Source organism: Ectothiorhodospira shaposhnikovii (assembly GCF_022227765.1).
GTDB lineage: Bacteria > Pseudomonadota > Gammaproteobacteria > Ectothiorhodospirales > Ectothiorhodospiraceae > Ectothiorhodospira.
Window position 1 is genome coordinate 171,122 of record NZ_JAJMLZ010000002.1, and the last position, 57,671, is coordinate 228,792.

Annotated in this window: 50 protein-coding genes, 2 tRNA genes and 1 pseudogene (2 of these 53 running past the window's edge); 18 read left to right on the forward strand and 35 right to left on the reverse strand. The window is 62.3% G+C overall.

Annotation, left to right across the window (positions count from 1 at the left end):
* The 5 genes from prmA to LQD11_RS03410 all read left to right on the forward strand — a co-directional run.
* Nucleotides 1–621: the 3' portion of a 50S ribosomal protein L11 methyltransferase gene (gene prmA / locus LQD11_RS03390; protein ID WP_238616267.1), read on the forward strand. The gene continues 267 nt to the left of window position 1, outside the view; only the last 621 of its 888 coding nucleotides appear in the window; its start codon lies off the left edge, out of view; it ends in the stop codon at nucleotides 619–621.
* A gap of 4 nt (nucleotides 622–625) precedes the next feature.
* Nucleotides 626–1,330 (forward strand): zinc-ribbon and DUF3426 domain-containing protein, encoded by a 705-nt coding sequence (locus LQD11_RS03395; RefSeq protein WP_238616268.1) that lies wholly within the window; start codon nucleotides 626–628, stop codon nucleotides 1,328–1,330.
* Nucleotides 1,331–1,422: 92 nt separating this feature from the next.
* Nucleotides 1,423–2,409, forward strand: a complete 987-nt coding sequence (gene dusB / locus LQD11_RS03400; protein WP_238616269.1) for a tRNA dihydrouridine synthase DusB — start codon at nucleotides 1,423–1,425, stop codon at nucleotides 2,407–2,409.
* Nucleotides 2,406–2,657 (forward strand): DNA-binding transcriptional regulator Fis, encoded by a 252-nt coding sequence (gene fis, locus LQD11_RS03405; RefSeq protein ID WP_008931792.1) that lies wholly within the window; start codon nucleotides 2,406–2,408, stop codon nucleotides 2,655–2,657. Before dusB ends, fis begins: the two co-directional genes overlap by 4 nt.
* Nucleotides 2,658–2,845: 188 nt before the next feature.
* Nucleotides 2,846–3,766 carry a THxN family PEP-CTERM protein gene (locus LQD11_RS03410; protein ID WP_238616270.1) on the forward strand — a complete coding sequence of 307 codons (921 nt, stop codon included), beginning with the start codon at nucleotides 2,846–2,848 and terminating at the stop codon, nucleotides 3,764–3,766.
* Between the two features lie 74 nt (nucleotides 3,767–3,840).
* Here LQD11_RS03410 and prsT read toward each other — a convergent pair whose 3' ends face one another.
* Nucleotides 3,841–6,636, reverse strand: a complete 2,796-nt coding sequence (prsT, locus tag LQD11_RS03415) for an XrtA/PEP-CTERM system TPR-repeat protein PrsT (RefSeq protein ID WP_238616271.1) — start codon at nucleotides 6,634–6,636, stop codon at nucleotides 3,841–3,843.
* 215 nt (nucleotides 6,637–6,851) lie between these two features.
* On the opposite strand from prsT, the gene LQD11_RS03420 reads away from it, so the two are divergent.
* The gene (locus LQD11_RS03420; RefSeq protein ID WP_238616272.1) at nucleotides 6,852–7,898 is read left to right on the forward strand and encodes an efflux RND transporter periplasmic adaptor subunit; all 1,047 of its coding nucleotides are present in this window, start codon (nucleotides 6,852–6,854) and stop codon (nucleotides 7,896–7,898) included.
* 11 nt (nucleotides 7,899–7,909) lie between these two features.
* Complete coding sequence (locus LQD11_RS03425) at nucleotides 7,910–11,434, forward strand: efflux RND transporter permease subunit (RefSeq protein ID WP_238616273.1); 3,525 nt, start codon at nucleotides 7,910–7,912, stop codon at nucleotides 11,432–11,434.
* 40 nt (nucleotides 11,435–11,474) lie between these two features.
* Here LQD11_RS03425 and LQD11_RS03430 read toward each other — a convergent pair whose 3' ends face one another.
* The 5 genes from LQD11_RS03430 to LQD11_RS03450 all read right to left on the reverse strand — a co-directional run bounded on the left by LQD11_RS03430 (nucleotide 11,475) and on the right by LQD11_RS03450 (nucleotide 16,808).
* Nucleotides 11,475–12,134, reverse strand: a complete 660-nt coding sequence (locus LQD11_RS03430; RefSeq protein ID WP_238616274.1) for a DapH/DapD/GlmU-related protein — start codon at nucleotides 12,132–12,134, stop codon at nucleotides 11,475–11,477.
* 147 nt (nucleotides 12,135–12,281) lie between these two features.
* On the reverse strand, nucleotides 12,282–13,178 hold the full coding sequence (gene pepA / locus LQD11_RS03435; protein WP_238616275.1) for a flocculation-associated PEP-CTERM protein PepA: 897 nt from the start codon (nucleotides 13,176–13,178) through the stop codon (nucleotides 12,282–12,284).
* Between the two features lie 237 nt (nucleotides 13,179–13,415).
* On the reverse strand, nucleotides 13,416–14,213 hold the full coding sequence (locus tag LQD11_RS03440) for an SDR family NAD(P)-dependent oxidoreductase (RefSeq protein ID WP_238616276.1): 798 nt from the start codon (nucleotides 14,211–14,213) through the stop codon (nucleotides 13,416–13,418).
* Nucleotides 14,210–15,844, reverse strand: a complete 1,635-nt coding sequence (locus LQD11_RS03445; protein ID WP_238616277.1) for a GMC oxidoreductase — start codon at nucleotides 15,842–15,844, stop codon at nucleotides 14,210–14,212. Before LQD11_RS03445 ends, LQD11_RS03440 begins: the two co-directional genes overlap by 4 nt.
* A gap of 79 nt (nucleotides 15,845–15,923) precedes the next feature.
* Nucleotides 15,924–16,808, reverse strand: a complete 885-nt coding sequence (locus LQD11_RS03450) for a GNAT family N-acyltransferase (RefSeq protein WP_238616278.1) — start codon at nucleotides 16,806–16,808, stop codon at nucleotides 15,924–15,926.
* A gap of 349 nt (nucleotides 16,809–17,157) precedes the next feature.
* Between LQD11_RS03450 and LQD11_RS03455 the strand changes: the two genes are divergently transcribed.
* The 3 genes and pseudogenes from LQD11_RS03455 to LQD11_RS03465 all read left to right on the forward strand — a co-directional run bounded on the left by LQD11_RS03455 (nucleotide 17,158) and on the right by LQD11_RS03465 (nucleotide 21,274).
* Entirely contained in the window at nucleotides 17,158–17,991 is an 834-nt protein-coding gene (locus LQD11_RS03455; protein ID WP_238616279.1) for a PEP-CTERM/exosortase system-associated acyltransferase, read from the forward strand.
* Between the two features lie 26 nt (nucleotides 17,992–18,017).
* Nucleotides 18,018–18,887, forward strand: a pseudogene (locus tag LQD11_RS15745) (ThiF family adenylyltransferase); the annotation flags it as partial.
* 1,118 nt (nucleotides 18,888–20,005) lie between these two features.
* On the forward strand, nucleotides 20,006–21,274 hold the full coding sequence (locus LQD11_RS03465; protein ID WP_238616281.1) for a glycosyltransferase: 1,269 nt from the start codon (nucleotides 20,006–20,008) through the stop codon (nucleotides 21,272–21,274).
* 23 nt (nucleotides 21,275–21,297) lie between these two features.
* On the opposite strand, the gene prsR is transcribed toward LQD11_RS03465, so the two are convergent.
* From prsR to LQD11_RS03500, 7 genes are all read right to left on the reverse strand, one after another.
* A complete protein-coding gene (prsR, locus tag LQD11_RS03470; protein WP_238616282.1) occupies nucleotides 21,298–22,671 on the reverse strand; it encodes a PEP-CTERM-box response regulator transcription factor in 1,374 nt (457 codons plus the stop codon).
* Nucleotides 22,672–22,730: 59 nt separating this feature from the next.
* On the reverse strand, nucleotides 22,731–24,920 hold the full coding sequence (gene prsK / locus LQD11_RS03475) for an XrtA/PEP-CTERM system histidine kinase PrsK (RefSeq protein WP_238616283.1): 2,190 nt from the start codon (nucleotides 24,918–24,920) through the stop codon (nucleotides 22,731–22,733).
* 92 nt (nucleotides 24,921–25,012) lie between these two features.
* Nucleotides 25,013–26,440 (reverse strand): TIGR03013 family XrtA/PEP-CTERM system glycosyltransferase, encoded by a 1,428-nt coding sequence (locus LQD11_RS03480; RefSeq protein WP_238616284.1) that lies wholly within the window; start codon nucleotides 26,438–26,440, stop codon nucleotides 25,013–25,015.
* 465 nt (nucleotides 26,441–26,905) lie between these two features.
* A tRNA-Thr gene (locus LQD11_RS03485) sits at nucleotides 26,906–26,981 on the reverse strand.
* Nucleotides 26,982–27,075: 94 nt separating this feature from the next.
* A complete protein-coding gene (locus tag LQD11_RS03490; protein WP_238616285.1) occupies nucleotides 27,076–27,711 on the reverse strand; it encodes an SPOR domain-containing protein in 636 nt (211 codons plus the stop codon).
* Nucleotides 27,711–28,466: a type III pantothenate kinase gene (locus LQD11_RS03495; RefSeq protein WP_008932483.1), complete on the reverse strand. Its 756-nt coding sequence runs from the start codon at nucleotides 28,464–28,466 to the stop codon at nucleotides 27,711–27,713. Before LQD11_RS03495 ends, LQD11_RS03490 begins: the two co-directional genes overlap by 1 nt.
* Nucleotides 28,463–29,452: a biotin--[acetyl-CoA-carboxylase] ligase gene (locus tag LQD11_RS03500; RefSeq protein WP_238616286.1), complete on the reverse strand. Its 990-nt coding sequence runs from the start codon at nucleotides 29,450–29,452 to the stop codon at nucleotides 28,463–28,465. Before LQD11_RS03500 ends, LQD11_RS03495 begins: the two co-directional genes overlap by 4 nt.
* A gap of 108 nt (nucleotides 29,453–29,560) precedes the next feature.
* Between LQD11_RS03500 and LQD11_RS03505 the strand changes: the two genes are divergently transcribed.
* Complete coding sequence (locus LQD11_RS03505) at nucleotides 29,561–30,166, forward strand: lytic transglycosylase domain-containing protein (protein ID WP_238616287.1); 606 nt, start codon at nucleotides 29,561–29,563, stop codon at nucleotides 30,164–30,166.
* Here LQD11_RS03505 and pgeF read toward each other — a convergent pair.
* From pgeF to LQD11_RS03535, 6 genes are all read right to left on the reverse strand, one after another.
* Complete coding sequence (gene pgeF, locus LQD11_RS03510; protein ID WP_238616288.1) at nucleotides 30,147–30,893, reverse strand: peptidoglycan editing factor PgeF; 747 nt, start codon at nucleotides 30,891–30,893, stop codon at nucleotides 30,147–30,149. The genes LQD11_RS03505 and pgeF overlap by 20 nt on opposite strands.
* A gap of 61 nt (nucleotides 30,894–30,954) precedes the next feature.
* Complete coding sequence (locus LQD11_RS03515) at nucleotides 30,955–32,361, reverse strand: sensor domain-containing diguanylate cyclase (RefSeq protein WP_338081464.1); 1,407 nt, start codon at nucleotides 32,359–32,361, stop codon at nucleotides 30,955–30,957.
* A gap of 20 nt (nucleotides 32,362–32,381) precedes the next feature.
* A tRNA-Phe gene (locus LQD11_RS03520) sits at nucleotides 32,382–32,457 on the reverse strand.
* 105 nt (nucleotides 32,458–32,562) lie between these two features.
* The gene (locus LQD11_RS03525) at nucleotides 32,563–32,835 is read right to left on the reverse strand and encodes an oxidative damage protection protein (protein ID WP_040405663.1); all 273 of its coding nucleotides are present in this window, start codon (nucleotides 32,833–32,835) and stop codon (nucleotides 32,563–32,565) included.
* Entirely contained in the window at nucleotides 32,801–33,898 is a 1,098-nt protein-coding gene (gene mutY / locus LQD11_RS03530; RefSeq protein WP_238616290.1) for an A/G-specific adenine glycosylase, read from the reverse strand. Before mutY ends, LQD11_RS03525 begins: the two co-directional genes overlap by 35 nt.
* On the reverse strand, nucleotides 33,895–36,087 hold the full coding sequence (locus tag LQD11_RS03535; RefSeq protein ID WP_238616291.1) for an AsmA family protein: 2,193 nt from the start codon (nucleotides 36,085–36,087) through the stop codon (nucleotides 33,895–33,897). The genes mutY and LQD11_RS03535 overlap by 4 nt, the downstream gene beginning before the upstream one ends.
* 209 nt (nucleotides 36,088–36,296) lie before the next feature.
* On the opposite strand from LQD11_RS03535, the gene LQD11_RS03540 reads away from it, so the two are divergent.
* Nucleotides 36,297–36,746, forward strand: coding sequence for an arsenate-mycothiol transferase ArsC (locus LQD11_RS03540; protein ID WP_008932468.1), 450 nt, complete (start codon nucleotides 36,297–36,299; stop codon nucleotides 36,744–36,746).
* Between the two features lie 19 nt (nucleotides 36,747–36,765).
* On the opposite strand, the gene moaC is transcribed toward LQD11_RS03540, so the two are convergent.
* Nucleotides 36,766–37,260 carry a cyclic pyranopterin monophosphate synthase MoaC gene (moaC, locus tag LQD11_RS03545; RefSeq protein WP_238616292.1) on the reverse strand — a complete coding sequence of 165 codons (495 nt, stop codon included), beginning with the start codon at nucleotides 37,258–37,260 and terminating at the stop codon, nucleotides 36,766–36,768.
* Nucleotides 37,261–37,356: 96 nt separating this feature from the next.
* Here moaC and LQD11_RS03550 point away from each other — a divergent pair, with 96 nt between their 5' ends.
* Together LQD11_RS03550 and LQD11_RS03555 are read left to right on the forward strand one after the other, a co-directional pair.
* Nucleotides 37,357–37,590, forward strand: coding sequence for a MoaD/ThiS family protein (locus LQD11_RS03550; RefSeq protein ID WP_008932466.1), 234 nt, complete (start codon nucleotides 37,357–37,359; stop codon nucleotides 37,588–37,590).
* A 4-nt stretch (nucleotides 37,591–37,594) separates the two neighbouring features.
* The gene (locus LQD11_RS03555; RefSeq protein WP_008932465.1) at nucleotides 37,595–38,032 is read left to right on the forward strand and encodes a molybdenum cofactor biosynthesis protein MoaE; all 438 of its coding nucleotides are present in this window, start codon (nucleotides 37,595–37,597) and stop codon (nucleotides 38,030–38,032) included.
* Nucleotides 38,033–38,047: 15 nt separating this feature from the next.
* Here the strand turns inward: LQD11_RS03555 and LQD11_RS03560 are convergent, their stop codons facing one another.
* From LQD11_RS03560 to LQD11_RS03590, 7 genes are all read right to left on the reverse strand, one after another.
* Nucleotides 38,048–39,439, reverse strand: a complete 1,392-nt coding sequence (locus LQD11_RS03560; RefSeq protein ID WP_238616293.1) for a DegQ family serine endoprotease — start codon at nucleotides 39,437–39,439, stop codon at nucleotides 38,048–38,050.
* A 359-nt stretch (nucleotides 39,440–39,798) separates the two neighbouring features.
* A complete protein-coding gene (locus LQD11_RS03565; RefSeq protein WP_238616294.1) occupies nucleotides 39,799–40,740 on the reverse strand; it encodes a DnaJ C-terminal domain-containing protein in 942 nt (313 codons plus the stop codon).
* 86 nt (nucleotides 40,741–40,826) lie between these two features.
* A complete protein-coding gene (locus LQD11_RS03570) occupies nucleotides 40,827–41,261 on the reverse strand; it encodes an Hsp20/alpha crystallin family protein (RefSeq protein ID WP_238616518.1) in 435 nt (144 codons plus the stop codon).
* 97 nt (nucleotides 41,262–41,358) lie between these two features.
* Nucleotides 41,359–41,577 (reverse strand): DUF2835 domain-containing protein, encoded by a 219-nt coding sequence (locus LQD11_RS03575; RefSeq protein WP_238616295.1) that lies wholly within the window; start codon nucleotides 41,575–41,577, stop codon nucleotides 41,359–41,361.
* A 45-nt stretch (nucleotides 41,578–41,622) separates the two neighbouring features.
* Entirely contained in the window at nucleotides 41,623–42,489 is an 867-nt protein-coding gene (locus LQD11_RS03580) for a YicC/YloC family endoribonuclease (RefSeq protein ID WP_238616296.1), read from the reverse strand.
* A gap of 73 nt (nucleotides 42,490–42,562) precedes the next feature.
* Nucleotides 42,563–43,810 (reverse strand): protoporphyrinogen/coproporphyrinogen oxidase, encoded by a 1,248-nt coding sequence (locus tag LQD11_RS03585; protein ID WP_238616297.1) that lies wholly within the window; start codon nucleotides 43,808–43,810, stop codon nucleotides 42,563–42,565.
* 27 nt (nucleotides 43,811–43,837) lie between these two features.
* The gene (locus tag LQD11_RS03590) at nucleotides 43,838–45,799 is read right to left on the reverse strand and encodes a TonB-dependent receptor plug domain-containing protein (RefSeq protein WP_238616298.1); all 1,962 of its coding nucleotides are present in this window, start codon (nucleotides 45,797–45,799) and stop codon (nucleotides 43,838–43,840) included.
* A gap of 355 nt (nucleotides 45,800–46,154) precedes the next feature.
* Here LQD11_RS03590 and rph point away from each other — a divergent pair, with 355 nt between their 5' ends.
* Both rph and rdgB read left to right on the forward strand, forming a co-directional pair.
* Nucleotides 46,155–46,871, forward strand: coding sequence for a ribonuclease PH (gene rph, locus LQD11_RS03595; RefSeq protein ID WP_238616299.1), 717 nt, complete (start codon nucleotides 46,155–46,157; stop codon nucleotides 46,869–46,871).
* Nucleotides 46,872–46,989: 118 nt separating this feature from the next.
* Entirely contained in the window at nucleotides 46,990–47,583 is a 594-nt protein-coding gene (gene rdgB, locus LQD11_RS03600) for an RdgB/HAM1 family non-canonical purine NTP pyrophosphatase (protein WP_238616300.1), read from the forward strand.
* Between the two features lie 77 nt (nucleotides 47,584–47,660).
* On the opposite strand, the gene LQD11_RS03605 is transcribed toward rdgB, so the two are convergent.
* Entirely contained in the window at nucleotides 47,661–48,578 is a 918-nt protein-coding gene (locus LQD11_RS03605) for a hypothetical protein (RefSeq protein WP_238616301.1), read from the reverse strand.
* A gap of 287 nt (nucleotides 48,579–48,865) precedes the next feature.
* Between LQD11_RS03605 and hemW the strand changes: the two genes are divergently transcribed.
* Nucleotides 48,866–50,044, forward strand: a complete 1,179-nt coding sequence (hemW, locus tag LQD11_RS03610) for a radical SAM family heme chaperone HemW (protein ID WP_238616302.1) — start codon at nucleotides 48,866–48,868, stop codon at nucleotides 50,042–50,044.
* Nucleotides 50,045–50,049: 5 nt separating this feature from the next.
* On the opposite strand, the gene LQD11_RS03615 is transcribed toward hemW, so the two are convergent.
* From LQD11_RS03615 to apbC, 7 genes are all read right to left on the reverse strand, one after another.
* On the reverse strand, nucleotides 50,050–51,612 hold the full coding sequence (locus tag LQD11_RS03615) for a lipoyl protein ligase domain-containing protein (RefSeq protein WP_238616303.1): 1,563 nt from the start codon (nucleotides 51,610–51,612) through the stop codon (nucleotides 50,050–50,052).
* On the reverse strand, nucleotides 51,609–52,502 hold the full coding sequence (gene ubiV, locus LQD11_RS03620; protein WP_238616304.1) for a ubiquinone anaerobic biosynthesis protein UbiV: 894 nt from the start codon (nucleotides 52,500–52,502) through the stop codon (nucleotides 51,609–51,611). Before ubiV ends, LQD11_RS03615 begins: the two co-directional genes overlap by 4 nt.
* Nucleotides 52,499–53,500 (reverse strand): ubiquinone anaerobic biosynthesis protein UbiU, encoded by a 1,002-nt coding sequence (gene ubiU, locus LQD11_RS03625; RefSeq protein ID WP_420828249.1) that lies wholly within the window; start codon nucleotides 53,498–53,500, stop codon nucleotides 52,499–52,501. Before ubiU ends, ubiV begins: the two co-directional genes overlap by 4 nt.
* A 14-nt stretch (nucleotides 53,501–53,514) precedes the next feature.
* Complete coding sequence (gene mnmL, locus LQD11_RS03630) at nucleotides 53,515–54,474, reverse strand: tRNA modification radical SAM protein MnmL/YtqA (RefSeq protein ID WP_008932451.1); 960 nt, start codon at nucleotides 54,472–54,474, stop codon at nucleotides 53,515–53,517.
* Between the two features lie 2 nt (nucleotides 54,475–54,476).
* Nucleotides 54,477–55,106 (reverse strand): TatD family nuclease-associated radical SAM protein, encoded by a 630-nt coding sequence (locus tag LQD11_RS03635; RefSeq protein WP_238616306.1) that lies wholly within the window; start codon nucleotides 55,104–55,106, stop codon nucleotides 54,477–54,479.
* 178 nt (nucleotides 55,107–55,284) lie between these two features.
* Nucleotides 55,285–55,848 carry a dCTP deaminase gene (dcd, locus tag LQD11_RS03640; RefSeq protein WP_238616307.1) on the reverse strand — a complete coding sequence of 188 codons (564 nt, stop codon included), beginning with the start codon at nucleotides 55,846–55,848 and terminating at the stop codon, nucleotides 55,285–55,287.
* 14 nt (nucleotides 55,849–55,862) lie between these two features.
* Nucleotides 55,863–56,948 carry an iron-sulfur cluster carrier protein ApbC gene (apbC, locus tag LQD11_RS03645; RefSeq protein WP_238616308.1) on the reverse strand — a complete coding sequence of 362 codons (1,086 nt, stop codon included), beginning with the start codon at nucleotides 56,946–56,948 and terminating at the stop codon, nucleotides 55,863–55,865.
* 154 nt (nucleotides 56,949–57,102) lie between these two features.
* Here apbC and trhP point away from each other — a divergent pair, with 154 nt between their 5' ends.
* Nucleotides 57,103–57,671 carry the 5' portion of a prephenate-dependent tRNA uridine(34) hydroxylase TrhP gene (gene trhP, locus LQD11_RS03650; protein ID WP_238616309.1) on the forward strand. The gene runs 787 nt beyond the window's last position, so 569 of the gene's 1,356 nt are visible here — the first part of the coding sequence; the start codon lies at nucleotides 57,103–57,105; the stop codon falls past the right edge of the window.

Below are 57,671 nucleotides of genomic sequence, written 5' to 3' on the forward strand. Positions count from 1 at the left end.
CAGGACTGGGTGCGGGCCTGCATGGATGACTTCAAGCCCATCCGCTTCGGGGAGCGCCTGTGGATCGTGCCCACCTGGCACGAGGCACCGGACCCCCGGGCGGTCAACATCCGCCTGGACCCCGGTCTGGCCTTCGGCACCGGCACGCACCCCACCACCGCCATGTGCCTGGGCTGGCTGGACCGCCACGCCCCCGTGGACCAGGAGGTACTGGATTACGGCTGCGGCTCCGGCATCCTGGCCATCGGCGCCCTGGCCCTGGGTGCCCGCCATGCCTGGGGCGTGGACATCGACCCCCAGGCCATGACCGCCACCCGGGAGAATGCCGAGCGCAACGGCATCGCGCCGGAGCGACTGCACGCGGTACTGCCCGACGCCCTGCCGGACGAGATCCGCTTCGACCTGACCATGGCCAACATCCTGGCCGGCCCCCTCATCGCCCTGGCCCCGGCCCTGGGCCGACGCACCCGGGCCGGGGGGCGCATCATCCTCGCCGGATTGCTGGACCGTCAGGCCGAGGAAGTTGCCTCCGCCCATGCGCCCTGGTTCGAGATGAGCGTGGCCGACCGGCAGGACGGCTGGACCCTGCTGCAAGGCGTCCGGCACAGCGACACGAGCTGATTCCATGCTCGCCTGCTGCCCCCATTGCCGGCACCGATTCCCCGTCACCGACGCGGAGCGGGAAGCCTGGGGCGGCCGGGTGAGATGCGACAGCTGCCGCCGGGTATTCGACATCCGGATGGCCGGGGACGAGCCGCCGGAAACCCCTCCCGAGCCGGCCCCGGAACCGGAAGCCCCCCTGATGATCCCGGCCGTCCTCAAGGACGACCTGGCCAGGGCGCATGCCCCCCCTCGATCCGTGTTCGGCACCCTGGCCTGGAGCCTGGCCTGCCTGGTCCTGATCCTCGGACTGATGGCGCAACTGGCCTACCATCAGCGGGAATGGCTGCTGACACACCCGGAACTGGAGCCCTGGGTACGCCAGGCCTGCGACCGGCTCGGCTGTCCGCTGTCGCCGCGCACCGACCCGGCCTCCCTGCATCTGGTCGGTCGACAGGTCCACAGCCATCCCGGTCACCCCGATGCCCTGATGATCACCGGTCGCCTGGAAAACCGGGCCGACTTTCCCCAACCCTGGCCGATTCTGGAACTGGTCTTCATGGACATCATGGGCAACCCGGTGGCCGCGCGGCGATTTTCTCCCGAGACCTATCTGGTCCACCCCCCGGAGGGACTCATGCCGCCGACACAGCCGGCGGAACTCCGCCTGGACGTGGAGGACCCGGGTCCGGCGGCGGTGTCGTACCGGTTCCGTTTTCTTGCCCCCTGACCCGCCGCCCGGGAGCAGGGGTTTATAGCCCGCCCCCCACTGGGTATCATGGGCGATTCGGCGCAAGCCCCGCATCACACCCCTCAAGACCCATGCACATCGGACCCCACACCGTCGACCCGCCACTGATCCTCGCGCCCATGGCGGGCATCACCGACCGCCCCTTCCGTCAACTGTGCCGACAGCAAGGCGCCGGCCTGGCGGTGTCGGAAATGGTCCACTCGGACATGAGCCTGTGGGGGACCACCAAGTCCCGCCTGCGCCTGGACCAGGACGGCGAGATCGGCCCCCGCAGCGTCCAGATCGCCGGCTATGATCCGGAGATGATGGCCGAGGCCGCCCGGGCCGCCGTCGACCTGGGTGCCCAGATCATCGACATCAACATGGGCTGCCCCGCCCGCAAGGTGGTCAACCGCAGTGCCGGCGCCGCCCTGCTGGCCGACCCGCCCCGGGTGGCCCAGATCCTGGCGGCCGTTGTCGCCGCCGTGCCGGTGCCCGTCACCCTCAAGATCCGCCTGGGCGTCGACCGGGATCACATCAATGCCCCCGACATCGCCCGCCTGGCCCGGGATCACGGCATCCGGGCTCTCACCGTCCACGGCCGCACCCGCGCCTGCGGCTTCAAGGGGACCGTGGACTACCAGGCCATCGCCCGGGTCAGGCAGGCGGTGGACATCCCCATCATCGCCAACGGCGACATCCGCACCCCCGAGCAGGCCCGGCGGGTACTGGAGATCACCGGCGCCGACGCCCTCATGATCGGCCGCGGCGCCCAGGGCCGTCCCTGGCTGTTCCGGCAGATCCAGCACTACCTGACCCACGGCGAGCACCTGCCCGATCCCACCCCGGCCCAGGTCCATGCCCTGCTGCAGGCCCACCTGAGCCATATGTACGATTTCTATGGAGAAAGCCTGGGGGTGCGCACCGCCCGCAAGCACATCGGCTGGTATCTGGACGGCCGTCCCGGCGCCGCCGACTGGCGACCCCGCATCCTGCGCGCCCCGGATCGCGCCACCCAGCAACAGCTGATCACCCGCTACTTCCAGTCGCTCCCCCAAGGCGAGGAAATTGCCGCATGACCCACGAGATCAAGGGAGAGAGTGAAACCCTGGCCAAGGCCGTGCACCAGGCCCTGGACGACTACTTCGCCCACCTGGACGGCCACGAGCCGGACAACGTCTATCGACTGGTGATGGAAGAGGTGGAGCGCCCCCTGCTGGCCTCCGTGCTCAGGCACTGCGACGGCAACCAGAGCCGGGCGGCGCAGTATCTGGGGTTGAACCGGGGGACATTGCGGAAGAAGTTGCGGCAGTATGGGTTGGTGTGAGCACTGTCGGAGGACTTGACAAGAACAGCCCCCAACCAAGCATTAAAGCTTGGAAAACAGCCAACTCAAAGGAAAAAATTGTTTTCTTTCAATAACTAAATCCGTAACCAACAACTTGGCGCGCTTGGTGCTTTCCATTCACATGGAAAATGATCCAAAACCATTTCACTCCAGGGGGAGCGGCAACAATGAAAAGCGCCACAAGATACGCAATACTTGCAGGGTTCGCACTGGGAGGAGTTGCCGGTCAGGCACTGGCATCCCCCTACATCACCCAATGGCGGGTGACGGTTGATACCTTCTTCGACACGGCCACCATTCAACCCAGCACCGGAATCCAGTTTTCAGCTGATGGATTGTCATTGAACTGGGGTACAGGCGTTAACGGGGGGCCTCGCAGCGGCTTTGACATCCTTTACGGCTCAGCCCCCGATTTTGACGGAGCCCGACCGTCAGTCACCACGGTCACTACCTCCATAGAAACACCGCCGGAACAGACTCCCGTGCCTAACGTCTCCGTCCGGCACAGAAATCAGCCCATCACAGGGACATCACTGCAAAGTGTCGATATTCTTTCTCGCCTTACACTGACTCCCCTGGATCCGATTACCGGAGCTGACCTAGGTCCGGTGGAACAGACTTTCAAAATCAGCTTCCTCGAAACACCGAATGATCCAGGTTCAACGTGCGCCGATGGAAGCGGCAGGTTTAGCGATCCGTTGAACGCGAATGGCTGTGCCGATATTTTCGTGATTGACCAAAGCTCCATCAATTTTGAATTCCAGTATGCCAGCATTATCGACGATGGACTTGGCGGTCTTTCGTTCAGCGAAGATGACACCCAAACTTACTTCATCAGCTTCCTGGAAGTCACGGGCGGCTTGCAGACACTGTCTAGCGGTGCCTGCTTGGCCGTTACTGGTAGCTCGGCCCCCTGCATCGGCTTTCGGACTGCAGAGGCACAGGATACGGTTTTTCAGTTCGGCACGGTCATCTCCACCACCCCGATACCTTTCAATGTGCCCGAACCGGGTAGCCTGGCCTTGCTGGGACTGGGTTTAGGCGCCATGGGTATGATGCACCGCCGTAGACGCAGCATCGTTGCCTGAGGCATTCCAACGACGGACTGGAAAGCCAGCGGGGCGACTCTATGAGTCGCCCCGCTGGCTTGTGGGTACATTTTTCACTGTAGACGAGCAAGCATTTCTTCCGCCCGTCGACGCTCTGAAAATTCTCCGGCGTCCGCTAAAATCCCGCGCAAGACCGTAACAGCCTCCCCTTGGCGTCCGTTGCGCTCCAGGGCCACGGCATAGTGATAGCCGATTGAAGCCTCATTTGGCAGTGCCTCGCGGGCCTCTCGAATCAAAGCAAGGGCACGCCTCTTGTCCCCATGATCCAGCATCGCCATGCCGTATGTATCCTTGATATTAGGATCGCCCGGCTGCAATTGATGAGCCCGTTCGGCAAGTTCGAGGGAGCGTGCATCACCGGCAAGCTGATATATATAAGCCAAGTTGTTCAGTGCCACGGGGTTGTCCGGAAAACGCTCAATCAGATACTCATAATCCTCCCGGGCAGCCGCATAATCACCTGCTCCCAGCAGGCTGGTCGCCAACATCATGCGTGACGGATGATCCTCGGGATAATTCTCCAGGTGCGCACGCATCTGCTCACGGGCTCCGGCCGTGTCACCGGCACGCTGCCTGGCTTCGAAACGCTTCAGGGCAACTTCAGTGGAAACCTGGACATTGTAAGAGGAAGCATAAGCTTGGGCTGCCCGGGCGAACTCCCCCTGTGTGGCAAGGATGTCACCTTCCATGAGATATCCAGCTGCCCGGGCCGATTCCAACCCCTGCATGCGACGTGCCAGCATCATAGCCTCCCTGTCACGTCCTTCCTGACGCTCCAGGCGAGCCAGCGTAAGAAGTGCAGCGGCATGATTTTCATCCCGCTCCAGCGCCCGCCCTAGGGAACGCCGCGCGTCATCAAAGCGACCAGTCTGCCCCTGCGCCTGAGCTAGACGGAAATACACCTCAGGGGACTCCGGGCGCAATTCGGCCAAACGACTCAAGGTGATGATGCCGAGATCCATCAGACCGGCCGCAAGCTGAGCCACGGACAAAGCCTCCAGCAACGGCACATTATCCCCATGACGTTCGCGAACTCCATCCAATACCGAGAGGGCCGATTCCGGCTCACCTGCTTGCAGATGGTGGCGAGCAAGGATGATGCGGGGTTCCAGGGCATTCGGCGCCACGTTCACCGCCCTCCGCAGGAGGGGCACTGCCCGAGCCGAATCACCTTGCTCCACCTCAAATTCCGCCATAAGTAACAGTAGACGCACACTGTCGGGGTTGGCCTTCAGGCCAGACTCCAGCACTTCGCGGGCCTGATCCGCACCTTCCATTTGCAGCTTGAGCACGGCCAGATTGCGAGTAGCCGTGATGTTGCCCGGATCCAAGCGACGGGCCGTCTCAAAGGCTGCGATACCATCCTCGGCGCGTCCAAGTCCGAACAAGGCAGCGGCTCGCAAATTTTGAACCGAAGCTGCCTGGGGATACTGCACGGCAAACTCATCCGCCCTGGCGAGCGCCTGTTCAAATCGGCGTTCCTCCAGCAGGCGCACTACGCCCACCAACTTCAGGCCCTCCACCTCGGGGAGCATCTCGCTCAGGGCCTCAAGCTCACGAAAGCCACCCACGCGATCACCGCTCCGCATCAACGAACGGGCCAAGTTCATACGTGCCGACGAGGACTCGGGATCCAGGTCGACGCGACGACGCAGCAAATCGATACTGGCCTGGGTATCGCCGCGGGTCGCCTGCACGCTGGCCATCAAATCCAGAGCGATCCGGTCCGCCTGATCTTCGGCCAGAACACGCCGGAGCAGGACCTCCGCGTCATCCACCTGCCCTGCTTGCATGCGCACCGCCGCCAGTAGGCGATTGGCAGCTGCCGATTGAGGGTCAAGACGAAGATATCGGGACAGATGGGTATCTGCCTGCTGGATATTACCCAGGGCAAAATGGCTGGCCCCGGCATAGAAACGGGCCGACAGAAAATCCGGGTTGAGACGCAGGGTCTCTTCCAGCGCGCTTACGGCCGCCCGATGATCTTGCTCATAAAAGCCGAGCAGCCCCGTGACGTAAGCAGTTGCCGGCAGGTCCGGCCCCAACCGGCGTAAGGCCGCCAGATCGTCCTTTGCACCGCTCCAGGATTGCAGTGCCACACGGGTGAGGGCACGGTTGAAATAACCCATGTAGGGGCTGGGTGTCGCATTAATCACCTGGGTATACGCCTCTTCGGCCTCCTCCAACCTCCCCTCACTGCGATGGATATCACCCAGCAGAGACCAAGCCAAGGCATGTTCGGGGGCCTCCGCCAGCGCCTCGGCTAACAGGGCTTTGGCGCGATCCATATCGCCTCGCAGCGCAGACACCTGAGCCATGAAACTCAAGGCAAGTGCGTTGGCGGAGTCTTGCTCAAGCACCGCCTCCAGCGAGGCAACGGCCGAATCCAGGTCGTTCATACCCAGATGGGCGCGAGCCAGCAGCATATGAAAACCCGCTGGATCATCAAAGTCCTCAGCCTTGTGGGCCTGGAGTTGCGCGCGCGCCGTTTGAATATCACCCTGCATCAAGCGTGCACGGGCCAAATAAATCACTGCCTCGGGATCGTTCCAGCCCATGGCCTGAGCCCGGGAAAATTCCGACAACGCCGCGGCCGCCTCACCCAATTCCAGATGGGCACGCCCCAGTTGCCAGCGTGCCTCCACATGATCCGGATTGGCCTGCAACAGGTTGCGGTACTCGATAATCCCGGCCCGTACCTCACCCGAAGCCAGATAGGCTTGGGCCCGTTCCAGCCGCTCTTCCTCCGTAAGAGTGGCTTGGCCGCAACCGGAGACCCACATCGTTCCCGAGACCAACAGACCAGCCAAAGTCAGTCTTACAGATCTGGTGAGACACTTCTGATCCATGGCGATACCTCCAAGTGGCCGCTTGTTCAAATAGCTGCGATTCGGATGAGCATACGCCTTCACAGCCTAACGAGAAACAGTCCCACACAAAGATATCCAGAAAAGATAATTTTACGCTATGCCTTTTCCGGTGATCATCAGCGAATCAACAAACCCGCAAGCCTCACGGTGTTTCCAGAGGCTATACTGGTCAAGGGAAATCATCGGAACACCACATGAACGTCGATATCCTGCAGGGCAACACCATGATTCGGGGCTTGGTCAGCACTTGCCTACTGATGCTCCTAGCGTTATCGATGGAAATGACCATGGCGGGGGAAAAGCCCATCACCACACGCTCCCTGCATGACATTGGATTCCATCCGGTGCGCAGCGCCCCAGCCACCGCACTGAGTCTTAACGATACCCAGGTAAGCGCTGAGATTCATGGCGTACTACAGGAGGTTCTCGCGCGGGTGGGGGAAAACGTGGCGATGGGCGCACTGCTGGCACGACTTGATTGCGAGGAACATGCCCTAGACCTCCAGCAAGTCCGAGCCATGACCCAGGCCGCGCGGGCAGACGCCGAGTTCGCACAGTTTCAATTGGGAAGAGCCCAAGAACTGGCACGCCGACAGGCCGTATCTGCCGAGCTCCTGAACGAGCGCCAAGCTCAGGCCTCGCGTACCCGGGCCGAGGTGCTGCGACTGGAGGCAGCGACCCGTGCTACTCAGCGGCGTGTCAGCCTGTGTGAGATTCGGGCCCCATTCGATGCCGTGGTCATCGAGCGCTTGGGCAGCATCGGTGAGTTAGTGCAACCCGGCACTCCCATTGCACGGATCCTAGACGCCCGGGACCTGGAGGTCAGCGGCAACATCCAGCAGCAGGATTTGCCCGCCCTGCAGGCTGCGGGGGGAATCCGGTTCGTCGCCGCCGGCATTCATTATCCGGTTGAGTTACGCGCCATTTCACCCATCGTGGACCAACGACTTCGCAGCGTGGATGTGCGCTTTGTATTTACTGAAGAATTCGCCCGGCCAGGTCAGGTAGGGCGCATTGAGTGGATTACAGATTTGCGTCACGCGCCTGCTGACCTGCTCATACGACGTGACCCAGGCCTTGGAATCTTCGTGGAAGAAGATGGACACGCCAGATTCATTCCCATTCCTGGTGTGCGTGAGGGGCAACCCCCTCCGCTGGACCTGCCCGATGACACCCGACTGATCGTAGATGGACGTTTTGGCCTGCAAGACGGTGATCGCGTCAGCGTCATTTCCCCTTGACCGGAATTCACATGTACCGACGCTTCCTGGAAAATCACTTTCTGACCAATGCCATCTTCCTGTTTATCATTATCGTGGGAGTAATATTTTATTTTCAACTCCCCAGGCAACAGGATCCAACGGTCAATCTCAACTGGGTGGGTGTACAAACCATTATGCCGGGCGCATCCGCCATTGATGTGGAACGCCAAGTTACCGACGTACTGGAAGAAGCCATAGAACTGGTTGATGACATCCGCTTCATTTCCAGCAACAGCCGACAGGATATTTCTCTAATTCTAATCCGCTTCAGGGATATCAATGAGCGCCTCTATAATGAGCGGGTCAATGATCTTCGTCGTGAAATTCAAAATGTTGAAGGCGATCTTCCACCAGAGGCAAGAAGACCCACAATTACAACCGTAAGCAGTGCCAATGCCTACCCCACCACAATGATTGCCGTGACAGGCCTGGCAGATGATGAAAACATGCGCTTTCAGGCCCAGCAAATATTGCAGGACCTCAAGCGACTACCGGGCACCGACAGAATAGAAGCCATTGGCCTGCGCGACCCTGAGCTACAGGTCCTTTTCCGGCCGGAAGCCCTGATGGGGCTTGGACTGCCCCCATCCGCACTCGCGCAGACAGTAAGCACTTACTTTCGCGATCTAGCCGCCGGCACCGTGGGACTGGGAGATCAGGAATGGCTGGTCAGACTACAAGGGACACAGAACGATCCCGATTACTTGGCCAACCTCCCTCTACTCTCAGCGCATGGAGAGATTCCGCTGCGTAGCGTTGCCGAGGTCATTCGCGGCCACCAAGAACCCAATCATCTGGCGAAATACCGTCAAGACCCAGCCATCCTGCTACCGATCTTCAAGAAAGACGACGCCAATGAAATAGAATTCATCAAACAAATTCAAGCTTACCTGAATGACTACAACCAGCATTCAAGCCAAGGCACGGGAATCACCCTGACACTTTTGGATGATCAGACGCAGACAACACGCATGGCTATAGAAACCATGCAGCGCAATGCAATCGTGGGATTCCTTTTAGTCCTCTTTACAACTTGGGTCCTCTTAGGTGCTCGTATCGCCTTCGCTACCTGTCTCAGCCTGGTTTTCGCGCTTGCAGGTACGTTTATGATTCTCGGACTGATTGGGCAGACGCTAAATGTCATCGTGCTGCTCGGACTAATGATCGTGCTGGGCATGCTGGTAGATGACACCATCGTGGTAGCGGAAGCCATTCATCGACGAATACAGGAAGGTATGTCGGCCATGGATGCGGCACTAGATGCGCTTAATGAGGTTGCCGCACCTATCACTGCGGCCGTCCTTACCACTATTGCCGCTTTCTTGCCACTGATGCTTGTTCCCGGCATGCTCGGTGAATTCATGAAAGTGGCACCCATTGTGGTATCCATCGCATTATTGCTCAGCCTACTCGAGGCTTTCTGGATTCTACCCAGCCATATTGCTGCATCTAGACCAAAGGCCGACCGATTTTCACGTCCAGGTCGCTGGCGAAGCACCATCGTACGGGTTGCCAGACTCCACTACGGAAAATGGCTAATTTCCGCACTGAGACGACCACGAGTGGTCTTGGCGATATTCGCTGGCCTGTTGATTCTATCCTTGGCCGCAGTCGCCAGCGGCATCATCAGAACAGAGTTTTTTGCAAGCGACTCAGCCCGTCTATTCTTTGTGAATGTAGAGATGCCAGCGGGTACGCCACTGGAAAAAACCATGAGCACTACCTTGTCTATAGAATCCGCCATAGAAAACCAATTCAAACCCGGCGAGCTACGATCCATGGCCAGCTATGCCGGCATCCAATTCACCAATGCCGAAGATCTTCATGGTGCAGCAAAGGGACAAATTCAGATAAGTCTGCATCCCCCTGCTCGAAATGGTCGCGGTGTGGATGAAATCATGGAAGCAGTCCGGCATGCGGTGCGGAGCATCCCCGGACCGGATGGCATAACCTTTGAAAGACGCATTGCCGGCGCCCCCCCCCTGGGTCGCCCCATCAGCGTCAAGGTAAGAGGCAATGATCTGGAAGAGATCAGGGATGCGGCTGATCGAATCATTGAAATACTGGATCTGATCCCGGCTGCCCACGATATCGTTGATGATGCCTACACGGGAGGAATGGAACTCTCCCTGCGCCTCAACCCGGATGCAATCTTACGCGCCGGACTGAACCCGGCGGAGGTCATTCGTGATCTTCGACTGCTTACCGATGGAGAGGTGGTTGCAAGCATGCGAGACCGTGGCGAGAAAATCGGTGTCCGGGTGCGTGCGGATACCCAAGCAGTGAAAGATATACAGCGTTTTTTGGAGACTCCCATCAGCCTGCCGGATGGATCTGTCATACTCTTGAGCCAACTGGTACATCATGAAGTGGTTCGAGGGGAAGGAAACATCCGTCACTACAACCTGCGCCGAGCCATCACTGTTGAAGCCGCCGTAGACGAGCGGATAATGGATGTACCAGGGGTTAACCGGCTTCTGTTGCAGCAATGGAACAGTCAGTTTGCCATGCTGTTTCCGAACGTGGATCTGGATTTTTCGGGTGACTTCGACGACATTCTAGAGAGCATCGAAGCCATCACCTGGCTCTTCATGCTGGGCCTATTGCTGGTGTACCTGATCCTGGGCACACAATTCCGCAGCTATAGCCAGCCTCTGATCGTGATGGCTGTCGTACCCATGGCATTGACAGGCGTACTTCTTGGCCTATTGGTTAGCCAACATCCTCTTAGCGTTTACACCATGTACGGAATTGTTGCCCTCGCCGGTATTGCCGTCAATGGCGCGATAGTCCTGATGTCGGCAGCAAATGACAGACTACGGAGAGGGATGTCAATTTCACACGCAATCTTTCATGCATCACGCCGCAGATTCATACCCATCCTCATTACCTCCATAACCACTATTGCCGGCCTCTTCTCACTGGCAATGGGACTTGGAGGCAAGTCACAGATGTGGGGCCCATTAGCCAGTGCCATTGTATGGGGGTTGATGATCTCTACCTGCTTGACACTTTTTGTAATTCCAGCAATGTATAGCCTGATTGTCCGACCTCAATCCAAGATAACCGATTCTGCGGCACTCCCATTGCCAGTCCTTTTACCGACGGAGTCTTCAAAACCAAGAATCAGCCATTTCCTTGACATCCTGAAAAAGGGAGCATTAAGTGGTCAGTCACACCCCGGCCTGCCACATGAATTAAAGGAAATAGCAAAATCCCCCAGACTTAAGAAATTATATCAAGAGGGGACCAAGGCACTTGAGAGACATGATTATGGTGTCGCAATTCGTGAATTTGAGCAGGGTGCCAAAGAGGCTCCAGAAATTGCCGTATTCCATATTTACGCCGCACAAGCACTGGCAAATCACATGCAACATGACATAGGTTGGGATATCGGTTACATGGCAAGACTTAAAAGATATCTGGCCGCAGCTCAACGACTGAGCCCTCAAGACCCAAGAATCCCCCTGATTCAACAAAAAATGGCAGAACTGGATTCCGGGGCTAATCGCTGAGGCCCATCAGCTGGCAAAACGACCTGCCACACCAACAGATCTAGGCTGAATCGGAATCCAGGCTTTTGATTTTGCGAGCAGGGATACCACCCCATAGCTCACCGGCAGGGATGTTGGTTCCCGTGGTCGCAACCGCTCCCGGAGCCAGAACCGCTCCAGCACCCATGGTAACCCCTGGCATCACGACACAATTAATCCCTACAACCGCCCTTTCGCCAATGGCAATACGCTTCAGCACAATTTTATTTCCAGATATTATATGTGCCGTAATCACCGAATTCTGGCCTACCGTACAGAAATCGCCAAGAGAAATAAGCGGAAAATCGCGGATCGTACCGGCGAATGCGGGTGACTTGCCTACCTCAGCCCCTAAGATCTTATATATCAATGCCTGGGTGAATACAGTATTGAATGGACGCAATACCTTCTCCGCCAAATCCGTTAATACCGCACTTAATTTCCAATAAATAAACTCGTGCGAATCCATGGAGAAAACACCTTCAGGGTACGGATTGAGCCGACGCAAAAACATAAGAAAAAGCCCCGTATACACCCCATAAGAGATCAAAAAAAACACAATATCAAAAATTACCCCATATTTGGAATCGACCGAAAAAACAAAAGCCGTCACCAAAGAAATGAATAACAAAAATGTAATGGATAGACCTGAAAAGAGAAAATCCAAAGGACTGGTTTTCATATCAAGCGCGACTCTCTTTAAAAGCCCCAAAAAAAAAGGCCGGCATAGAATGCTGACATTCCGCCGGCCTTACAAAAATCACTTCAAAAAACAACAATCTAACTTAAAAAACAGAGAACCAATTAAAACCCGAGTCAGCAGGAAAGGCTAGACTGCGGCAGCATTCATGTTAAAACCCCGGCGTCTCATGGCGAACCCCAAACCAATCAGACCAAGAGCAAAAAGGGCGATTGTGCCGGGCTCTGGCACGCGACTAAAGGTATTGGATCCCTGAACCTGCAGGAAAAGATCAGGGAATTGAGTTGAATTCGATACATACGGCTGATACGGAGAGGTGGGATCGGTCGTGCTGGTAAAGAAGCCGGAAGGTATCGTGCCAACCGGAGGGAAAGCGAGCTGAGACGTGAAGTGGAAATTGAAAATCGGCGCTTCCACCCCTTGCAGATAGTCTTCGTTGACGAAATCAAGCGCGGTCACAAGTTCAAAGTTAAAGTTGGTGGAACCAGTGCCGGTGCCAGCATCGATCAAGGTGAAGGAGGAAACCCCTCCAACAACCGAGAAACGGGCTATCTCGATACCATCGGTGAACCCCACCCCGGTGGCCGAATTTGCTGCCACCCCGGAACTGAAATCATCGTAAAACAGCGAGATGGTGCCGGCCTGTGGAATAAAATTGACACTATTAGGGCCATCGCCAGGAACGGCAAGTTCCAGCAACTGCGCGGCAACAGTGAACTGATAGTTAGGGCTTTGTGCGCCGAAGATCGTGTTGTTATCCCGATCCAGGAAGGACGTCACCGTGGACTGATAGTACAAATCGAACGGATTAGGGCCGGAAGTAAACGGATCGGAACCGAACGGACCTTTGCCGACGGCAACCGCATTGGCATCCGTGTACTGGAACTTGAAGACGTTGGAGGCAATCGTGTTTCCAGTACCATCCAACACGTTAATATCTTGAAGGGGACCTGCCGCAGCCGGATTCACCGCGATCAGCGCGGCAACAACAGCCGCCGAGGCTCCAATTTTTTTGCAAGTCATCATGGACGGATCTCCTCAATTTTTAGCGATACGGCGGCGCGATTGACGGCATCCTGCCAACCCGCCTTCCGTCCAAAACAAATGCAATCATTGGGCCAAAAAAAATAATTCCTTATTTTTCATTAACTTTCAGAAAAACCTATCCGCGCCCACCATGAATCAAAAGCAAAAGTGGAAAATTGACCGACACCCGATCTGGACCCACTCCTTATCGTAGACATAATCAAGAAGCCCTGAACATCAAGCCGGAGGCCGAAACATCTTGCCTACCTGCCGTATTACCATGGCCGAGGGGAAAATCCCCGCGAACAGGCGCTGCATCCATGTACCTTTAGCGGCCACAATCAATGGTTTATCATCGCCCAGCCCGGCAAGGGCCGCTTGCACCATGGCGACCGCAGAAGCTCTATCCTGAATAGCAGACTCATAGGCTCCCGCTTTTTCATCAAACTCGGTATCCGCGGGCCCGGGAACGAAGGTTTTCACAAGGACACCTCGGCTGAGCCATTCTCCATACAACGCCTGACTGAATTGATGAAGGCTGGCCTTGGAAGCAGCATAGGCAGCCATATAAGGCACTGGCTGGTAGGCCGCGCCTGAAGAAACATTGATGATCAGGCTGGATGCATGACGCGCCAGATCCTCCAGAAACAATCTGCACAACAAAATTGGCGCCGTCACATTCACCTGGATCATGCGCTGATAATCCTCGCCAGCACCATCCTCAAAACGCCCCCATCGCCCCATGCCGGCGTTATTACAAAGCAATCGTATGTTGATACCCTCATCGGAGAGGGTTTTCTTGATTCGGGCTGGCGCGCCAGGATCTGACAAATCCTCCACCAGGGCCTTGGTCTGTACGCCATGGACTTGCTCGATGTCAAGAGCAGTTTCCTCCAAGAGTTCCCCACGACGAGCCGTCAGTACCACGTTCATTCCCATGGCGCCTAACTGCCTCGCAAACTCTTTACCCAACCCGGATGACGCACCGGTCACCAGAGCCCAATCACCTCGAAAATCACATAGTTTCAGTGTCATGTTACTTTGCCTTTTTCGCCTAGGTGATCAGCAACACGCAGCGCGTTGGCCGCAATGGTCAATGCCGGATTGGTTCCACCGCTACTAGGGAACCAGGAAGCATCCACCACATAAAGATTACATGTACCATGAACTCTGCTCCACTCATCAACCACGCTTTTAGCTGGATCCGTACCTGCGCGACAGGTTCCGCAGACATGAGCGATTCGTTCATTATTATGGGCCTGCTGAATGTGCAGGTAGCGAAGCGGCCTCAGAACACTCTTGATCTTGCTTCGAAACAAGGCCAGTCGCTCTTCATCATAGGTTGACACATGGTACTTAATTCGAATAACTTCAGGGTCGTCATCGTGAATCATGACGCGATTTTCGGAATGAGGGGTATCTTCCATGATACTCGCCAGCACATGAGCCCTAGCAAACAATCGCCCAAAAATTTTCTCCATCAGTGGCCTCATGACCCGAATCAATATCACCGGCATGGTTTTCTTGGTTCCCAACTGAAGATCATGAAGCATTTGATCCGCCAGCACAAAACCGGGAGGCATTGACCCAAAGGACTGAACGGTACCTAATTTCTGCTGGTCAACACAATAAAAATCGTTGAACGCCAGTTCCTTGGCATTACCCTCGGCAGGGCCAACCCTGGGGAACACGGCATAAAGATCAATCAAATGACGCATCAAATACCGGCCCACCTGATCAAAATGATTGCCCACTCCATTTGGCCAGACCACGGAGCGAGAATTCAGGAGAAGTGCCGGCGTGGCCAGCGCTCCACCAGCCAAGATAACGACGCCACCTCGGATTGTTATCCGGCGATCACCCAAGCGGCCTACCACGCCCGTGGCGCGACCTTCTTCCATCTCGATCGATTGGACCTCGAAATTCTCCAATAAAGCCGCGCCTTCCTGGTTCAAGGCGGGCTCCAGACAGATATTATCTGGCTCATGTTTGCAATCCTTCGCACACAAAAAACCCTGACATCCCACGCATCCATCCACAAAACGACAGCCTTGAGGAAGGCGATACGGCGTAAGACCTTGAGAAGAAAAGTGTTCGTAAAGAGCTCGAGATTGAGTTGACATATTCGGCAGCGAGCCTGCATCTTCACCACCGCCGGGGCCAAACTGCACCCGATAGAGCTTTTCAGCTCGCACATAATACGGTTCAAAACTCTCGTAACTGAATGGCCATTGTGAAGATCGGGCAGGCACCCTATCCAGCGGATGATACCTGCCTGGCAAGAAGTCCTCGGGGAAAAAGCGCTCAAGCGCCATGCCGTAAAGGGCTGAAGACCCGCCGGCACCAGCGCCTATGAAGGGAATGAATCGGCGAGCATCAGCATCGGAAACATCCTCTATCTCATGATAAAATCGACCGGCCGCGCGAAGGGTTTTAGCATGTCTGGGAGCAGGTACCGCAGGTCTGCCCAGCCAAGACTCGGCATATTGGCCGCGCAAGGACTCCCGCTTTTTGGAGGCCCCCTTTTCGCAAAAAAGAATTCGCCAACCCATGCGAGCCAATGCATGGCCGATTGTGGCGCCACCCATGCCGGTACCGACCACAATAGCATCCCATTGCGCATTAATAAGATCATCAACCGCTTCCCCATCAAGCCCTTGCCCCATGCCAAGCCCTCTCTTTATTCACCTATTCAAGCCATAATAGCCCGAGTGTTTCATAAAGAGCATAGCGAAGATTTTGCATTTATATGCATGTACCTCCGAGAGTGGAGTGTTTCGGCAAAATGTCTTCGCGAGTTTGCTGACTCATTGAAGCCGTCATCGCCAAGGAATCGGGGGAAACCTCGGCGCGGTAGGGAAACCTCAAGCCTCTATGCTCACACCCCTGACCCACACGCTCGATCTGAAACTGAAATCTCCGCAAAATGCGCGCCAGAGAGGGCCGAACCAGAAAAAACAGTGCCTCGACTCCTTTCTGACTGGCTGTCCTTATCGCTGCTCGGAACAGCACAGCGATCACCGCATTGCCATCCACATTAGGTGCAGTACACGAGCCCCAATGCTTCGAGTCCAAGCAATGGCGAAATCGCTGATCCAGTTCACCACGCAAAGCACGGATATCAAGGCACTCACCACTGTCGGCCCCGCCTGACCAAGAGTACCATGGTCGCATTTTCATGCCTCGAATAACACCTTCGTTGCGTAACAGCGAGCGGAAGCCATCACTGGGAAAAACTGAATCACATCTTTCTGGTGCACGGCGCGCTGCAACCCGATCGCTATTTCGGCGTCGATAAACCGAGGGGATGCAGACTCGGGAGATTTCATAAGCCCTTTCGGCCTTGAATCTGTCTACCTCTGCCTCGGGGCTCAAAAGACTGAAAAATGGCAACCCTCTCTCCATGGAGGGAATAAGCCGCATGGTGCCGATCCACTGTTCCGTCGGTCGATGACGCACCAGAAAGGGAATGGCATGCTCATCCCACTCGTCGCGCTCCAGACCATCGGGATAGGCATGGGGATCCTCGTACCCGGTCTCAAGACAATACACCTGATATCGGATACGGTGGTGAATACGACGCGTTTCCCTCGTGTCGGCAACGACAACTTCGTAGTCATTCTCGATCATTTTGGTCAACTTCGCGTGATTTATGGGCGCATTGAGTGTAATCAGAGGACCACCCTACAAGCCAAACGTAGATCACAGATCGGAAAAGCTTCCGGTGAAGAACTCAATTTACGGGTGATTTCCAGGGTTTCCGCAAGGCGGACCCCATGGGCAAGGGCTTGGATTGCCCTCACTTTCAGAGACGACGAGAACAATGGCATGCGCATCGACAAAAAATGCCTGGTCAATGACTGGGGAAGGCGCAACGTTCCAAGCAGGTATATACTTGAGCAACCCATTCAGGGGTTCCGGAAGGGGTCGTTCACCGCACCGAGCCTGCCCATTCACGCCTGACCCATGAAGCCGACCGATGCTAGCCATTGACCACTTCTTCAAGTATTTCCGCCTTGATTTCGCCCGCACCCCGGAACAGCTCCGGGCGGTACAGCGGGCAAGATATGACGTCTACGTGAAGGAATTCGGGTTTGAAAACCCCGACGATTGCCCTGACGGTCTGGAGCGGGACAGTTTCGATGTCCAGTCACTCCATTGCATGGCGGTCTACCAAGGGGACAACAAGGAGAAGCGGCCGGCGGACGAGGAGGTCGTCGCGGGTTGCGTGCGGGTCGTGCTACCCACGCTGAAAGATCCCGATGGCATGATGCCGCTGGAAAGGTACTGCCAGGCCAGTCTGGACCCCGCCAATCCCCGACACCCACGCCGTACGCCACGGGACACGCTGTGTGAAATTTCCCGATTGGCGGCACACCCCGAGTTCCGCAGACGACCCCGGGAAGCCGAAACCCGCATCGGCGCCCTGCCCGACAAGCTCGACCTGCCCTCCGAAGAGGAAATGCGTACCTACCCCCTGGTCAGCATGGCCATGATCTGCGCCTCCCCCGCCATTGCATTGCTGGTGGGTCGCCCCAACATGTTCATCATGGTGGAGCACTGGCTTGCCAAACTCCTCAAGCGCCTTGGCATCCCGCTGGAACAGATTGGCGAACCCACCGACTATCACGGCACCCGTACCGCCTTCTATATCCGTGCCGAAGGCATTGTGGAAGGCTTCAATGCGGACATGCGGCAGCTTTACGATCGGGTGGAAGCCAGCTTGCGCGCCAATCTGGCGCAGGATGACCTGGCCACCACGATCCGTGCCGAAGATCATCCCATGGGCCTCGACGTGAAGCGCCGGCCCTGAGTACCGCCTGGGGAGGCAGAATGAATATTCAGGAATTCGACTACCAGACGGCCTTTTCACGCAACCTGGGCTGGCTCACCGAAACGGAACAGATCCTGCTGAAAAGCAAGCGCATCGCCATCGCCGGCATGGGCGGTGTGGGCGGTACGCACCTGCTCACCCTGACCAGACTGGGCATCGGCGCCTTCCATATTGCCGACCTGGATGTCTTTGAGCAGGCCAACTTCAACCGTCAGGCAGGGGCCATGACAAGCACCCTGGATCACCCCAAGGCGGAAGTGCTGGCGCGCATGGCCAAGGACATCAACCCGGCCCTGGACCTGAAGGTATTCAATGAGGGTGTCCAGGGGGACAATCTCGATGCCTTTCTGGAGGGCGTGGATCTGTTCGTGGACGGGCTGGATTTTTTTGCTCCCCAGATACGTGCGCAAGTCTTTGCCCGATGCCGCGAACTGGGCATCCCCGCCATCACCGCGGGCCCCATCGGCATGGGTACCGCCTATTTGATATTCACCCCGGATGGCATGAGTTTTGAGGATTATTTCCGCATGGCGGGGCTGTCGGTGGAACAGCAATATGTGAACTTCCTGGTGGGCCTCACGCCGTCAGGCTTCCATCGTGATTATCTGGTCGACCCGCAACGCCTGAATCTGGCTGAAAAACGCGGTCCCTCCACCATCATGGCCTGTCAGCTCTGCGCCGGCGTCACCGGAACCGAGGCAGTGAAGATCCTGCTGAACAGGGGGCCGATCCATCCGGCTCCCTACTATCATGTATTCGATGCCTACCGCCCGCGGTATCGCCGGGGCCGCCTACGCTGGGGCAACCGAGGCCCCCTGCAGACCCTGAAATGCAAACTCGGCTACCGACAGGTGGCGCGTCTACTGGCAGCACCGGCACGGGCATCCACGGACGCAGCCACACCCGAACTGCCCAAGCCGCTGGCTACCATCCTCTCCCAGGCCCGCTGGGCCCCCAGCGGCGACAACACCCAGCCCTGGCGTTTCGAAATTCACGACGACACCCGCTTCACCATCCACGGCCATGACACCCGTGACCATGTGGTCTATGACCTGCGGGGCCGTGCCAGCCAGATCGCGCTGGGCGGATTGCTGGAAACCCTGGACATCGCCGCCGCTACCCATGGATTTCGTTGCGACATCCAGCGACGGCTGGATGCGCCTGAAAACCGGCCCACATTCGACGTGCAACTGATCGAAAGCCCGGCACGAAGCCATCCCCTGGCACCCTTCATTGCGGCCCGTAGTACCCAGCGCCGATCCATGCAGCGCCGCCCCCTTACATCCCGTCATCGTGATGCGCTGGAAGCCGCCGTGGGTCCGGATCATTATGTAGTCTGGCTGCAGGAACCGGGGGAACGTCGCCGCATGGCCAGACTGCTCTGGGATAACGCTCTGGTCCGCCTGACCACCCCCGAGGCTTACCCGGTCCACAGCAGCATCATCGACTGGAATGCACAGTACAGCACCGAGCGCATTCCCGATCAGGCACTGGGCATGGATCCCCTGGGGCTGAAACTGATGCGCTGGGCACTGGCCAGTTGGCAACGGGTTCATTTCCTCAACCGCTACCTGGGCGGCACCCTGCTGCCGAGATTGCAGATGGACCTGCTCCCGGCCCTAAACTGTGGGGCGCATTTCGTCATCGTTTCCAGGCAGCCGCTGACCATCATGGATGACTACATTGCCGGTGGCCGGGCCATGCAGCGTTTCTGGCTGACCGCAACCCGGCTCGGCCTGCAATTCCAGCCGGAGATGACGCCGCTGATCTTCGCCTCCTATGTTCATGGACAGGTGGAATTCAGCCGGGAGTCCAAATCCATGGAACGGGCCGTTCGCCTGACCCGGGATCTGCAGGCCCTGGCGGGCGAGACCGCGGTACGCCAGGGAGTCTTCATGGGGCGGGTCGGCTACGGCCCCAACCCGGCGGCACGATCCCTGCGCCTGCCCCTGTCAAAACTGCTCACATCATCCGGACACGACAAAACCATTTCATGACTTCCAGCTTCAAGCCCCATGATACGAACACCCCGGGGACGGAGGGTCAGGCTCAGACAAAAATTCAGAAGGAAAGGAAGCACATTCTGTTCGTCGGTGAGTCCGTCACCCTGGCCCATGTGGTGCGCCCCATGGCCCTGGCCCGTACCCTGCCCCCTGAAGACTACCGGGTCACCCTGGCCTGTGATGACCGCTACCTGAACCTTTTCGATGCCTTGCCCGGGGATCTGCGCCCCCTGCGGACGATTCCTTCAAGGGATTTCCTGGAAAATCTTGCCAAGGGCAAGGCGGTTTACGACAAATCGACCCTACGAGACTACGTACGCTCGGATCTCGAGCTACTGGAATCCACCCAACCTGACCTTGTCGTGGGAGACTTCCGGATCTCCTTGGGCATCAGCGCGCGACTTTGCAAGGTGCCTTACGTCACCATCACCAACGCCTACTGGTCCCCCTATTCGCAGTTGGCATTTCCCCTGCCCGAACATCCGATCACCCGGGTGCTGGGGGTGGGGCCATCCGAGTGGTTTTTTGCCAGGCTTCAGCCCATGATCTTTGCCCGGCACGCCCAGCCACTCAACGCTATCCGCAGGGAATACGGACTACCCGGTCTGGGCGACAGCCTGCAGAAGGCTTACACGGACGCCGATCTGACACTCTATGCGGACATCCCGAATTTTGTCCCGACCACTTCCCTGCCGGCCAACCATCAGTGGCTTGGACCGATACTCTGGTCGCCGCACACGCCCCGACCCGACTGGTGGGACAGACTGCCGAATGACCGCCCCATCGTCTACGTTGCCCTGGGCAGTTCCGGGGATCAAAGGATCCTGCCCCGCATCCTTCGGGGTCTGGCCTCCCTGCCCGTGACCGTCATTGCCGCCACCTCCGGTCGCGCCCTCGACCATGTCCCCGCCAACACCCTGACCGCCGACTTCCTGCCCGGCATCAAGGCCGCGGCCCGTTCATCGCTGATGGTCTGCAACGGCGGCAGCCTTTCCACCCAGCAAGCCCTGGCCGCGGGCGTGCCGATCCTGGGCATTGCCGACAATATGGATCAGCACCTGAACATGATCTGCATCGAAAGATCGGGCGCGGGAAAACGGATGCGTGCCGGGCAGGTATCCCCGGAGGGCGTCAACAGACTGGCGCGCCGACTACTTGAAGACTCCGGCCACGCCGAAAGTGCCCGAACATGGGCCGGGAAGATGTCGGAGCATGATACCGGCCTGTGTTTCAATAGACAGATCCGCTCTCTTATGTAGAGCACGACTCTATACCGCACAACTCAGGTATCCTCCCGACCCAAATCATGCTTCTTCAACAAATCGTATAAAGTCGGCCGGCTCACTCCCAGCAGTTCCGCCGCCCTTGAGATGTTGCCATCCACCATCTGCAGGGTGCGGCGCACGGCGCGGCCTTCCGCCTCGTCCCGCACCCGACGCAGATTGAGCACGAGCGGATCCTCGCCGTCGGCCGACAGTTCCAGATCCTCGGCGGTCACCTGGTTGCCTTCGGCCATGATCACCGCCCGCTTGATGCGGTTTTCCAACTCCCGCACATTGCCCGGCCAGTCATGGCGTTCGATGGCGCTTTGGGCGTCCTGGGAGAAGCCGCGCATGGTTCGGCCCTGCTTGCCGGCCAAGCGCTCCAGCAGCACCCGGGCCAGCAGGTGGGCGTCACCGGTGCGATCCTTCAGCGCCGGGATATGGATGGTGATCTCGCTGATGCGGTAGAACAGGTCCTCGCGGAACCGGTCCTCGGCGATGAGGGTGGACAGGTCCTGGTGGGTGGCGCAGACCACCCGCACATCCACCGGGATCTCCCCCCGACCGCCGATGCGCTCGATGACCCGCTCCTGCAGGAACCGCAGCAACTTGGCCTGCAGGGGCATGGGCAGATCGCCCACTTCGTCCAGGAACAGGGTACCGCCGTCGGCATATTCGATCTTGCCCCGGGTCTGCTTGACGGCGCCGGTGAAGGCGCCCTTTTCATAACCGAACAGCTCGCTCTCCAGCAGGTTTTCCGGGATGGCGGCGCAGTTGATGGCCACGAACGGCCCCTGCTTGCGGCGGCTCAGGCCATGGAGGGCCTGGGCAACCACCTCCTTGCCGGTACCGCTGTCGCCCAGCAGCAGGGTGGTGGCATCGGTGGGCGCCACCTTTTCCACGGTGCGGCAGACCTTGAGCATTTCCGGGCTGGCGGCAATGAGTCCCGGCAGGGGTTCGGTGGCCTGACGGGCCGACAGGCGGCGGTTTTCCGCCTCCAGCTCGAACAGGCGATGGGCGCGCTTGACGATAAGGTTGAGGATGTCCGCGTCCACCGGCTTCTGGTAGAAATCGTAGGCGCCCAAGGCCACGGCCCTGACGGCGTTGTCGCGGTCGTTGTTGCCGGTGACCACAACCACCTTGGTCTCCGGGGCCAGGGACAGGATCTGTTCGAGGGTGGCCAGACCTTCGGTCGCACCGCCCGGGTCCGGCGGCAGGCCCAGATCCAGGGTGACCACGGAAGGTTCGCCGCGACGCAACTGGGCAATGGCCTCATCCCGGTTCTGGGCGGTCAGGACCTCGAAGTCGTCAAAACACCAGCGCAGCTGGCTGAGCAGGCCGGGATCATCCTCCACCAGGAGTAATACGGGTTTTTGCTGAGTGCTTCCGGTCAACGTCTGGGTGCCTCACTGGCAGTGATTTGATTGCGTTTCTCCCGCAACGGGAGAGGGCTCTAGTCTTGGGCCCCCTTTCCCCGCGGGAGAGGGGCTTCTTCTTGCGGTTGGGCCAAAGGAATGCTGATCCGGAATCGCGACCCCACGCCCGGTTCGCTCCACACTTCCAGATCCCCTCCCAGGGCGCGAACGAACTCACGGCTTTCATAGGCGCCGATGCCCATGCCGGTGAGCCCCTTGGTGGTGTCAAAGGGCCGGAACAGTCGCTCGCGGATGAATTCACTCGTCATCCCGGTGCCGGTGTCTCGAATCTCCAGGTAGGCCTGGCGGCTGTCACGCCAGAGACCAAGCCGCACCTGGCCCTCTGGCGGCGTGGCTTCCTGGGCATTCTGGATCAGATGATTCATCACCGACAACAGTCTCTCCGGGTCCGCCAATACCGGGATCGGCTCTCCATTGTGAGCCAGTTCCGGCAACGGTGCACGCCCCTGGGCCTGCGCCACGGCGCGAACGGCCAGAAGTCCCACATCCACCGGCGCCATGTCACGCCCCGGATCTCCGGTACGCAACTGCAGCATGAGCTTGTTCATGCGCTCCACGGCGTTCTCCACCGTGCCGATGGCATCCTTGAGAAAGGCCGGATTGTCGCCGTGGCGCCGGGCATTGCTGACCACCAGGGACAGCTGGGCGATCAGGTTCTTCAGGTCATGCACCACATACGCGGACAGCCGGTTGAAGGCCTCGAACTGCCGGGCCTCGGACAGCGCCCGCAGGGCCTCCATCTGGGCCAGGTGGCTGGCGGCCTGAAGTCCGGCGGTCTTGAGCAGATCCCTGTCTTCCCAGTTGATGTTGCGATGGGCCCTGGGGGCCAGCAATACCACGAAGCCGAGCAATTCGGCCCCCTGTTTCAAGGGGATCAACAACCAGATCCGTTCACTGTCCCGCATCCAGTCCGGCAATTCCAGGCCGGCATGTCGCTCGGGTTCGGACAGGCATTCCGCCACATCCAGCACCCAGCCGGTATCCAGCAGGTAGCGGGCCAGACTGCCGTCCACCGGCTCGGCGTGATCACCGGCCTCGGCCATGTTGATCTGGGCCGTCTGAGTGAAATGCCGACCGCCGTCGCGCATCCAAAGCTGCCCGCCGGGGCTGTCGACGATGTCCGCCAGGGCGCGAATCACTCGGGTGGGCAAGGCCTCATGCCGGGTCTCGTCGGCCAGGGTGGCGATGAAGCGCAGCCACTCTTCCCGATAATCATACTTGTAGTTGAAAAAGTGCTTGCTGACAAAGACCTTGAACTGCGACCGCAGACGCCCGGAGGCCGCCAGCGCCAGCAGGCTCATCAGGGCGGCAAACAGGAACACGGCCTGGAAGACCGTGCCCCACTCACCGCCGAAGACCCGCAGATAATAACCCGCCGCCGCCATCAGCAGCAGGTAGACCCCGGCGCTCAGCAAGGTGGCGGTGTGGAACACCATGCCCCGTGAGACATAGACATCCAGCGACCACTGGGGGTTACGGGCCGCGGACACGGCAATCAGGGGCACCACCAGGGCATTGATAAATCCCCTCGCCTCCCACAGGCCCGCATCCACGTTGCGAAACAGCAGGGACTCGGCATACATGTAGAAATCGAACAGATAGACACCGCCCACACCCAGGCACAGGTACTTGATGGCCCAGCGCCCCTCCCGGGAAGTGTTGCGATAGATCTGTTCCACCAGCAAAAGGGCGATGAGGGTGAGCAGGAGCTTGCCGCCGAGCAGCACATCCCCACGTATCCAGGCTTCCGGCAGCATGGGCTGGAGCAACAAATAGGCCACCAACCCCATCAGCAGCAGCACTGCCGCCAATCCCAGCAGGATCAAGGGTGGCTTCAGATCAGCATTCGCGTCGGCCGCCGGTAACGTACTGGATCGGTTGCCCGCCGAAGATGACGGCGGGCCGGGACGGGCCGGGGCACGGGAAACCGGTAGCCGCCGGTGACTGCGTGCCTGCCAGATCAGCCCCCAGAGAAAACCGATCCAGGCGGCATCCCGGAGCAGTTCCGCGGGAAAAACAAGTGACAGGGGGATGCGTTCGGGCCAGATGGCCTGGGCGGCCAGGGTCAAGGCCCAGAGGATGCCGGCAGCGGCGGCCAGGATCAGCAGTGCCCCCTGCAGGCGGCGTTGCCAGCCGATCAGGAGCACGATCAGCAGGGCGGCAAAGCCGATGGCGGCGATGGCGTATCCGGTCACGCCCAGGGACACGAGCAACCTCCATGGTCATTCCCTCTCCCGGATGGGGAGAGGGTCGGGGCGGGGAATGATACCTGGGGGTAAAGCGTTGATATCCGCCGTTCTCAGCGGGAGCCTCGGCCCCAGAGAACGACTTCCACGGTCTGGACGATGGTCAGAAGATCCAGAGACATGCTCTGGTTCTTCACATAGTAAAGATCATACTTGAGCTTCTCGAAGGCATCCTTCTCGGAGGCCCCGTAGGGATAATGGATCTGTGCCCAGCCGGTGAGGCCCGGCTTGACCCAGTGCCGGTGATGATAATAGGGCAACTTGCCGCCGAGTTGTTCCACAAACTGGGGGCGCTCGGGCCGTGGGCCGACGAAGCTCATGTCGCCACGCAACACGTTGATGAGTTGGGGAAGCTCATCAAGCCGGGTCTTGCGCATGAAGGCCCCAAAGCGGGTGACCCGGGGATCGGATTTCTGGGCCCAGCGGGCCACGCCGTCCTTCTCGGCATCCATGATCATGCTGCGGAACTTGAACAGCGTGAAGGGCTTGCCATGCTGCCCGGTGCGTACCTGACAAAATATGACCGAACCCCGCCCCTTGCTCTCGATCATGATGGCCAGGGCGCAGATCAGCATGAAGGGCCAGACACAGGCCAGCATGGCCAGGCTGGTGATCACGTCCAGGGCACGTTTGGCATATTGCTGATAGAGGCTCTGGCGAAAGCCTCGGCCGAAGATCATGCTGGAGGGACGCAGGATGTCCAGCTTGAGCAGACCGGCCTCCCGCTCGAAGAAATCGGCGATATCCAGTACGTGGAGGCCCTGCATCTTGCAATGCATCAGTTCCTCGGCGGGAAAGCCGCCGCGGGGATCATCATAGGCAATGACAAGATCATCCACGTGATGACGGCGCACGAACTCAGGTAGCGGCACGTCCAGTCTCAGGGTGGAGTCATCGGATACCCGGGTGCATTCTCCAGGCCTGGGGACGAACCCCACCAGGACAAAACCGACCTGATCGGACTTACGGCGCAGACGGTTGAACAGCTGGGCGGAATCGCCGGCCCCCAGTACCAGTACCCGACGCTTGAAGGCATCATGGGCCAGCAGTCGGAAGATGCCGAAACGGGTGAACAATATGCCGGGAATGGCCAAGCCGATGGCGATGGCCATGATGCCGCGGCCGAAGTGCAGATCCGGGAAGACATAAAACAGCATGGACATCATGGTGACCGACAGCAGGGCGGCCCCCAGGATGCGCAACACCACTGCGTTGGCACCGCCGCGGAATCCTCGCCGGTAAAGACCCATGCTCAGCATGCCCACCATGCCCAGGGAAACAAAGGCCAGCATCTGCAGCGACCAGATGACATCCAGCACGGCCGGGAGGGCGGGTGCCAGTGGAAGCTGGATGAAGCAGGCGGCCAACAGTGCCAAGCCAAAGACCAGGGCCTCGGCGGAGGCCAAAATGATGATGGGGGTGGAGATATCCCGTCCAAGGATGTTGACATGGCCGTGCCTGACCCTGACCGGCCGCCTCATCGCCGAGACCGCCTCACCCGCCCCGTTTGCGGCAGAACGAACTCTCGGCTGAGATCGAACTTCGCTATATTCCGTACTGTCAACAACAGAGGCCAATACCCTGTCTTCTGCCGGATTGCCCATACCCAAACCTCTCTCTTGCTTGGGTGACACGCGGTGATCAACCTGATCCATGATTCAGGGACAGCCGGATTGCCGTCCAATATCCTTACACCATGTCACGGACTTATATGACTTGTGTCACACATACTATGTGACGCAGCTCACACTTTTCAAGTCTTCGCTGCTGAGTGTAGTCGATTTTTTTGACAGGCTCGAAAAAAGTGGGGTCACGGACAGAGCGACCTGAGTCTCTGAACGCCTGACAAGGGCGTCAGGCCAGGGGACCAGGGCATGAAGCCAGCGAGCATGTTTTTGCTTCATGAGGCATCCGCGCAACGGCGGCATTCAGGTGGAAGGAAAAAATGGTGCCGGCACCAGGATTCGAACCCGGGACCTACTGATTACAAATCAGTTGCTCTACCAGCTGAGCTATACCGGCCATGCCCCACATCCAGGCAACGGGCCAACTTTACCACCACAAGCAATGATTTGGGTATCCCTGGTCCGCTTTTCAGGCAGGCCCGAGGCCAACGTCATGGACAATCCCGTTCCACCGGAAAAATACCCTCGGGCAGCTCCAGGGACAGCATCCCGATCATGGGCAGGGAGACATTCACATCCACCCAATAGAAACTCACTTCTCGATAGCGCGTCTCGATGATGGGCTCCAACCCGATCCCACGCACCTGCTCCAGGCGTCTGAGGGCCCTTGCATGTTCCGAAAAGAGCCCCAGCGACAGGCCGTCCCGATGGGGACCTTCAGTGATGATGTAATGATCATTCATGCCCCGGGCCGTCAGCAGGGTGATGGCTGCCCGCGCCCCGGCGCGCCCATCAACGGGCTCAAGCACCACCCAATAGGACATGGGTCTGGATTCGGTCATCGGCCGCACATGCGGCGCCAACCCCTCACGAAGCAAACGTGCCTGCAAGGGCGCCGCTGCCTGCGGGGTACCAAAAGGTCCCAGGCTGACACATGCAGCCTGCCCGACATCCGGGATGACGTCCTCCGCCGCCACCCCACCTTCCCGCAGCAACCGTAGCATGGGAATGCCCTCGGGCTGCTGCCATACAGTCGGTTCCGGTGGGGTTTCCGGGGCATGCCGAGCCAGCCCATACAGCAGATAGGCCAGATTCAGCAGCAGCAACAGAAAAAACAACAACCGCATCAATTCCGATCCGCCACATGGGCCAGGCCGCGAAATACCAGGTGCGGCTCCACGCACCAGTCATCACCCAGCAGCGGGTGAAGATGCAAGGCGTCTCCACCGGTGAGCAACCGCGCCGGCGCGCCTCCATCGGTACCGGCGATTTCGAACAATCGATGACTCAGATGCGCGATGGCCGCCGCCAGCCCCTGCAACGTACCGGAAGCGACGGCATCCGCCGTGCGCACGGCCACGATGCAGTCATCCCTGCCCTCGGTCATGCCGGCCACACCTGGTGCCAGCCCCAGGCTGCGTCGCATCAGCCCCAACCCCGGCAGGATCAATCCCCCCCGATGACGGCCTTCCGGCACCAGCAAATCCAGGGTCACTGCCGTCCCGCAATCCACGATGATGGCGGTTTCATGCCCCAATGCCCGGGCGCCGGCCATGGCCGCATAGCGATCCACCCCCAGTCGGCCGGGTTCCAGGTAATCGCTGCAAATGCCGTGCAGCCAGGAGTCCGGCACAAAGAATTGCGGCGCCGGCCAGCCACGTGCCTCGCACATGTCCCGGCAGACCCGACGAAAGTCGGGGCCGAGCACCTCCACCACCCAGATCGCCTCCGGTGACAGAGGCTCCAGGCAGGCGCCAAGGCGACCGGAAAGATCCGGCCGGGCCTCGCCCCCATGGACCAGGACACCCCCCTCCCCCGGCCGGCCATGCTCCCAGCAAAGCCACTTGATCCGGGTGTTGCCTCCATCCAGCAGCAGTTTCATGGGGCAAAACGCAGGCTGACCTCACCCGCCTCCACCGACACCATGCCCTCCGCCGTCAGTACCTGCAGGCGACCGCCCGCATCCACGCCGCACCCCGTCCCCTCCAGGGTTCGGGCGCCCCGGATCAACACCGGGCGCCCGGCACAGGCATCATGGGCCTGCCATGGTGTCCGGTAGGCGGCAAAACCGGGTTCCGGATAGGTGGCTAGCATGTCGGTGAGGGCCTCCAGCAGCCTGGCGGCCAGGACATTGCGGGACACGTCCAGGTCCAGGCCGGCGTCCCGCAGGTCACCATAGGGCTGGTCGATGGGAAGATCCCGGGGCAGGCGCAGATTCAGCCCCAACCCCAGGATCAGGTCGACCCCCGCTCCTGCCTGGGCGTGACCTTCCACCAGGATGCCGCCCAACTTGCGGCCATGGACCAGAATGTCATTGGGCCATTTCAGACTCAGCCCCCGGGCACCCAGCGCTTCCAGCACCCGGATGACCACCACCCCTGCCGCCAGGGTGATGGTGGGGTCCGGTGCCGGCCAGTGACGGATGCTCCAGAGGATGGACAGGGGCAATCCGGCGCCCGGCGGCATCAGCCACTGTCGTCCCCGACGCCCTCGCCCTGCCCACTGAATATCGGCCAGGCAAGCCATCGGCGGCGCCATGCCCTGACGGCGCATCTGCTCCAGCCGGGTATTGGTGGAATCCACCTGCTCCAGGACCTGCAGCGTCAGGTCGGTGTTGCCGCCGAAGGCCGCCCTGATGCGGGCTTCGTCCAGTAATTCCAACGGATCTTCCAGCCCCACCCGGTTATCCGGCCTGAGCAGGGCAAGGCCCAGGGAGCCCAGCACCTCCAGACCGGATTCCACTTCGGCCTCCGCAACCATCAGGTGCCGGGCCAGTTCCGCCCGGGACCAGCTGGATCGTCGGGCCAGGGCCCTGAGCAGACCATCCGGAAAACCCGGGTGATTATCGGTGAATGAATGACCAGACATGCATGAGGCCGATTTTTGGGTTATTCATTATGATCTGCGCAGAGAGGTTCAAACACAATGCATCGCTTCCTCAAACGAAGGGGCAGGCCGGCCGCACGGACACTGTCCGTGCTGATCCTCTGCCTGCCCCTGGGCCTGAGCGCGGAGATCTACATCTACAGGGATCGGGACGGTACCCCGATGTTCACCGACCGACGGGACATGGGTCCGGACTATACCTTTGTGGGGCGTTATGGCCGCCCCACCGCCTCCCATGCCTGCCGGGGAGTGACTCGCGCCGCCATGGATCGGCGCGCCCTGGATCATCTACTCACCATCCGCCACTACGCACGCCATCATGGCGTCGATGAGGAAATGATTCGGGCCATCATCATGGTGGAGTCCTGCTTCGACCGCCATGCCGTGTCACGGGTGGGGGCTCAAGGCCTGATGCAGCTGATGCCGGGCACCGCCCGGGAACTGGGGGTGAGCAACGCCTTCGACCCCACCGAAAACATACGCGGCGGCGTCACCTATTTCGCCAGGATGCTGGAACGGTTCGACCATGACGTGACCCTGGCCCTGGCTGCCTACAATGCCGGCCCGGGGGCAGTGGAACGCCACAGCGGGGTCCCGCCGTTTGCTGAAACCCGCCAGTACATCACCCGCGTCATGGAACAGTACCGCTACCTGCGACCGGAGACCGGCATGTCCCTCAGTCCGCCAGCCAGATGAGGGAGGCCATGCGCCCGGTGTCACCATCTCGGCGATAGGAATAGAAACGGCGGGCATCACTGAAGGTACACGCGGTTTCCGCCGTCATGTCGCGCACGCCGCGGGCCGACAGTCGTCGTCGCGCCAGCGCCCGCAGATCCGCCAGCCAGCGCCCGGCCGGGGACGGCACGAAGGCCTCCCGGTGCCCCGGGTCATGCCGCAGAAAGGCGGCCCGCACTTCGTCTCCCACCTCGAAGGCGTCGGGACCGATGCAGGGTCCCAGCCAGGCCATCAGTTCCCCGGGCGGGCAGTCCAGGGCCTCGACCGTGGCTTCCAGCACACCGGCGATCAGTCCGCGCCATCCGGCATGGGCCGCTCCCACCCGGGTGCCGGCGCGGTCACAAAACAATACCGGCAGACAATCCGCCGTCATCACCACGCAGGGCAATCCCGGCGCAAAGGCCACCACCGCATCCGCCTCCGGTCGGTCGCCGCAGCGACCGGCATCCACCACGCGTGCGCCATGCACTTGTTGAAGCCAGCAGGGTTCCCGGGGCAGGGCCAAATGCCGCCTGAGCAGACGACGGTTTTGCAGCGCGGCCTCGGGATCGTCCCCGTTATGCAGCCCCAGATTGAAGCTGTCAAAGGGAGGCCGACTGACACCCCCGAGGCGGGTCGTCGTCATCGAACGCACGGCGCTCGGCGCCGGCCAGACGGGTACAAGCCATCCGATGTCTTCATCGCGCATGGTTTCCACTCCGGCAAAGGTCTGTCGCGTCCATGCATCGGGATTGCGTTGTTGACGGGCATCAGAGGGGCGCAAGCACCACTTGGTTGCGACCGTTGTTCTTGGCCCTGTAGAGCGCTTCATCGGCCCGGCCCAGGGTGGCATCAGGCCCACTGTCTTCAGGGCCGAGCAAGGTGATGCCGATACTCACGGTCACCGCGACAATGGCGCCCGGGGTCACGGCCGGCGTGGATTTCACCTTGCGACGAAGGCGTTCCGCCAGAATCAGGGCCTCCTGCTCCGTGGTTCCCGGCAGCAGGACCGCGAACTCCTCGCCACCGGTGCGGGCGGGCAGATCCATCCTGCGCAGACAACTTCGCAGGGTATCGGCAAAATGCTGCAACACCAGATCACCGGCGGAGTGTCCGTAAGTGTCGTTGATGCTTTTAAAGTAATCCAGATCCACCATCAACAGGCTTGAGGGCGGATTCGGCCGACGCCGAATGCGGGCCAGTTCATCGGCCATGCGGGAAATGAAATGGCGGCGATTGTAAAGCCCGGTGAGAAAATCCGTGGTCGCCATGCGCCGCAGTTCGTATTCCAGCTTCTTGCGGGCGCCGATGTCCGACAGGGTGCCCACCACACGCAGGGGCTGGCCGTTCTCATCCCGGCGGGCAACACGGCCTCGCGCCAAAACCCATTTCCAGCCACCCTCCTTGCAGCGCATGCGAAACTCGCAGATATAGTGGGGAGAACTCCCCCGCAGGTGCTCCTGCATGGCACCGGAAAATCCTCTCAGATCATCCGGGTGCACCAGGCTCACCCACTGTTCGAAGCTCCTGTCCAGTTCCGCGTCCGAAAATCCGATGATCTGGCGAAAACGGGCACAATAAACCACGTCATTGGATTCCAGGTCCCAGTCCCAGACCCCGTCACCGGCACCGAACAGGGCAAAGCGCCAGCGCAGTGAACTCTCCGTCAGGCCATCCGCCCAGGGTGCGGGCAGACCGGTGGCCTCCTCCCGGGGATCATCGACCTCGGTCAGCGCACACAGGAAGCACCGATCCGAATCTGCATCCAGGCGGCTCAGGTGGACCGTGACCTCGAATCTGTGGCCGTTGATGTCCCGGCATTTTGTCCGCAGTTGCTGCGGGCGGGACCGATGACAGCAACTTTCCATCAGATCCACCAGTTCGGCGGCATCCAGGGAAAGCAGGAAATGGCTCAGATCAGGCCATTGACCGCGGTCTTCCGGCAGGGCCAGACGATCACGGGCCAGTGGGTTTGCCTCAAGGATGGTCCCGTCGATATCCACACTGAGCAATGGCAAGGGCATGTTCCGGAAAACGGCTTTCGCCCCGGTCGCAGCTTTTTCCATAAGCGGCCAATCCACAGCATTTCTCCCGTCGGGCCTTTGGGAATTCTTTCGGAGAGACTTAGCATAGCCTCTTTTCGCTGCTGCGCAGGCGAAAAAAAACCCCGACTGCATCGGCAGCCGGGGTTTTTGTATGGTGGCCAGGGACGGAATCGAACCGCCGACACGGGGATTTTCAATCCCCTGCTCTACCAACTGAGCTACCTGGCCTTGCTGTTTTTTGCTGCCGTAAACCGCGTTGCAGCGAAGTTGCGTATTAAATCGGTAACGGGAGCTTTCGTCAAGCCCCCGGGCACCATCCAGCGTGATTTTTTCCTACTTGGTGGGGTCCACGTAGCCTTCCGGCATGCTGGCGCCGCCACCGAAGAAGAATTTTTCCATTTCCTCTTCCAGGAACTTGCGGGCCTTGGGATCGATCGGGGTCAGCCGGTACTCGTTGATGAGCATGGTCTGATGCCGGACCCACTTCTGCCACGCCTCCTTGGAGACGTTGTCGTAGATTCTCTTGCCCAGGTCGCCGGGATAGGGCGCAAAATCCAGCCCTTCGGCCTCGTTACCCAGGTAGACGCAATTCACCATGCGAGCCATTGATCTCTCCGTCCTCGTGCACAATATGATCCAGAAGCCGGGCCACCGGCGCGGCAAGCCCCAGCTCCGAACGAGCTTCAGGTTTATACCAGACCCGACCGGGGGCTTCCATCACGGAGGCCGCGGGGTCTTTCACCCACAACCGCACCGGGGTGATGTGCAACCGAAAATGGGTGAAGACGTGTACGAAAGGCGCCAGCGCGTGCACTTCATGGGCTTCCGTGCCCAGATGACGCCGACACCACGGCTCCGCCTCCCCGGTGGACGGCACCTCGGGAAAGCCCCACAGCCCGCCCCACAGACCCGTCGGTGGACGCCGTTCCAGCAACACCCCGTCGGGGCCGCGGATGATGAGCATCACCGTGCTGCGCAGGGGTTGCTCCCGCCGGGGGCGGGGCGTGGGCAGGAGAGACTGACGATCAGTGGCATGGGCCACACAGTCCGACGCGACGGGGCAGACCCCGCAGGTGGGGCGGCCGCGGGTGCAGACGGTGGCCCCCAGATCCATGATGGCCTGGGTATAGTCCGCCACCCGCGCTGTCGGTGTCATGGCCTCCGCCAATGCCCAGAGCCGGCGGGAGACCGCCGTCGTGCCGGGCCACCCCTCCACGCCGCGATGACGGGCCAGTACCCGCTTGACGTTGCCGTCGAGAATGGCATGGCGCTGACCGCAGGCAATGGAGAGGATGGCCGCCGCCGTTGAACGGCCGATACCGGGCAGGGCCTCCAGGTCCTCAAGGGTCTCGGGAAAGCGGCCCTGGTGCTGCTCCACCACCTGCCGGGCCGCCCGATGCAGATGACGGGCACGGGCGTAATAGCCCAGACCGGACCAGTGGTGCAGGACCTCGTCGATGGGTGCCCGTGCCAGCGAGGTCACGTCCGGGAACCGGGCCATGAAACGCTGGTAGTAGGGAATCACCGTCACCACCTGGGTCTGCTGCAGCATGATCTCCGAGACCCAGACCCGATAGACGCTGATCTCCTGCTGCCAGGGCAGGTCATGGCGCCCGTGCCGGTCAAACCAGTCCAGCAACCGGGCGCCGAAGTCCCCCGCGGCGCTCAACGGAGTCGATCCAGCAGACGGTCGCCCAACTGGTCGCGGATACGGTCCGCTTCCTGCTGCACCCGGTCACGCTGTTGATCGATGAGTGGCTGCACCTTTTCCTCCACCCGCTCCTGCACCTGCCGCTCCAGGCGCTCCCGTTCCTGATCCAGACGCCCACTGAGCACGGAGGCCAGGTCCAGGCCGAAGCGTGGCTCGCTGAAGGTGCCGCGGATGGTGATGGGCAGATTCACGTTGCGCAGGTCATCCAGCGGACGCCCCCCCTGCCCTTCCAGGGTGGCCACCAGACCGGTATCCAGGCGGTAGTCCAGACGCTCCCGGTTCAGGTCCACGGTGCCCCGTCCCCGGACCCGCAACAGCGGCGAGGCCGCCTGCAGGTCCTGGTTGTCCACCACGCCGTTGTTGATCCGGAAGCTGCCGGTCAGCTCGGTGAAATCGGTCTGCACCGGTGCGTCGGATGGCTCGACGGTACGCCCCCGCAGCCGTGCCTCCGCGTCGCGGATGATCTGGGCCACGTTGATCCCCTTCACCGCGCCGTCGGCGAAGCGCAGATCCCCGTTGCCGTTGAGCCCGGCGATCAGGGCCTTGACCGATTCGCCGCGGCTGTTCAGGTCAAGGCGCAGGTTGGCGGTGCCGGTGACCATGGGCGCCTCGCCGGTGAGGTCCTCAAGCAGGTTCCCCATGCGGACGCCCTGCAGGTCGCTGCGGGCCTGGAAACGGGGGGTATCCCGCCGGGCGTCCAACCCCAGTGCGCCTTCCACCCGGCCGCCGTACAGTGCGGCGCGGAAGGGACGCAGATCCACCTGACCGTCCCGGGCGCGCAGTTCCAGCACCACGTCGGACAGATCCAGGTTGGCGACCACCAGCCGACCGATATTCAGATCACCGCTGAGGTTCAGTGACCGCAACAGTTCCAGCGGAAGTTCGATGGTCTCCTCCGGCCAGCCGTCCCGGGGAGCCGGAGCCTGACCGGCACCGGGCGCGGGCCCGTCCCCGGCGGGGGGCAGGTAATGGTCCAGATTGATGCGATCCACCTGCAGGGACAGGGTGATGGCCGGGGCGGCCAAGTCGCGCACGGCGACGTTCCCCATCAGGCTGCTCTCATCCAGGGTGACCACGAGCCGGCTCAGATCCAGACGATCCCCCTGCATCGCAAAGGCCAGATCCAGGGCGGCGTTCTTGAGCACATCGGGATTGGCGGTCTCGGGGACCTCCATGCCCAGGGCCTGCATCAGATTGCGGGGATGGATGCGTCCGCTGCGCAGCTCGCCATGCACACGGGGTTCCCCGGTCAACGACTCCACCTCCATCAACCCGGTGAGCTGGGTATCGAAGGCGGTCAGGGTCAATCGCTCCAGCTTGGCCATGTCGTTGCGCAGGTCCGCCCACAGATCCCCTTCCAGACGCGCCCGAATGGGGGCCGGCAGGGTCTCGCCCCGGGCATCCAGCACCGCCGTCAACCGCCTCAGGCCGTAGCGCTGATCGGCCATGTCCAGATACAGCAGGGCCGACAGGTCGGTGGCCGCCGTCAGGGCCGGTTCTCCCAGCCGGGTCTGGAAGGCCAGTTCCAGCGGGGTCTCATGACCCGGACGCAGACGCCCCAGGGTCAGATTGAAGGGATCCACCACCAGGTCGGTTCCGGCCTGGGCGTCGCGCCAGCGTATCCGGGCATCGCGGATTTCGACGCCGGCAATATCCAGATCACGCAGCATCGCGGGCATGGCGTCGGGATCCTCCGGCGGGGGGGACACCGGCGGTGTCTCCGCGGGCAGATCCCGGGCATCCCCGTCTCCCAACAGGTCATCCCAGTTGCCGCGCCCCTGGGCATCCCGTGCCAGATTCAGGTCCAGCCCCTCCAGACGCACCCGCTCCACCTGGAGTTCACGACGCAGCAGTGGCAACATGGCCACGGCCACGTCCACCTCGCGGATGCGGGCGAAATGCGCATCGGGGAAGCCTTCCCCGTTGGCCAGGGTGGTTTCCCCCAGGGTCAGGGCCAGACGGGGGAAGACGGACAGGCCGATGTCGCCGCTGATGGTGAGTTCCCGGCCGGTCTGCTCCTGGACGGCGGCGCTGATGCGGTCCTTGTAGGCATTGGGGTCAAAGGTGGCCAGCAGGAAGATCAGCAGGGCCACGAACAGCACCAGCACGACCGCCACGGCCATCAGGGCACGTTTGATCCATTTCATCGGGCGCTTACCTCGCTTGAGTCGGAATACGTGTTGGGTCTTGCCATGTTGCAGTGTAACGTGGTCGGCTTGGAGACGCAGGGCCCCCCTCTGCCCTTGCATGCCGTCGATCCGCGTCTTGAGTGCCGGCGTTGCAGCCCGGTTCGCCGCGACGGCAACGTCTAGAATCAGCGGGATGCCGTTGACGTGCCTTCCGAAAGAGCCAGCCCATGACCAACACGCCGAATCTGCGACGCAAGCCTCACATCCTGTTCCTGGGTCCGACCAACACCGCCCGGACCCTGATGGCGGAGGCCTACGCCCGGGCATTCCTCGCCGATCTGGCCGAGATCCGCTCCGTGGGCATGCGCGCCGGTGATCCGGACCATAGAACCCTGACGGTACTTCAGGAGGATGGCACGGATACCTCGGCACTGGCACCCAGGGACCTGGATGCGGCGGTGCTGGAGTGGGCCGACCTCATCGTCACCCTCACCCCGGATCCGGCCCGCCTGCCCTCGCCCCGGGGGGACAGCTTCATCAGCAAGAACTGGCCTCTGGATGCCCCGGAGACCTCGGCTGACGAGGCCCGAACCCTGGAGTCATACCGGCAATGCCGGGAGGAGATCAAGCGGCGGGTGCGCCAGCTGGCCAATTCCATCCGGCTGATGCAGCGCTGACCCGAAGCGCCCCGACGCACTACTCCCCCGGCCGGGCGGGGGCGTGATGCCAGTCCCCGGATCGGCCGCCGGACTTGTGCAACAGACGGATCCCTTCCATCACCATGCCCCGATCCACCGCCTTGCACATGTCGTACACCGTCAGCAGGGTCACCTGAACCGCCGTCAGGGCCTCCATTTCCACCCCGGTGGGTCCTTGGGTTTCCGCCGTCACCCGGCAATACACCGTGGGCGGCTGATCCGTGGTATCCAGTTCCACTTCCAGCCGGGTCAGGGCCAGGGGATGACACAGGGGGATCAGCTCGGCGGTCTTCTTGCCGGCCATGATCCCCGCCACCCGGGCAATGCCCAGGACATCCCCCTTGCGATGACCGCCGGTGCGCACCAGCGCCAGGGTGTCGGGGGCCATGACGATGCGCCCCTCGGCCACGGCCACGCGGTGGGTGCTGTCCTTGCCGCCCACATCCACCATGTGGGCATGGCCGGCCGGGTTGAAATGGGTCAATCTGGACATGATGGACTATCCTTATGGCGGGAATGACGCCCATGGTCTCAGGCCCATCCCCACAGGACAATATCCGACGCGTCGCAAACCGGAGCCTACACCCCCGTGACCATCACCGTGCTTTACTTTGCCTCCCTGCGGGAGTTTGCGGGACGCCCCCGGGAGGATATGGACGCCGAAGGCATCCGCTGTGCCCTGGATGTCTGGCGCCGCGCCCAGGAGGGGCGCCCCCTGCCCCCCGGGACGCTGATCGCCGTGAACCAGGAATATGCCGCCGCCGATCACCCGGTGCGGGAAGGTGACGAGGTGGCCTTCTTCCCGCCGGTGACGGGGGGCTGACGCCGTGGCCGTCCATCTCCTTGCCGAGGCCCTGGAACCCTGGGAGACGCTGATCCGCCATCAGCAAAGCCTGGCTGCCGGCTGCTTCGGCGCCACCGCCGTCTTCGTCGGGACCATGCGGGACTTCAACGAAGGCGACGACATTCAGGCCATGACCCTGGAGCACTACCCCGGCATGACCGAACGTCAGCTGGAGACCATCGGGCAGGAGGCCCGCCGGCAGTGGCCGCTGGAAGACGTGCTGATTGCCCATCGGGTGGGACGGATACATCCCGGCGACCCCATCGTCCTCGTTGCCGCCTGGTCGGCCCATCGTCAGGCGGCCTTCGAGGCCTGCCGGTTCATCATGGAAGCCCTCAAGTCCAGGGCGCCCTTCTGGAAACAGGAAAGGCTGCAAAGCGGACAGCAACGCTGGGTGAGCGGCAACACGCCCGGCATGTAGAAAAGGCCCGGGAACCTACTGCAACAGCAGGAAGAAGGCGCTGTTGTCACGGCGCAGATTCAGCAGCAGCCGTTGCCCGCCGGCGCCGGCGGCCTGCCTGACGTCCTCCAGGCTGGTAACCGGACGACGGTTCACCGACAGGATCAGGTCGCCGGGCCTGAGACCGGCGCGGGCGGCCGGCGAACCCGGTGCCACCCGGACCACCACCACCCCTTCCACCTCGCCGTGAAGGGGGGAGTCTTCCTGAATCTCGCCCAGGGCCGCACCTTCCAGGCGGGGACTGATACGCCCGCCCTCCAGCGTGGAGACCTGGATCTCGCCCACCTGGGTCCGGATCACCCGGGTCCGTTTGTCCCGCAGGATTTCCAGCTCCACGGTGGAACCCACCCGCAGCAGCCCGATGGCGTTGCGCAGTTCGGCGGCATTGCGAATGACCCGCCCGTTCACCCGGGTCACCACATCGCCTTCCCTGAGTCCCGCCCGTGCCCCGGGCGATCCCCGTTCCACCCGGGCGATGACCGCCCCTCGGGTCTGCTCGATGCCGAAGGCCCGGGCCAGGTCCGGGGTCAGGTCCTGGACCGACACCCCCAGGCGTCCGCGCCGTACCTCGCCGTATTCCACCAGATGATCCATCACTTGCAGGGCCATGTTCACCGGGATGGCAAAGCCGATGCCGATGTTGCCGCCGCCGCGGGTGAGGATGGCGGAGTTGATGCCCACCAGCTCACCCCGCAGATTCACCAGCGCGCCGCCGGAATTGCCGGGATTGATGGAGGCATCGGTCTGGATGAAGTCCTCGTAGGCCTCCACGCTCAACCCGGTCCGCCCCAGGGCGCTGACGATGCCCGAGGTCACGGTCTGTCCCAGGCCGAAGGGGTTGCCGATGGCCACCACGAAGTCCCCTACCTTGAGGGCATCGGAATCGGCAACCGGGAGCGCCTGAAGACCCTCGGCCGCCACTTTCAGTACCGCCAGGTCGGTGGCCTGATCGGTACCGATCACCTTGGCGTCCAGACGCCGGCCGTCGTGTAGGGTGACCACGATTTCATCGGCGTTCCGGATCACGTGGTCATTGGTGAGGATGAAGCCTTTCTCCGCGTCCAGGATCACGCCGGAACCCAGGCCCTGGGTCTGACGTTCCCGGGGGACCTGGGGCAGGTCGAAGAAGCGGCGAAAGAAGGGGTCATCAAACAACGGGCTGCCCCGTTCCTGCACCCGCCCCCGGGTGGCCAGGTTCACCACGCCGGGAATGGTCCGCTCCAGCATGGGGGCCAGGGACGGCAGTGGCTCGCCATCCACCTCCACCGGCAGGCGGGCGGCTGCCGGCAGGCTCAGGCCCAGCAGGAGTACCAGCAGGAGGGGCCACAGGAGAGGTTTGCACAACGGATGAAGGTGTTTCGTTCTCATGGCGAATTCTTGACGTCAAGACACTGAGTTGCTTGAAAGGAAGGCCCCGCGCTTCCCTGGAACGTTCCGTTCCCGTCCCAGGAATATTCCCACCCCGTCATTCCCGCGAACGCGGGAATCCAGTCACGGGTTGAAAATCCTGGACTCCCGCCTGCGAGGGAGTGACGACAACGGGGCCCACGCAGGAATGACGACAACGGAGCCTACGCAGGAATGACGATAAAGAGACCTACGCAGCAGTGACGACAAAGGGTCTGCCAAGGCCTCCATTGAGACTGTCGGTAAGTCCGCGGGTTCAATGCCGGCCATCGCCGCCCCATCACGGTGATCTTCCGCGGCGATTTCAGTCACGGAAATCATCAGGACCGCAGATGCGCCCTGGGATCGAAAGGCATCTCCCGACTCATGCGCTCGTACAGGGAGCGAGCGGATTTCTCGTCCGCGGGCGGGGTGTGGATCTGCAGCACCAGGTACTGGTCCCCCGGCGGGGTTCCCGGCAGACCACGCCCCTTGAGCCGTAAACGGCGGCCGGACTGGGAACCGGCGGGGATCTTCATGTCCACCCGCCCGTCCAGGGTGGGCACGTTCACCGTCGCCCCCAGAGCCGCCTCCCAGGGCGTGATCGGCAGGTCCAGGTGGACATCCCGACCTTCCAGGCGGAAATAGGGATGAGGCTTGATATGGACCTCCAGATACAGATCCCCCGCAGGGCCACCGCCGATGCCCGGGGTGCCCTGCCCCGTCAGGCGAATGCGCTGCCCCTCGGTCACACCGGGAGGGACCTTCACCTGCAGGGTCCGGTCGCCGACGCGGACGGAGACGGAGCCGCCCTTTACCGCGCGCTCCAGGTCCAGGCGGATGCGGGCGGTCCTGTCCTCGCCCTGGCCGGCAAAACCCCGGTGGGTACGGTGGCCGCGGGTGCGCTGAGCGCCCTGCCGACCGAACAGGGCCTCGAAGAATTCGGAAAAATCGCTCTGGGTGAAACCGTCCTGGAAACCACCGGAAAAACCCCCGGCACGTCCGCCGGGCGCCCCTCCGAACCAGGCGTCAAAGTCCGGCGGCGGACGAAAATCCTGTCCCGGGCGCCAGTGGCTGCCCAGTTGATCGTAGGTCTTGCGCTTTTCCGGGTCACCCAGGACCTCGTAGGCCTCGTTCACCGCCTTGAACCGCTCCTCGGCATCGGGTTCCTTGCTGACGTCCGGATGATACTTGCGGGCAAGACGGCGATAGACCTTCTTGAGTTCATCCTGGGTGGCGGTGCGCTCCACCCCGAGTACCTTGTAGTAATCTTTGTATTCCATGGCCCGTCAGGATACTCCGAAAGCAAGTGCGCCGCGTGGGAACGCGGCGCAAGGTGGGTGTCACGGGAAAAGACCGTCGCCGGACATCAGCCCTCCACGGAGATGCGCCGGGGCTGAACCTTCTCCTGCTTGGGAATGCGGACTTCCAGTACACCGTTCACGCTGCGGGCGGAGATACGCTCGGCATCCGCGGTGTCCGGCAGGCTGAAGCGACGGAAGAAGCTACCGCGGATGCGCTCCACCCGCTTGTAATTCTCCCGCTCTTCCTTGGTCTCGGCCTTGCGCTCGCCGCTGATGGTGAGCACACCGTTTTCCATGTGCACTTCTATGTCCTTGGGGTCCACGCCGGGGACATCCGCATGCAGGACATAGGCGTCCTTCTCTTCCCGGATATCCACGGCCGGCACCCAGTCGGCGGCGGCGGCGGTTTCCTCGTTGCCGTAACCGCTGCCGTGCAGGCGATCGAGTTCACGGGACAACTGATTCAGAAGACTCCAGGGTTCATAACGGGTCAACATGATAACGTCCTCCTGTTCACTGCTCGTCGGGTTGGGCTGCTAGCCCCTGTCGTGAGCAGATATAGGTCCGTCCGGGAGGATTTCAAGGGGACGAAGCGCGTCAGAGGCGCTCCAGTGATAGAAGTTTGAACTGGTTGTCAACAGTGAGCCGAAAGTGCCCATGGACCCCGTCGTGCAGCACGAACGGGCGCAGCGCGGAGGCCGGAAAACGCACCGTCCGCCCCTCCCGGGACATGGCCACCACCGCCGAGGCCGCGCCGCTGTAGTAGCGCAGGTAGTCGTCGCGGGAGATGCTGAGGTTGAAGTGAAAATGCGGCACGGGGATGAAGGCTCGGCATCGGGTGGCGTGGGTGAGGACAGGATCTCATTCGATATTCTGGATCTGCTCCCGCATCTGTTCGATCAGCACTTTCAGCTCCACCGAGGACTGGGTGGTTTCCATGTCGTTGGCCTTGGAGCCCAGGGTATTGGCCTCCCGGTTGAACTCCTGCATGAGGAAGTCCAGGCGCCGCCCGACCGGCTCGTCCCGCCGCAGACAGGCCAGGACCTCCTTCACATGGCCGTCCAGACGGTCCAGCTCCTCGGCCACGTCCAGCTTCTGTGCCTGGAGGGCCAGCTCCTGCTCCAGACGTCCGGGTTCCAGATCCACACCCAGCTCGCCGATACGGGTGCGCAAGCGCTCCCTCAAGGCCGCCACCACCTCCGGCCGACGGGCACGCACCTGAGCCACCTGTTCGCCGATGGCCCGGCAGCGGCTTTCCAGCAGGCCATGGATATGGGCGCCTTCCCGGGCACGATGGTCGAGCAGTGCCTCCAGCGCCTGGTCCAGAAGGCTCAGGGCGGCGGCATGCACCGGCTGCAGGTCGGGTTCGGACTGACGCACCACCCCGGGCCAGCGCAGGATCTCCATGGCACTCATGCGGGCGGCATTCATCATCCAGTGCTCCACCTTGACCACGGTGGTGATGAGTTCCTTGGCCAGATCGTCGTTGAGCTCCAGGGTGCTGTCGGCGCTGTCCGCCTTGCGAAAACGAAGGGTGCACTCCACCTTGCCCCGCCCCAGCCGGGCGGTGACCCGCTCACGCACCGGCCCCTCCAGGGAGCGCAGCTCCTCGGGCAGACGGGTGCTCACGTCCAGATAACGGTGATTGACGCTGCGCAGTTCCCAGGCCAGGGTGCCGACATCGCCGGAGGATTCACAACGGGCGAATCCGGTCATGCTGCGGATCATGGGGTGTCCTTGCGGTCTCGAATGTGGGGTTGATTGTAGCGCATTCATGCCGGCCTCCGGACCACACCCCATGTCAGTCTCCGGCAGTCGCGATTTCCTCGCCGGCGCGACGCCCCAGGTGCAGCGCCCACTGGATCGACGGGGCCGCCCCAAGTTCGCTGCAGGACCACAGGTGCTCGCCGTGGCGCAGCGGGACCTCGCCCGGCCAGGGAACCGGCGGCGCCTGGACCGGCAGGGCGCGGGGCAGTCGATAGCAGGCGAGGCGCTCCCATTGACTGACTTCAGCGCCGAACCAGTCCGTCAGCTGGCGACGAATATCCGCCTCCAGAACGTCCGGATCGTGTTCGGCGCCATGGACATTCACGGTCACCAGGGCACGTCCGACCGGGGCGTAATGGGAGGACAGCTCGGAGGGACACAGCACGCTGTTGACGATGCCATGCCCCTCCCCATTGAGCATCAGGTAGGCCCCCTCGAAAGGCGCCTGTCCGGCGCCAAAATGAACGCAGGTGGTCCCTCGGGTAGGCACCGGCTCCGATGCCTCCAGCCCCAGCAGACGGGCGGCCTCGGGGCCGTCGGTGGCCACGACGATGTGACGGGCCTGCAATGGCTCGCCGGCGACCGGAAAGACCCGGTTACCCTCGATCCGATCCACCCGGGTGTCGAGCCGGATCGTGCCCACAGGCAGGCGCTGGGCCAGTTGCCGTGGGATCTGCTCCATACCCCGGGCGGGCAAGGCGGTATCCCCCAGGGCAAAGGCCCGGAACACGAACTCGAAGGCCCGGGAAGACATTTCCAGTTCCGGCTCGAAGAACACGCCGCTGAAAAAGGGCTTGAAAAACCGTTCGATGATGCGTTCGGAAAACCCCATTTCCCGCAGATGGGTCAGGGCATGGCGCTCATGACGATGATACAGCTCACGCAGGTCGCCCCGCAGACAACGGCGGCGCAGGTGCAAAAGATGCAGCTTGTCCGGCAAATGACCCACCGGCGACCAGAGCATCTCCGGCAGTCTGGAAGGCTGCCGCCAGACATCGCTCACCCGGTGGGTGCGCCCATGGATCCCCACCAGGGCCCCGGTGTGGAAGGGCTTGAGTTCCAGGGCCTCGTAGTCCAGAAAGCGCCGCGCCTCCGGATACCAGGTCTGCAGCACCTGGAAGCCCCGATCCAGCAGATACCCCTCCTGGTAGTCGGTGCGGATGCGACCGCCGACCCCATCGGAGGCCTCAAGGATCAATGGCTCACGACCCTTTTCATGCAGGGTCAGCGCACAGGCCAGTCCGGAGAGTCCGGCGCCGATGATCACGACATCCGCAGTCATCTCATCCCGCTCCTGATCATGGAAAGCTCAGAAATCCACCCGGAGGCTGACATAGACCTCGGTGCTGCGACGATTCGGCTTGACCAGTGAACCTTGCGAACGGGTATCGTACCCCCGCGCCAGGACATCGGTCAGGGAAAGGGCCGCCTGTGCCTGGGATCCCAGGTCACGACGCACATGCAGGTCCAGGAAACCATCACCGGCATCGGTGGTGGGACCGGTCGGGTCATCGATCCAACGGACCGAGTCATAATGGTAATACTCGGCGGTCATGAGCCAGGGCTCGGACGGGGCAAACGACAGGGCCAGGTTGACAATGTGCGCCGGCACCGACTCGACCTGCAGGCGGGCCTCGCGGTCGCTGCTACGACTGGACAGCAGGGACAGCCCTCCATGCAGCCACACCCGTGAACCGGGCCGGTATGTCACCTGGGTCTCGACGCCCTGCAGGATCATGCCGCCGGCATTGACGAATTCTCCCTCCGGCTCGATGCCGTACAGCACCTTGTAGGGGATCTGGATCAGATCCTCCAGCTTGTTCCGAAACAGCTTGATGTCGGTGACCAGACGGCCACCGGCCCAGTGGCCGTGATGGCCCATCTCCAGGGATCGGATCACCTCGGGCGCCAGGCCGCCGCCGGAGGCAATGGCCCCGTCGGCGGTGCGCACCTTCTCTTCAGCCAGGCTCGGGGTGCGGATTGCCCTGGAAACCACCAGCCGGAAACTGTGGGACTCGTCGGGCATGTAGACCAGGGCCGCCCGGGGCATCAGGTCATCGCCAGTGATGTCGTTGTGCTCGTACATGCCGCCCAGGTTCAGCAGCCAGCGAGGGTCGGGCGACCACTCCAGATTGGCAAATACCCGGTAAAGCCGGTTGTGCACCCAATCCAGGCCGTCGAAAAAATAGGGGGATTCGGAGCTGTCCAGACGCGCCCCCACCCCCCACACCATTCGGGTGGCGCGAGAGATCTTCAGATGGGACTCCGCCTCAAGGTCATGGCGCCGTGAACGGGAGTTGCGATTGGTGTCGAAAGGGTTGCCCTGCAAGTCCAGGGCGATGTATTCATCGGTCAGGTCGTTATGCTGATAGTAGTACTGCAACCGATAGGTGGCGTCGGGGTCACGGCTGTTGTGGAGCTCCAGGTGCACGTATTCCGTCTGCCGCTCGAAAGTGCGAGGGGGATTCATGCGGCTGGCGGCACCATCGGATCCCTTCTGCCCCTGGGTAGCCCCCAGATGGCTGGTCAGGGTGACGCCCGGCAAAAGCGTCCAGTCGAGGCGTGTATCCACGGCATCCAGCCGGCGCTGATCCTGCTTGCCGCGAAAGCCGTCGTCTTCCTGGTGATGGTAGGTCAGTCGATAGGCGGCCCGGGGCGTGGTGCCCCCATGGCGTATCCACAGATCCCGAACACCCTGGGAACCCAGGCGGGTGACCAGTTGCCGCCCCTGGGTTTCGGCCGGGTGACGGGTCAGGATGTTGACGATGGCAAAAAAGGAGTTGGAACCGTAGGCCGCGGAATTGGGGCCGCGGATGATCTCGATGCGCTCGATATCATCGGGACTCAAGCCCAGGCTGCCCCATTGGGCACCACCGTTGGTGGGGGTATAGATGGACCGGCCATCCACCAGGACCTGCAACTGACGCACGAACTGCTCGCCCAGACCATGATAAGTGATGATCGGGCGGTTGCCGTTCTCACCGCCCACCAGGAACCCCGGTACCATCCTGAGCACCTCCGCCAGACTGCGTGCTTGGCTCCTTTCCAGCCACTGGCGGTCGATCACGGTGACCGACGCGGGCGCCTCGATCAGGGGCTGCTGCAGACGGGTGGCCGTGAGTGCCACCGGTAGATCCATGAAATAGTCCTGCTCCAGGGCGAACAGTTCATCGGCGGCGGCGGGCAGACAGGCCCCGGCCATCAGGACCCCCAGACCCACCAGCACGGCCATCCCTGAAATCGCGTCGGATCCCTTCAATGACCAAACCATGTCAGCTCTCATCCTGGCACATGTCGTCCGCAACCCTCCATGGGTATATCCGCCGGTTCTGCCGGACAAAACACTGGAGCCACCGAGTCAAGAAGCGGGGGAACAGAATCTTGAAGGAGGGATGGCGGCACGACTGATGGCCGGGAACAGGCCCCAGTGAGCCGGGACAACAGTACAACATCCCCCTGGACATATTCTGAACAAACATTTTGTTAGGGAGTATAAATGATCTTTCAGGCCTTCCACAGCAAGAGGGCGCCATCCTTCATCCCGGCACAGGCGGGAAAGCCGGCCTACATCAGGGCAGTCTGGAACGCTATAATCCCCGGCCATTTGCCCGATTCAGGAGTTCCCCATGCGACCCAGCGGCCGTGCCCCGGACCAGCTTCGCCCCATCCGCTTCACCCGCGGCTTCACCCGGCATGCGGAGGGGTCCGTGCTGGTGGAGTACGGCGATACCCGGGTGATCTGTACCGCCACCGTGGATGAGCGGGTGCCACCGTTCCTGAAAGGCAAGGGTCGGGGTTGGGTGACGGCCGAATACGGCATGCTGCCCCGGGCCACCCATGAGCGCATGGGCCGGGAGGCGGCTCGGGGCAAACAGGGTGGACGCACCCTGGAGATCCAACGCCTGATCGGCCGCAGCCTGCGGGCGGCGGTCAATCTGGAAGGTCTGGGCGAGCGTCAGATCACCGTGGACTGCGATGTCATCCAGGCCGACGGCGGCACCCGCACGGCCTCCATCAGCGGCGGTTACGTGGCCTTGTGCGACGCCATTGCCGGCCTCAAGGTCCGGGGGCAGATCAAGCGCGACCCGATGTTCGGCAGTGTGGCGGCGGTCTCCGTGGGGATTTACAAAGGCGTGCCGGTACTGGACCTGGATTACCTGGAGGATTCCGCCGCCGAAACGGACATGAATGTGGTCATGAACGAAGCCGGCGGCTTCATCGAGATCCAGGGCACGGCGGAAGGCCATGCCTTCCGGGGCGAGGAACTGGACGGCATGCTGGCCCTGGCCCGCAAGGGGATCGCCGAGATCATCCAGGCCCAGCAGGCGGCCCTGGGCAACTGAGTCCACCGGAATGGGGGCCGGCAGGCCGGCTCCCACGGGCACGGACCTCTGTGGGAGCCGGCCCTCGGCCGCGAAAGATGACCAGCCACTCCCCCCGTATCGCGTTTCGGAGCCAAGAATGAAAATCGTGCTCGCCACCGGCAATGCCGGCAAAGTCAGGGAATTTGCGGATCTGCTGGCCGGCAGCGGCCATGAGATTCTGCCCCAGTCCGACTTCCAGGTCAGGGAAGCCGAGGAAACCGGGCTGAGTTTTGTGGAAAATGCCATCCTCAAGGCCCGCAATGCCGCCGAACAGACCGGCCTGCCGGCCATGGCCGATGACTCGGGGATCGAGGTGGACGCCCTGGACGGGGCGCCCGGGATCTACTCGGCCCGTTACGCCGGCCCCGGCGCCGATGCCGAGCAGAACAACACCAAGCTGCTGGAAGCCCTGAAGGGGGTTCCGGAGGATCGGCGCACCGCCCGCTTTCGCTGCGTCATCGCCTTCCTGCGCCATGCCCGGGATCCTTCGCCGATCCTCTGCGAAGGGACCTGGGAGGGGGCCGTGGCCCTGCGACCGGCGGGAGATGGCGGACACGGCTACGACCCGGTGTTCCTGGTGCCGGAGTTGGGACTGACGGCGGCACAGATCAGCGCCGAGGAAAAGAACCGGCGCAGTCATCGGGGTCAGGCGCTCACCTCGCTGCTGGCGCATCTGGGCGGGCCGCGGTAAGGGGCATCCATCGGCGGAGAACATGTCCGCACCGCCACTTTGCGGGGAACGGCGGCATGGCTTGATCGGTGTTTCTCTCAGGCGGTCAGGTCACGATAGCCCAACAGCACGTCGGAAGCCTCCCCCCTGCTGCCGTCGGTCCGCTCGAACTGCCCCTGCTGGGCCACCACGTCATAGGCATTCAGCGCCCGGGCGGTCTGATCATAGCCCAGGTGAATGGCGGCCACGCCCGCCTCCTCCAGGGTCTTGAGCCGCTGGCTCCCGTCCGCCCCCATCTGGAACAGACGCAGACGTTCGAACACGCTGTCCTGGGCGTTGATCACGCCGTCACCGTTATCATCGAACTTGGCCAGCTCCTCGAAACCGTGGGCGGCACCGTGCTGATCCCCGAACAGTTCCCGACCATCATCGATGACGCCGTTGTCGTTGCGATCCAGGGCCAGGAACCAGCTGTTGCCGGTGACGAAGCTGACCTGCTCCCGCCGCCCGTCGCCCGTGATGTCGAAGCGCACACCGCCATCCACCCCGGTGGTGGTAATGCCCTCGCCACCCAGATCCAGCACCAGAGGATCGGCCTGCTGCGGCGCCCCGCCCAGACTGACCTGCAGACGTTCCATGCGCACGGACTCGAAGCGGATGCGCGCCGCCTCGCCGGTCTCCGCGCCCCGGATGCTCACGTCCAGGCGGGAGACGCCCAGTTGCTGCCACTGGAGTTCCACACCACGGTCGGGAGCCGCCCCGGACGCGGGTGACCCGGAGGGGGATACCGGCTCGGAGGAAGAAGATGAGGCCTTCGGGGAAGCACCGGCCCCGGCTTCGAGCTTCGGCTGATCCCGCAACAGAACCTGCCGAATGATGCGATAGTCCTGATGTTCGTTGAGCCGGGTTTCCTGGTCGGCCAGGACACCGGCGGCCTCTCCATCAGGCGCCGCCGGCACCGGCGCGGCAGATCGGGTGGTGGGCTGAAGGACGGGAGTGGAGACGGGCGGAATCATGGACCACCTGTGCCGGATACTATGGGCCTGATGGGTTTATCGGCAGGCATGGGTGAGACTTTAGGGATGATCCAAGCCCGTCATTCCCGCGCCAGCGGGAATCCATTCGCAGACCGTAAACCATGAACTCCCGCCTTCGCGGGAGTGACGGTGGGAAATTTGCCGAGACGCCCGCCTTCGAGGGGGTGACGGCGAGGGGCCTGTTCAGCATTTCCCTGGAGGATTACAAAAGATAACCGGGTGCGGCACACTTGAGACCGGACCTTGCCACCGCAAGCTGGAATCCCATGCTCTCTTCGCAACCTCCACCGCCCCTGACCCTGTATGTGCACATCCCCTGGTGTGTGCGCAAGTGCCCCTACTGCGACTTCAATTCCCATGCCGCCGACAAGATTCCCGAACAGGCCTATGTGGAGGCCCTGATCGCGGACCTGGAGACGGAACTGCCCATGGTCTGGGGGCGATGCATCGACAGTGTCTTCATCGGCGGCGGCACTCCCAGCCTGCTGAGCCCCGAGGCCATCGAACATCTGCTGTCGGCGATCCGCGCCCGTCTCATCTGCCGCCCCTATGCGGAAATCACCCTGGAGGCCAACCCCGGCACCGTGGAACAGGCCCGTTTCGAGGGCTACCGGGCGGCGGGGGTGAACCGCCTGTCCATGGGGATCCAGACCTTTGACGATGCCCTGCTCGGGGCACTGGGCCGCATCCATACGGGGCGGGAGGCCTGGGAGGCGGTGGCCGCGGCGCGGGCGGCGGGATTCGAAAACCTGAACCTGGACCTGATGTTCGGCCTGCCCGGCCAGACGGTGGCCCAGGCCATGGCTGACCTGGACACGGCCATGGATCTGGGGCCTGAGCACCTGAGCTGGTATGAACTGACCCTGGAGCCCAACACGGCCTTTGCCGCCGCCCCTCCCACCCTGCCCGACGAGGACACCCAGTGGGCGATGATGACCGAGGGGCAGACCCGCCTGGCATCCCGGGGGTTTGCGCACTACGAGGTCTCAGCCTATGCCGGGAACGGGCGACAGTGCCGACATAATCTCAACTACTGGCAGTTCGGGGATTATCTGGGCATCGGCGCCGGGGCTCATGGCAAGCTCACGTTACCGGCGGAGGGACGCATCCTGCGCCGCTGGCGTCACCGCCAGCCGGCGGCCTTCATGGAAGGGGCACGGGCCGGGCGTGCGCTGAACGGGGAGCGGGTGCTTGGCCCGGAGGAAACGGCATTCGAGTTCATGCTCAATGCCCTGCGGCTGGTGGAGGGCGTACCGTCAACCCTCTTTACCCGCCACACGGGCCTGGGGCTGGAGGTCCTGGAGCCGGCAAGGTCGGAAGCGGTGGCCCGGGGACTGCTGGAAGATGACCCATCGCGGCTGGTGGCGACCGCGACGGGGCGACAGTTCCTGAATGACCTGGTGGGGCTGTTCCTGCCCGCGGAAGGACCGGACGAGAAGGATTGAGGTGATCAATCCGTCGGCTTCTTCGGCACCCACACCATCACCTTCTCCACCAGCCCCATGTCCAGTTCGGCCTCGGCGGTGAACTCGCCGGCGTAGGCGGCCTCTTCTTGGTTCAGGTCGTAGCAGTTGGCACCGGTGATGTCCATGAGCACCGCCGGGATGCCGGCGGCGCGAAAGGCATGGATACGCTTCTGATAGAAATCCCGACAGCACATGCCCACATAGGCGGGTTCGCCATCCGCCTGCATCTGCTCCAGCACCCGACACAGGTGCTCATAGCGGGTGATGGTCACCACCTTCATGCCCCGCTCCCGGGCCAGACGATAAGCCTCCCCCACGTCGCAGCCGCCGCATTCAGGGCAGGCATCCTCGTGACGCCAGTCGCACCAGGCGGGCTTGGCACAGTAAGGCACCAGCATGACCGAGGCCCGACCGAGGATGTCCCTGACCCCTTCCACCCCTTCAGGCCGGTGGACCATGAGCCGGTTGGCCTGTCGGACATCCAGGCCCAGCCCCTGCTCGGCCCGACGCCCCAGGGTCAGGCGCAGCAGTCGGCACAATTCGTCGGGACCCAACCCGGGAAGCTGAACGTCCTCTGCCCGCAAACGGCGGATCATGCGCACTTCCGCCGCCTCCATCGGCGCACCGGCCAGGGTCTCGGCCAGGGAGAGAAACAGATCCGGCGGTGCCACATGCACCGCGCCGGAGAAGTGGGCCGCCCGGATCACCCGCCCGCTCTCATCGGGCAACAGGCGCAGCTGCAGGATACCGCCGGGGGTGGGTAAAAAAGCCTGCCAACTGCGGTCGGCGCTCTCCGGCCAGTCCTCGTCCAGGGCGGGATCCATGGGCACGTCCAGCCATGAGACGCCCTTCTCCGGGTCGGGCGCGGTCATGATGCCCTCCAGCGCCAACTCCCCAAGCAGGGAGCGGGTGACGGCGACCTTCAGGGTCTCCATGTCCAGATCCCTGACCGGCAGCTCCTCCAGGGTGATGAAACGGTGGCGCGCGCTGAGAATACCCTGGGCGCTGAGCTTTTCCCGCGGCGCCCGCAGCACCTTGAGCAGGACTTCCGTATCCAGGCTTTCCAGGATCACCGCCTGATAGAGAACGGCGCCGGCCTCGATGGCCAGAAACCCCGCCCCCAGCTTGCGCCCGGACACTTCCAGGTCGTTGGGGAAGGCGGTATGGGCGGGAATGCCCAGACCCACCAAGGCCCGTACCAGGGCACGGTTGAGTCGGGCCATCAGCGCCGTGAGGGTATCCCCCTCCCCCAGCCATTGACGGGGCAGGGTCAGACTCAGGCAGCACTGACCCGGCGCCAGATAGAGGGCGCCCCCGCCGGTGAGCCGGCGCACCACGGGAATGCCCGCCTCGTCGCAGTAGGTGCCGCGGACCCCGTGGCAGACGGCTTCGTGACGGCCCAGGCTGGCGGTGGGCTCATAGCGATGGAATCGCAGCCTGGCCTCGTCGGCGGCCACGGAACCCGCCAGATGGCGAAGGTCCCGGGCCACCTGCTCAGCCCCCGGCGCGATGCCGTCGGTCCAGACCCGGCAGGGCCGGACCGTCATGCCGATACGCTCTCCCGCCAGTTCATGCCGGCGTCACCTTCCCAGTAGCCGTCGCAGAAGCGGGGGAACAGGGGCTTCATGGCGTCCAGGGCCTGACGCGGGGTCAGGCTACCGTCGATGCAACCGCGGAAGGCCCTGACCACCGCCTCGGTGCCTTCCGGTTCCGGCGAAATGCGCACCACGTCGATCCCCATGGCCCGCAGGTCAGGCATGGCCTCGATCAGGTTGTTGGGATCGGCGGACTGGAGCTGGATGCCGTTGATGGTGAGGAAGCCGCTACCGTCCTGGGTGGCCAGGGGCAGCCCCGCCGGATAGTCCAGGCAGGCCAGTTGGCAGTCATCCTTGGGCAGGTTGCGGGCGCGGGCGGTGAAGCAGCGGGCGGAGAAGGCCAGGGGCAGACGACCGAACACCAGCACTTCGGTTTCCAGTCCGTCGGGCCGGGCCTTGTGCATGGCTTCCAGGATATGCCGGGACAGCTCCACCGGCATCACCCAGCGCACCGCGCCGATGTCCCGCAACTCACGCAGGGTGCCGGCGTTGTAGGTGTTGATGTTGGGGCCGGCGACGAAGGGCTTGCCCAGGGACAGGCCCAGGGACGTGGCATCGTTGGCCTCGATCATGAAGCGACCGTTCTGCACCAGGCGCTCCAGGGCCAGGCGCTCGGATTCCGCTTCCATCAGGGCCAGGGTGGACATGACCACGGTCTTGCCGGCGGCGGCCAGGCGATCGGCCACCTCCAGCCAGTCGGCGGCACGTAGCTCGCGGCGCTTGGAGCAGACCGTCTCGCCCAGGTAGACGATGTCCACCGGCCACTGTTCGACGGCGGCGTAGAATTCCATGACCCGCTCGCGGGGCCAGTAATACTGAATGGGTCCCAGGGAAAGTTTCATTGCCAGGCTCTGTGCAAGGCACCCAGGGTCTGGGTGCGTCCTTCGGACATGCCGGCGAGCTGGGAGGCCCATTCCGGCCGCGGGGTGTAGGCATCGGGGTTGGCGTGGCAGGCATCCAGGGCCTGGCGCATGACGCGCGTGGCCTGGCCCACATAGGCGGGACTGCGCTGACGGCCTTCCAGCTTGATGGCCTTGACGCCGATCTTGAGCAGATCGGCCAGGATGTCCAGGGTGCTCAGGCTGGTGGGTTCCTCGATGGCGTAGATGCTGTCATCGCAACTGCCCACCTGATAGCGGCCCTTGCAGATGACCGGGTAGCCGGCGCTTTCGCCGGGCTTGAAGGTATCGATGAGCACGCCGTTCAAGCGCGCCTCGCGACCGCGGCCGGTCTCGATCCAGCGCACGGCGTGGGCGGGGGAGCAGGCCCCCTTGGTGTTGGGGGAGTCGCCGGTGGCATAGGAGGACAGCATGCAGCGGCCCTCCACCATCACGCACAGGCTACCGAAGCCGAACACCTCGATGTCCAGCTTGGCCCGCTCGATCACCTGCGCCACCTGGGACATGGACAGCACCCGGGGCAGCACGGCGCGTACCACGCCGTAGCGCTCGTGGTAGAAGTTCAGGGCATCGGCGGTGGTGGCGGACCCCTGAACCGACAGATGCAGGGTGAGATCCTTGTGGGTATCGGCGGCATAGCGCAAAAGCCCCATGTCGGCGAGGATGACGGCGTTCACGCCCTCCTCGGCGGCCACATCCACCGCCTGGGTGGCGGCGGTCCAGATATCCGGCTGGGGATAGGTGTTGAGGGCCATGTAGACCTTCACGCCCTTGCCCCGGGCGTAGGCAATGCCCTTCTGCAGGGCCTTGCGGTCAAAGTTCAGGCCCGGGAAGTTACGGGCATTGGTCTCGCCGCGCAGGCTCAGATAAACGGCATCGGCGCCGTTGTCCACGGCTGCCCGGAGCGCCGGGAAGCCGCCCGCCGGACAGACCAGCTCCATACGATCTGGGTTCATCAACAACTCTCCTGGGTTCCTGGAAGGTGACTGTCTGAATGCAGGGGACGCGCACCCTGCCGGGTCCCCCGCCGTGTCAGCTCCTGTTCGATGGCGTTGATCACCGTCCACTTGCTGCCGCACCAGTCCGGTGCCAGCAGCAGGGGCTTGCGCGCCGTGGCGGTCAGGCGATGGAACACCACCTCGGGCGGGGTCATCTCGATCATGTCCACCGCCGTGTTCACATATTCGTTCAGGGTCCAGGGCCGGTATTCGCCGGCGCGCCACTGGCGGGACAGGCGGGTGCCCCGGACCACATGCAGGGGATGAAGCTTGAGGCCATCGGTGCCTTCATTCAAGACCCGGGCCAGGGTTTCCCGCTGATGCCAGGGAGTCTCGCCGGGCAGACCGATGATCAGGTGAGTGCAAACGGACAGACCCCGACCGCGGGCACGCCGGACGGCGTCCTGGTATTCGGCAAAGCCGTGCCCCCGGTTGACCCGGCCCAGGGTCTCGTCGAAGGCGGACTGCAGGCCCAACTCCAGCCACAAGGTATGGCCCTGTTCCTGGTAGGAAACCAGCAGGTCCAGCACCTCGTCGGGCACGCAGTCGGGGCGGGTACCGATGGACAGCCCCACCACCCCCGGCTGCTCCAGGGCGGCATCATAGAGGGCCTTGAGACGGGTGACCTCGGCGTAGGTGTTGGTATAGGCCTGAAAATAGGCCAGATGCAGGCGGGCGCCGGTGCGCCGGGCCACCACGGCCCTGCCCTCGTCCAGCTGCCGGCGCACGGCACCGCCGTCCTGCCCCTGGGGGGCAAAACTGGCGTTGTTGCAGAAGCTGCAACCGCCGCGGCCCTTGGTGCCGTCCATGTTGGGGCAGATGAATCCGGCGCTCACGGTGAGCTTGTGCACCCGCTGGCCGTACCGTGCCCGCAGGTGGCTGCCCAGGGTGTTGACGCGGTCGGTGAGCGTGGACATCGTCAGCCCACCTGATCCAGAACCCGACGACGAAACCCCACCCCCAGTTCCCGGGCCATGGCTTCGCAGGCGGTGATGTCCACCCCCGGAAGGCCGTCGACGGCGGTGACGGTGACCTCGGGCACATGGACACGGGCGGCACGCACGAAGTCCAGCAGGGCCGGATAGGCACCGGGCAGTTTGGGCCGACAGTGCCGCTCGTAGGTGAAGGCATCCTGGGCATTGAGGGAAACGGACAGGGCATCGATGCAGCCGGCCATCTCCGGGGTCACATCCCGGCCGTGGACCAGACTGGCCAGGCCGTCGGTATTGATGCGAATGGCGGGGGCGCCTCGGGCCTTGAGCTGCCGGGCCACGCTCAGGACGGCGTCCAGGCGCAGGGTGGGCTCGCCCAGGCCGCAGAACACCACGGCTTCGTAATCCTTCGGATCGCCCACCGCGTCGAGCATCTGTTCCACCGTGGGTTCCCGATACAGCCGCAGGGGGTATCCCTGCACCTCCCAGGTCTTGTTGAACTTGGGGCAGAAGGCGCAGCGCAGGGTGCAACGGTTGGTGACGTTCAGGTAACGGCGGTTGTGTAGGCTGTAGCCCACCACGGGGTCTGCGTGGTGGTCGGCCGTCTGTTGCTGCATCTTCAAGCTACCTCTTGGCTTGCGGCCCGGGGTCGGGGCCGCGACCCGACGCCCGAAACCGCGGCGTGGGCTCGCCGGGAAAACCGCCATTAAACATGAATTGGCGGTCGCTGTCATGTTCTGGAATCAGTCTTGGCCGGTGCCGCAGGCCAACCCCGCCATGCGCGGCCGGGGCCGCTCAGGTCTTGGGCAATGTCACGCCCCGTTGCCCCTGATACTTGCCGCCCCGATCCTTGTAGGAAGTCTCGCAGACCTCGTCGGACTCCAGGAACAACATCTGCGCCACTCCTTCATTGGCATAGATCCGCGCCGGCAGGGGGGTGGTATTGGAAAACTCCAGGGTCACATGCCCCTCCCACTCCGGCTCCAGGGGGGTTACATTCACAATGATGCCGCAGCGGGCATAGGTGCTCTTGCCCAGACAGATGGTCAGTACATTGCGGGGAATCCGGAAATACTCCACCGTCCGCGCCAGGGCGAAGGAGTTGGGGGGGATGATGCAGACATCCGATTTGACGTCCACGAAACTGCGTTCGTCGAAGGACTTGGGGTCCACGATGGTGGAGTTGATGTTGGTGAACACCTTGAATTCGTCGGCACAGCGCACGTCATAGCCGTAACTGGAGGTGCCGTAGGAGATGATGCGCTCCTCCCCGGCGTACCTCATTTGCCCCGGCTCGAAGGGATCGATCATGCCCTGCGCCGCCATGCGGCGGATCCACTTGTCCGATTTGATCGACATGAAACGACCTGCCTTTACTGGATGACGATGTTGGGGAACTTGGCGCTGTAGTCCCGGGCCTGGGCGGCCAGGCGCGCGGCGGTGCGGCGGGCGATCTCCCGGTAGATCTCTGCGATGCGGCTATCGGGCTGGGCAATCACGGTGGGGCGACCACCGTCGGCCTGTTCACGGATATGGATATCCAGCGGCAGGGCGCCGAGGAACTCCACGCCGTAGTCCCGGGCCATGCGCTCGCCGCCGCCCTGGCCGAAGATGTATTCCTCGTGACCGCAGTTGGAACAGATGTGGATGCTCATGTTCTCCACCACCCCCAGCACCGGCACGTCCACCTTCTCGAACATCTTCAGACCCTTGCGGGCATCCAGCAGGGCGATGTCCTGGGGGGTGGTGACGATGACGGCACCGCTCACCGGAATCTTCTGGGCCAGGGTAAGCTGAGTGTCGCCGGTACCCGGTGGCAGGTCGATGACCAGATAATCCAGCGCCTTCCAGTTGGTGTCCCGCAACAGCTGCTCCAGGGCCTGGGTGACCATGGGGCCACGCCAGATCATGGGGGTATCCTCATCGATGAGAAAACCGATGGACATGGCCTGGATGCCGTGGTTTTCCATCGGCTCCATGGTCTTGCCGTCGCGGGTCTCCGGCTTGCCGGAGATGCCCAGCATGCGGGGCTGGCTGGGACCATAGATGTCGGCATCCAGGATGCCCACGCTGGCCCCCTCCCCCGCCAGGGCCAGGGCCAGGTTGACGGCGGTGGTGGACTTGCCCACCCCGCCCTTGCCGGAGGCCACCGCGATGATGTTCTTGATCCCCTGAAGGGGTTTGAGATTCTTCTGTACCGCGTGGGAGACGATGCGAGTCTCCACCTGCACCTCCACCGCGGCGACGCCCGGGATGCGTCCCACCCGCTCGGTCACCGCCCGGCGCAGCGCATCGTGCCAGCCGGCGGCGGCATAGCCCAGGGTCAGCCGGATGCCGACCTTGTCGCCATCCACCTGGATATCCTTGACGGCCTTGGTGGACATCAGGTCCTTGTCCATGTAGGGATCCTGGATCTCCTTGAGAGCCGTTTCAACCTGCAAGCGGGACACCTGGGACATCAAGCCTTCCTCGGGGAATTTCATTGGGGGGATTCATAGTGCAATCCTGGGATTCTACACCATGGGATCAGAGAAGGCTGAATCCCCCTGCCGATGAAGGGTTTGCCGTGGAGCGCGCCCACGTCACGGCCGCAACTGAAGTATCATTTCCCCCATGAAAACCCCCGAACTCCTCGCCCCCGCCGGCACCCTGAAGAACCTGCGCTACGCCTTGGCCTACGGCGCCGATGCGGTGTATGCCGGCCTGCCCCGCTACTCCCTGCGGGTGCGCAACAACGACTTTTCCACCCTGGAACGACTGCAGACCGGGATCGAGGCCACCCACGCCGCGGGCCGCCGATTTTTCCTGGCCGCCAATATTGCCGCCCATCCCACCAAGGTGCAGACCTTCCTCAAGGATCTGACCCCGGTGGTGGCCCTGGCACCGGATGCGCTGATCATGTCGGATCCGGGCCTGATCCTGATGGTCCGTGAAACCTGGCCGCAGATCCCGGTGCACCTGTCGGTGCAGGCCAATACGGTGAACCAGGCCTCGGTACGCTTCTGGCGGGGGCTGGGCCTATCCCGGGTGATCCTGTCCCGGGAGCTGTCCCTGGAGGAGATCAGCAGGATCCGTCAGGACTGCCCGGACACGGAACTGGAAGTGATGGTGCACGGGGCCATGTGCATCGCCTATTCCGGGCGCTGCCTGCTGTCGGGCTACTTCAATCACCGGGATGCCAA

Coding starts and splice junctions, on each gene's coding strand:
- LQD11_RS03395 (WP_238616268.1), top strand. CDS start 626: ATGCTCGCCTGCTGCCCCCATTGCCGGCACCGATTCCCCGTCACCGAC.
- dusB (WP_238616269.1), top strand. CDS start 1,423: ATGCACATCGGACCCCACACCGTCGACCCGCCACTGATCCTCGCGCCC.
- fis (WP_008931792.1), top strand. CDS start 2,406: ATGACCCACGAGATCAAGGGAGAGAGTGAAACCCTGGCCAAGGCCGTG.
- LQD11_RS03410 (WP_238616270.1), top strand. CDS start 2,846: ATGAAAAGCGCCACAAGATACGCAATACTTGCAGGGTTCGCACTGGGA.
- prsT (WP_238616271.1), bottom strand. CDS start 6,636: ATGGATCAGAAGTGTCTCACCAGATCTGTAAGACTGACTTTGGCTGGT.
- LQD11_RS03420 (WP_238616272.1), top strand. CDS start 6,852: ATGAACGTCGATATCCTGCAGGGCAACACCATGATTCGGGGCTTGGTC.
- LQD11_RS03425 (WP_238616273.1), top strand. CDS start 7,910: ATGTACCGACGCTTCCTGGAAAATCACTTTCTGACCAATGCCATCTTC.
- LQD11_RS03430 (WP_238616274.1), bottom strand. CDS start 12,134: ATGAAAACCAGTCCTTTGGATTTTCTCTTTTCAGGTCTATCCATTACA.
- pepA (WP_238616275.1), bottom strand. CDS start 13,178: ATGATGACTTGCAAAAAAATTGGAGCCTCGGCGGCTGTTGTTGCCGCG.
- LQD11_RS03440 (WP_238616276.1), bottom strand. CDS start 14,213: ATGACACTGAAACTATGTGATTTTCGAGGTGATTGGGCTCTGGTGACC.
- LQD11_RS03445 (WP_238616277.1), bottom strand. CDS start 15,844: ATGGGGCAAGGGCTTGATGGGGAAGCGGTTGATGATCTTATTAATGCG.
- LQD11_RS03450 (WP_238616278.1), bottom strand. CDS start 16,808: ATGATCGAGAATGACTACGAAGTTGTCGTTGCCGACACGAGGGAAACG.
- LQD11_RS03455 (WP_238616279.1), top strand. CDS start 17,158: ATGCTAGCCATTGACCACTTCTTCAAGTATTTCCGCCTTGATTTCGCC.
- LQD11_RS03465 (WP_238616281.1), top strand. CDS start 20,006: ATGACTTCCAGCTTCAAGCCCCATGATACGAACACCCCGGGGACGGAG.
- LQD11_RS03480 (WP_238616284.1), bottom strand. CDS start 26,440: ATGAGGCGGCCGGTCAGGGTCAGGCACGGCCATGTCAACATCCTTGGA.
- LQD11_RS03490 (WP_238616285.1), bottom strand. CDS start 27,711: ATGCGGTTGTTGTTTTTTCTGTTGCTGCTGCTGAATCTGGCCTATCTG.
- LQD11_RS03495 (WP_008932483.1), bottom strand. CDS start 28,466: ATGAAACTGCTGCTGGATGGAGGCAACACCCGGATCAAGTGGCTTTGC.
- LQD11_RS03500 (WP_238616286.1), bottom strand. CDS start 29,452: ATGTCTGGTCATTCATTCACCGATAATCACCCGGGTTTTCCGGATGGT.
- pgeF (WP_238616288.1), bottom strand. CDS start 30,893: ATGCGCGATGAAGACATCGGATGGCTTGTACCCGTCTGGCCGGCGCCG.
- LQD11_RS03515 (WP_338081464.1), bottom strand. CDS start 32,361: ATGCAGTCGGGGTTTTTTTTCGCCTGCGCAGCAGCGAAAAGAGGCTAT.
- LQD11_RS03525 (WP_040405663.1), bottom strand. CDS start 32,835: ATGGCTCGCATGGTGAATTGCGTCTACCTGGGTAACGAGGCCGAAGGG.
- LQD11_RS03535 (WP_238616291.1), bottom strand. CDS start 36,087: ATGAAATGGATCAAACGTGCCCTGATGGCCGTGGCGGTCGTGCTGGTG.
- LQD11_RS03540 (WP_008932468.1), top strand. CDS start 36,297: ATGACCAACACGCCGAATCTGCGACGCAAGCCTCACATCCTGTTCCTG.
- moaC (WP_238616292.1), bottom strand. CDS start 37,260: ATGTCCAGATTGACCCATTTCAACCCGGCCGGCCATGCCCACATGGTG.
- LQD11_RS03560 (WP_238616293.1), bottom strand. CDS start 39,439: ATGAGAACGAAACACCTTCATCCGTTGTGCAAACCTCTCCTGTGGCCC.
- LQD11_RS03565 (WP_238616294.1), bottom strand. CDS start 40,740: ATGGAATACAAAGATTACTACAAGGTACTCGGGGTGGAGCGCACCGCC.
- LQD11_RS03580 (WP_238616296.1), bottom strand. CDS start 42,489: ATGATCCGCAGCATGACCGGATTCGCCCGTTGTGAATCCTCCGGCGAT.
- LQD11_RS03585 (WP_238616297.1), bottom strand. CDS start 43,810: ATGACTGCGGATGTCGTGATCATCGGCGCCGGACTCTCCGGACTGGCC.
- LQD11_RS03590 (WP_238616298.1), bottom strand. CDS start 45,799: ATGGTTTGGTCATTGAAGGGATCCGACGCGATTTCAGGGATGGCCGTG.
- rph (WP_238616299.1), top strand. CDS start 46,155: ATGCGACCCAGCGGCCGTGCCCCGGACCAGCTTCGCCCCATCCGCTTC.
- rdgB (WP_238616300.1), top strand. CDS start 46,990: ATGAAAATCGTGCTCGCCACCGGCAATGCCGGCAAAGTCAGGGAATTT.
- LQD11_RS03605 (WP_238616301.1), bottom strand. CDS start 48,578: ATGATTCCGCCCGTCTCCACTCCCGTCCTTCAGCCCACCACCCGATCT.
- hemW (WP_238616302.1), top strand. CDS start 48,866: ATGCTCTCTTCGCAACCTCCACCGCCCCTGACCCTGTATGTGCACATC.
- LQD11_RS03615 (WP_238616303.1), bottom strand. CDS start 51,612: ATGACGGTCCGGCCCTGCCGGGTCTGGACCGACGGCATCGCGCCGGGG.
- ubiV (WP_238616304.1), bottom strand. CDS start 52,502: ATGAAACTTTCCCTGGGACCCATTCAGTATTACTGGCCCCGCGAGCGG.
- ubiU (WP_420828249.1), bottom strand. CDS start 53,500: ATGGAGCTGGTCTGTCCGGCGGGCGGCTTCCCGGCGCTCCGGGCAGCC.
- mnmL (WP_008932451.1), bottom strand. CDS start 54,474: ATGTCCACGCTCACCGACCGCGTCAACACCCTGGGCAGCCACCTGCGG.
- LQD11_RS03635 (WP_238616306.1), bottom strand. CDS start 55,106: ATGCAGCAACAGACGGCCGACCACCACGCAGACCCCGTGGTGGGCTAC.
- dcd (WP_238616307.1), bottom strand. CDS start 55,848: ATGTCGATCAAATCGGACAAGTGGATCCGCCGCATGGCGGCGCAGGGC.
- apbC (WP_238616308.1), bottom strand. CDS start 56,948: ATGTCCCAGGTGTCCCGCTTGCAGGTTGAAACGGCTCTCAAGGAGATC.